This is a genomic window from Microcoleus sp. Aus8_D2 (assembly GCF_036702665.1).
Lineage (GTDB): Bacteria > Cyanobacteriota > Cyanobacteriia > Cyanobacteriales > Microcoleaceae > Microcoleus.
This window is the reverse complement of record NZ_JAUBUN010000057.1, coordinates 1-41,981: the sequence shown is the minus strand read 5'-3', so window position 1 is coordinate 41,981 and position 41,981 is coordinate 1. Positions and strand designations below refer to the sequence as shown.

Annotated in this window: 40 protein-coding genes and 1 pseudogene; 21 read left to right on the top strand and 20 right to left on the bottom strand. The window is 45.7% G+C overall.

Features of this window, described 5'->3' with window-relative positions:
- Positions 1-116 precede the first annotated feature (116 nt).
- The 3 genes from QUB64_RS29370 to QUB64_RS29360 all read left to right on the top strand — a co-directional run bounded on the left by QUB64_RS29370 (position 117) and on the right by QUB64_RS29360 (position 2,632).
- The gene (locus QUB64_RS29370; protein ID WP_333277463.1) at positions 117-854 is read left to right on the top strand and encodes an LmeA family phospholipid-binding protein; all 738 of its coding nucleotides are present in this window, start codon (positions 117-119) and stop codon (positions 852-854) included.
- Positions 855-1,425: 571 nt separating this feature from the next.
- Positions 1,426-1,716: a DUF1816 domain-containing protein gene (locus tag QUB64_RS29365; RefSeq protein WP_333277461.1), complete on the top strand. Its 291-nt coding sequence runs from the start codon at positions 1,426-1,428 to the stop codon at positions 1,714-1,716.
- 643 nt (positions 1,717-2,359) lie between these two features.
- Complete coding sequence (locus QUB64_RS29360; protein ID WP_333277459.1) at positions 2,360-2,632, top strand: DUF1816 domain-containing protein; 273 nt, start codon at positions 2,360-2,362, stop codon at positions 2,630-2,632.
- Positions 2,633-2,875: 243 nt separating this feature from the next.
- On the opposite strand, the gene QUB64_RS29355 is transcribed toward QUB64_RS29360, so the two are convergent.
- The 3 genes from QUB64_RS29355 to QUB64_RS29345 form a co-directional block, all read right to left on the bottom strand.
- Positions 2,876-3,133 carry a hypothetical protein gene (locus QUB64_RS29355; RefSeq protein ID WP_333277456.1) on the bottom strand — a complete coding sequence of 86 codons (258 nt, stop codon included), beginning with the start codon at positions 3,131-3,133 and terminating at the stop codon, positions 2,876-2,878.
- 34 nt (positions 3,134-3,167) lie between these two features.
- Entirely contained in the window at positions 3,168-4,181 is a 1,014-nt protein-coding gene (locus QUB64_RS29350; RefSeq protein WP_333277454.1) for a J domain-containing protein, read from the bottom strand.
- Positions 4,182-4,390: 209 nt separating this feature from the next.
- Positions 4,391-4,597 (bottom strand): hypothetical protein, encoded by a 207-nt coding sequence (locus tag QUB64_RS29345; RefSeq protein WP_333277452.1) that lies wholly within the window; start codon positions 4,595-4,597, stop codon positions 4,391-4,393.
- A 450-nt stretch (positions 4,598-5,047) separates the two neighbouring features.
- On the opposite strand from QUB64_RS29345, the gene QUB64_RS29340 reads away from it, so the two are divergent.
- Positions 5,048-5,287: a hypothetical protein gene (locus QUB64_RS29340; RefSeq protein ID WP_333277450.1), complete on the top strand. Its 240-nt coding sequence runs from the start codon at positions 5,048-5,050 to the stop codon at positions 5,285-5,287.
- 91 nt (positions 5,288-5,378) lie between these two features.
- Here QUB64_RS29340 and QUB64_RS29335 read toward each other — a convergent pair whose 3' ends face one another.
- A complete protein-coding gene (locus QUB64_RS29335) occupies positions 5,379-6,668 on the bottom strand; it encodes a glucose-1-phosphate adenylyltransferase (RefSeq protein ID WP_333277448.1) in 1,290 nt (429 codons plus the stop codon).
- A 585-nt stretch (positions 6,669-7,253) separates the two neighbouring features.
- Between QUB64_RS29335 and QUB64_RS29330 the strand changes: the two genes are divergently transcribed.
- Positions 7,254-8,720: a glycoside hydrolase family 13 protein gene (locus QUB64_RS29330; RefSeq protein WP_333277446.1), complete on the top strand. Its 1,467-nt coding sequence runs from the start codon at positions 7,254-7,256 to the stop codon at positions 8,718-8,720.
- A 172-nt stretch (positions 8,721-8,892) separates the two neighbouring features.
- Here QUB64_RS29330 and QUB64_RS29325 read toward each other — a convergent pair whose 3' ends face one another.
- Together QUB64_RS29325 and QUB64_RS29320 are read right to left on the bottom strand one after the other, a co-directional pair.
- Positions 8,893-9,315, bottom strand: a complete 423-nt coding sequence (locus QUB64_RS29325) for a fasciclin domain-containing protein (RefSeq protein ID WP_333277445.1) — start codon at positions 9,313-9,315, stop codon at positions 8,893-8,895.
- Between the two features lie 165 nt (positions 9,316-9,480).
- Positions 9,481-9,906, bottom strand: coding sequence for a DUF2358 domain-containing protein (locus QUB64_RS29320; RefSeq protein WP_333277467.1), 426 nt, complete (start codon positions 9,904-9,906; stop codon positions 9,481-9,483).
- Positions 9,907-9,964: 58 nt separating this feature from the next.
- Here QUB64_RS29320 and QUB64_RS29315 point away from each other — a divergent pair, with 58 nt between their 5' ends.
- Positions 9,965-10,516, top strand: coding sequence for a hypothetical protein (locus tag QUB64_RS29315; RefSeq protein WP_333277443.1), 552 nt, complete (start codon positions 9,965-9,967; stop codon positions 10,514-10,516).
- Between the two features lie 223 nt (positions 10,517-10,739).
- Here the strand turns inward: QUB64_RS29315 and QUB64_RS29310 are convergent, their stop codons facing one another.
- Positions 10,740-11,954 (bottom strand): histidinol-phosphate transaminase, encoded by a 1,215-nt coding sequence (locus QUB64_RS29310; RefSeq protein WP_333277441.1) that lies wholly within the window; start codon positions 11,952-11,954, stop codon positions 10,740-10,742.
- Positions 11,955-12,248: 294 nt separating this feature from the next.
- Between QUB64_RS29310 and QUB64_RS29305 the strand changes: the two genes are divergently transcribed.
- Positions 12,249-12,533 (top strand): WGxxGxxG family protein, encoded by a 285-nt coding sequence (locus tag QUB64_RS29305; protein ID WP_333277438.1) that lies wholly within the window; start codon positions 12,249-12,251, stop codon positions 12,531-12,533.
- A gap of 186 nt (positions 12,534-12,719) precedes the next feature.
- Here the strand turns inward: QUB64_RS29305 and QUB64_RS29300 are convergent, their stop codons facing one another.
- The 6 genes from QUB64_RS29300 to gor form a co-directional block, all read right to left on the bottom strand.
- The gene (locus QUB64_RS29300; protein ID WP_333277436.1) at positions 12,720-13,427 is read right to left on the bottom strand and encodes an ROK family protein; all 708 of its coding nucleotides are present in this window, start codon (positions 13,425-13,427) and stop codon (positions 12,720-12,722) included.
- A gap of 32 nt (positions 13,428-13,459) precedes the next feature.
- Positions 13,460-14,149, bottom strand: coding sequence for a YqiA/YcfP family alpha/beta fold hydrolase (locus tag QUB64_RS29295; protein ID WP_333277434.1), 690 nt, complete (start codon positions 14,147-14,149; stop codon positions 13,460-13,462).
- 116 nt (positions 14,150-14,265) lie between these two features.
- Complete coding sequence (locus QUB64_RS29290) at positions 14,266-14,754, bottom strand: Spy/CpxP family protein refolding chaperone (RefSeq protein ID WP_333277432.1); 489 nt, start codon at positions 14,752-14,754, stop codon at positions 14,266-14,268.
- 24 nt (positions 14,755-14,778) lie between these two features.
- Positions 14,779-15,207: a hypothetical protein gene (locus QUB64_RS29285; protein ID WP_333277430.1), complete on the bottom strand. Its 429-nt coding sequence runs from the start codon at positions 15,205-15,207 to the stop codon at positions 14,779-14,781.
- Positions 15,204-15,794, bottom strand: coding sequence for a sigma-70 family RNA polymerase sigma factor (locus QUB64_RS29280; RefSeq protein WP_333277466.1), 591 nt, complete (start codon positions 15,792-15,794; stop codon positions 15,204-15,206). Before QUB64_RS29280 ends, QUB64_RS29285 begins: the two co-directional genes overlap by 4 nt.
- A gap of 431 nt (positions 15,795-16,225) precedes the next feature.
- Positions 16,226-17,569: a glutathione-disulfide reductase gene (gor, locus tag QUB64_RS29275; protein WP_333277428.1), complete on the bottom strand. Its 1,344-nt coding sequence runs from the start codon at positions 17,567-17,569 to the stop codon at positions 16,226-16,228.
- A 515-nt stretch (positions 17,570-18,084) separates the two neighbouring features.
- Here gor and QUB64_RS29270 point away from each other — a divergent pair.
- Together QUB64_RS29270 and QUB64_RS29265 are read left to right on the top strand one after the other, a co-directional pair.
- A complete protein-coding gene (locus QUB64_RS29270; protein WP_333277426.1) occupies positions 18,085-21,588 on the top strand; it encodes a HEAT repeat domain-containing protein in 3,504 nt (1,167 codons plus the stop codon).
- Positions 21,589-22,202: 614 nt separating this feature from the next.
- A complete protein-coding gene (locus QUB64_RS29265; RefSeq protein WP_333277424.1) occupies positions 22,203-22,967 on the top strand; it encodes an ABC transporter ATP-binding protein in 765 nt (254 codons plus the stop codon).
- A 206-nt stretch (positions 22,968-23,173) separates the two neighbouring features.
- Here QUB64_RS29265 and QUB64_RS29260 read toward each other — a convergent pair whose 3' ends face one another.
- The 3 genes from QUB64_RS29260 to QUB64_RS29250 all read right to left on the bottom strand — a co-directional run bounded on the left by QUB64_RS29260 (position 23,174) and on the right by QUB64_RS29250 (position 25,380).
- Positions 23,174-23,554 carry a hypothetical protein gene (locus QUB64_RS29260; protein WP_333277422.1) on the bottom strand — a complete coding sequence of 127 codons (381 nt, stop codon included), beginning with the start codon at positions 23,552-23,554 and terminating at the stop codon, positions 23,174-23,176.
- A 178-nt stretch (positions 23,555-23,732) separates the two neighbouring features.
- A complete protein-coding gene (locus QUB64_RS29255; protein ID WP_333277420.1) occupies positions 23,733-24,461 on the bottom strand; it encodes a lysophospholipid acyltransferase family protein in 729 nt (242 codons plus the stop codon).
- 418 nt (positions 24,462-24,879) lie between these two features.
- Entirely contained in the window at positions 24,880-25,380 is a 501-nt protein-coding gene (locus QUB64_RS29250) for a nucleoside deaminase (RefSeq protein ID WP_442921729.1), read from the bottom strand.
- 184 nt (positions 25,381-25,564) lie between these two features.
- On the opposite strand from QUB64_RS29250, the gene QUB64_RS29245 reads away from it, so the two are divergent.
- A complete protein-coding gene (locus QUB64_RS29245) occupies positions 25,565-26,161 on the top strand; it encodes a TerB family tellurite resistance protein (protein WP_333277418.1) in 597 nt (198 codons plus the stop codon).
- A gap of 498 nt (positions 26,162-26,659) precedes the next feature.
- Complete coding sequence (menB, locus tag QUB64_RS29240) at positions 26,660-27,493, top strand: 1,4-dihydroxy-2-naphthoyl-CoA synthase (protein ID WP_333277416.1); 834 nt, start codon at positions 26,660-26,662, stop codon at positions 27,491-27,493.
- Positions 27,494-27,737: 244 nt separating this feature from the next.
- Here menB and QUB64_RS29235 read toward each other — a convergent pair whose 3' ends face one another.
- Both QUB64_RS29235 and QUB64_RS29230 read right to left on the bottom strand, forming a co-directional pair.
- Positions 27,738-28,049 (bottom strand): hypothetical protein, encoded by a 312-nt coding sequence (locus tag QUB64_RS29235; RefSeq protein WP_333277414.1) that lies wholly within the window; start codon positions 28,047-28,049, stop codon positions 27,738-27,740.
- A 188-nt stretch (positions 28,050-28,237) separates the two neighbouring features.
- Positions 28,238-28,615, bottom strand: a complete 378-nt coding sequence (locus QUB64_RS29230; RefSeq protein WP_333277412.1) for a hypothetical protein — start codon at positions 28,613-28,615, stop codon at positions 28,238-28,240.
- 112 nt (positions 28,616-28,727) lie between these two features.
- Between QUB64_RS29230 and QUB64_RS29225 the strand changes: the two genes are divergently transcribed.
- The 8 genes from QUB64_RS29225 to QUB64_RS29190 all read left to right on the top strand — a co-directional run bounded on the left by QUB64_RS29225 (position 28,728) and on the right by QUB64_RS29190 (position 37,254).
- Positions 28,728-29,954, top strand: a complete 1,227-nt coding sequence (locus QUB64_RS29225; protein ID WP_333277410.1) for an SPOR domain-containing protein — start codon at positions 28,728-28,730, stop codon at positions 29,952-29,954.
- Positions 29,955-30,216: 262 nt separating this feature from the next.
- Positions 30,217-30,924, top strand: a complete 708-nt coding sequence (locus QUB64_RS29220) for a PspA/IM30 family protein (protein ID WP_333277408.1) — start codon at positions 30,217-30,219, stop codon at positions 30,922-30,924.
- 299 nt (positions 30,925-31,223) lie between these two features.
- On the top strand, positions 31,224-32,012 hold the full coding sequence (locus QUB64_RS29215) for a PspA/IM30 family protein (RefSeq protein WP_333277406.1): 789 nt from the start codon (positions 31,224-31,226) through the stop codon (positions 32,010-32,012).
- 505 nt (positions 32,013-32,517) lie between these two features.
- On the top strand, positions 32,518-34,506 hold the full coding sequence (locus QUB64_RS29210) for a ShlB/FhaC/HecB family hemolysin secretion/activation protein (RefSeq protein ID WP_333277404.1): 1,989 nt from the start codon (positions 32,518-32,520) through the stop codon (positions 34,504-34,506).
- Between the two features lie 621 nt (positions 34,507-35,127).
- Positions 35,128-35,736 (top strand): Uma2 family endonuclease, encoded by a 609-nt coding sequence (locus tag QUB64_RS29205; RefSeq protein ID WP_333277402.1) that lies wholly within the window; start codon positions 35,128-35,130, stop codon positions 35,734-35,736.
- Positions 35,737-35,825: 89 nt separating this feature from the next.
- The gene (locus tag QUB64_RS29200; protein ID WP_333277400.1) at positions 35,826-36,446 is read left to right on the top strand and encodes a Uma2 family endonuclease; all 621 of its coding nucleotides are present in this window, start codon (positions 35,826-35,828) and stop codon (positions 36,444-36,446) included.
- A gap of 341 nt (positions 36,447-36,787) precedes the next feature.
- The gene (locus QUB64_RS29195; protein WP_333277398.1) at positions 36,788-37,033 is read left to right on the top strand and encodes a type II toxin-antitoxin system HicB family antitoxin; all 246 of its coding nucleotides are present in this window, start codon (positions 36,788-36,790) and stop codon (positions 37,031-37,033) included.
- Complete coding sequence (locus QUB64_RS29190) at positions 37,033-37,254, top strand: type II toxin-antitoxin system HicA family toxin (RefSeq protein WP_333277395.1); 222 nt, start codon at positions 37,033-37,035, stop codon at positions 37,252-37,254. Before QUB64_RS29195 ends, QUB64_RS29190 begins: the two co-directional genes overlap by 1 nt.
- Before the next feature lie 198 nt (positions 37,255-37,452).
- Here QUB64_RS29190 and QUB64_RS29185 read toward each other — a convergent pair whose 3' ends face one another.
- Positions 37,453-39,642 (bottom strand): FG-GAP-like repeat-containing protein, encoded by a 2,190-nt coding sequence (locus tag QUB64_RS29185; RefSeq protein WP_333277393.1) that lies wholly within the window; start codon positions 39,640-39,642, stop codon positions 37,453-37,455.
- 190 nt (positions 39,643-39,832) lie between these two features.
- Between QUB64_RS29185 and QUB64_RS29180 the strand changes: the two genes are divergently transcribed.
- Both QUB64_RS29180 and QUB64_RS29175 read left to right on the top strand, forming a co-directional pair.
- A complete protein-coding gene (locus tag QUB64_RS29180) occupies positions 39,833-41,200 on the top strand; it encodes an NB-ARC domain-containing protein (RefSeq protein ID WP_333277391.1) in 1,368 nt (455 codons plus the stop codon).
- 61 nt (positions 41,201-41,261) lie between these two features.
- Complete coding sequence (locus tag QUB64_RS29175; RefSeq protein ID WP_265234902.1) at positions 41,262-41,450, top strand: type II toxin-antitoxin system HicB family antitoxin; 189 nt, start codon at positions 41,262-41,264, stop codon at positions 41,448-41,450.
- 297 nt (positions 41,451-41,747) lie between these two features.
- Here the strand turns inward: QUB64_RS29175 and QUB64_RS29170 are convergent.
- A pseudogene (locus QUB64_RS29170) lies at positions 41,748-41,981 on the bottom strand (photosystem II q(b) protein); the annotation flags it as partial.

Sequence of the window (41,981 nt, the reverse complement as noted above, 5' to 3'; positions counted from 1 at the left end):
CAGTTAAGGGACACTGGTAAGTGGCAGCAAGGTCTGAAAGTACCTAAATTGGTTGATTTACTGGACAATTCCTAGAATTTTAGACATTAATGGCTGAAAGTATTGATAAATATAGAATGAGTACATCCTTTCAAGGTCAAAATGGCGATCGCCTTGTCAGCAAAGTAGCAGGAGCTGCGATCGCGGCCTTATTCAAACGTTCAGAAAAGGCAGAAGCCAACATCCGAGTCGAACCTGTGGCCAAACTATTACAGGGAAGCATCGACGGTTTCGACTTCGTTGGCAAAGGTATGTTAATGTACAACGGCCTGCGCATAGAGGTGATGGAACTTTACTTGCAAGCACTCTCCATTGATTTTGGGGCGATTTTTGCAGGTCAAGTCAAATTGCGGCAGCCTACCCAGGCAAATATGCGAGTCGTCTTAAGTCGATCGGATTTAACCACCTCATTCAATACACCTTTTGTAGTTGAAAAACTCCAAAAGCTGAAATACCAAGAGCAATCTCTGTACTTTCAAAACACTGAAGTTAGCTTCGGAACAGACAAATCAATTCGGCTTCAGTCCGAGATTACGATCGGCCAGGACAGCGAACCAGTCAAAATAGATATTACAGCTCAGTTGCAAGTAGAAGACCGACGCAAAATCCAATTTGTCAGCGTTACTTACGGCGGTGACGGGCAAGCAGTAGACTTGGCTCAAGCTATAATTGCCCACGTAAATAACTTGCTAGACTTAGACAAATTTGCCTTAGAAGGCACTCAACTGCGAGTAGACCGCTGTCGAGTTCAAAACGACGAGCTGGTTTTTTACGGTTGGGCTGGCATCGAACAGTTCCCCAAAGGCAAGCGCTAAGCCTCATCGTGCTCAGGTTTGCGGAAAAATCAGATTGGTTTGAGGACTTTTATAGCTCAACAAAACAACCCGCCCCGGCGGGTTTTGCTATTTTAGCCACAGTTTTTCAGCTATGGCGTTGCTAGCGTAAACATAACTTATGCAACGCATAATATGCGGACTAATTGTTTACTTGTTACCAGGCAGAGCCTGGTAACGTAGATCCGGAGGCTCTGCCTCCTTTTAGCTCGCAGCTTATAGGATAAAGAACTGTAGGAGGTGTTTAAGTTATTAAATTTTCCTTCCTTAGTTAAATTATTTGGGGTGACAATTTATAGCGCGCCATCAAGCTTAAATTTAAATCCAAAGTAGCTTATTCCCTGCGATTCTAGATTTCGCCTCAAAATCAGCACTCAGGTTGAGGCGATCGCCCAAATAGTCTTGATAAAGTTAGAGTGTCTTGGATGCAGCAACCGGGTTTGAGGAAGGAAATTCTGTGGTAAAGGGCGATCGCGAAGAATGGACAACCCGGTTGATGAGAGTCGCGAGGACGCAAGTCCTGTTAGAAAATAAATAACCATAAAGAGGAAAAATGCTTGGATTTTATTTATTTTGTCTCTACGTCGGAGTCTTGTGCGTGTTTGTTAAGCCCAGCCGCCGCGGGCCAGAGAAATGGTGGGTAGAAATCGTCACAGATTTGCCCGACTGTACCTACTATTTTGGCCCTTTTGACACCGACAAAGAAGCCTCCAGCCATACTCCGGGCTACATCGAAGACTTGGAAAGCGAGGGAGCCAAAAGAGTTAGCATCCGCATCAAACGATGCCATCCTTCGGATCTCACCATCTGCGAAAGTGAATTTTCAGAGGGTATCGCAGCTTAATATTTTTGATAGTTCAGGCTGCATAAACCGGGTTTTTTGACTGAAATGCTCCCTCTATTGTGAGAAGTATCCGTTAAACAACTTCGGTTTCTGCGCGCCAAGAGTTGGTCATATCATATCCGGTCGATTACCATAACAAAAAAAGTTAGTAGTGCGGACTTAAGTCCGCAGCCAGAGAGCGGACTTAAGTCCGCACTACGAACAAAAATGGTTAGTAGTGCGGACTTAAGTCCGCAGCCAGAGAGCGGACTTAAGTCCGCGCTACGAACAAAACCGTACCTGATATCAGTTCTGTTTGAGTTTTCAATTATCGAAAAAGAGAAATAGAAATCGGAAGAAGGAAGGCAAAATCTTCCGCAACGGTTTCAGCAATTAATAACTTCCTCAGCGTCGGGCGTGGTTGCTATAACTCTAGGCTGAACCATAGATTAAGCATCGTTTTCTCCTACTGCGTGCTTTGCGTACTTTGTAGTTGTAGGGACGGCTTAAAAATTTGCCTCTTCTCCACCAAAATGCTGATGTTAGCCAGCATTTACTCTCAACAATTACGGCGGTTAAATCAGCACTGAGGACGAGCCGATCGAGCTATTTGTCCTGCTAAGTTAAGAACAGTAAAAACTACTTGACTTCTGGGAGAGCTACTATGTTCGGACTTTATCTATTCGGTATGTACGTTGCTGCTTTCTGGATACTGACTCAACCGCTGGGCAGCGGTAGAGGTCGCGAGTGGTGGGTGGAAGTTGACACAGATTCGCCCAAGCGCACCTATTACTTTGGCCCCTACGAAAGCAAGGATGAAGCTTCTAATAACACGAACGGCTACATCAAAGATTTGGAGAAAAAAGGAGCTAAAAAAATTAGCATTAACATCAAGCAAGGTCGCCAACCCAGTCAGTTAACAGCTAGCGATGAGTAAAATTCAATTAGGTTTAAGGTTCGCGTCAATCCAGCTATTGGCCTTGCCAAGTTGATGCTAAGTGTCAGTCTCGATTAGGCGCGAACTGTGAACTATAAATAAATAACTTTTAAAACCCAGGGTTCGGACGGCAAACAACATTAATTGCAGCAGTATCTTCAGCTACTTGGGTAGAAAACAAAAAACTTCGATCGGCAGTCTGAGAGGTACAGGGAGCTCAAAACCCAGTTTTTGAGTGTTTTTTTAGCTGCTAAACCGCATATTTTCCGCAAAAACCGGGTTGTTTGCCTCCCAGACTCCAAAAGTTACCAGAAATAATTGGTTTAAAGCCCGCCCGCCCGATCGGGAGAAATTTAAAAAATACGATTCATTACTCCAATCCTCGGACTGACCGGGAGAGGTCGCCCTCAAGCGGTCAACTGTCAAGCGGTCAACTGTCAACTGAAGCTGATACGGCTGCATTGCCGATCGCACATCACTAACTTTTTCTGCTGTTGGCATCGATCGCACCAGTAGTTAATTCTCAGAATTAAGATTAAAGCACCATCTGGTTGAGAGTGCTGCGGGGATTAAAAGTGCGATTTGCCTTGATTTTCTCATAGCATTCGCGTTCTACAGCAGTGAGTTCTTTCGGCGGGACGATCGCAATTTTTACCAACAAATCAGTGCGTTCATCTTTCTTCGGTTTCGGCCATCCCTTCCCTCGCAACCGCAAAGACTGACCCGATCGCATCCCCGCCGGAAATTTTACAACGATCGTACCTTCAGGCGCCGGCACTTCTATTGAAGCTCCCAACACCGCTTCGTCGGGAGTTATCGGCACTTCGCAGACCAAATTCTCTCCCTCAAACTGGAAGAAAGCGTGAGGTAAAACTTCTAACTTTAGGTACAAATCTCCCTGCTGCTTGGTTTGCGGGTCAACTTGACCTTTGCCTTTCACTCGAATTTTGCTGCCGGTTTTCACTCCCGCAGGAATCGAAACTTCACCAGTAGCGACTCGCTTGGAAGTTCCCCGAAATGCTTCCCCCAGAGTCAGAGAAATTGTCACCTCAGTGTCGCGAGTGCCTCCGGCGCTGCGGTTATCGTAGCCAGCAAAATCTTCAAATCCGCCAAAACCTGTCGGCCCGCCGCTGCTGGTGCGGTAGTTGCTATAATTCCACTTGCTGCTGCGGCTACTACCCGCACTGCTACCGGCCGCGCGACCCAGCAAAGCATTAATAAATTCGTCAAAACTGCCGTACTGGCTGAAGTCAACCCCACCAAAGTCTACATTCGTACCCGCCGGGCCCGGCCATCCGCCGGGAGTTGCAGCCGCTTGCTTCCAGTATTGACCGTATTGGTCGTATTTTTTGCGTTTTTCTGGGTCTGAAAGCACTTCGTAAGCTTCGTTTACTTCTTTAAAACGAGCTTCGGCTTCTTTGTTCCCCGGGTTCATGTCCGGGTGATATTTCCGGGCTAGTTTGCGGAAAGTTTTTTTAATTTCATCAGCGCTGGTGGTTTTGTTGAGTCCCAAAATAGCGTAATAGTCTTTAAAATCTGTTGCAGCCATTAAGTAATCCCCTCTTTATTAGTTGTTAGTTGTTAGTTGTTAATTGTTAGTTGTTAGTTGTTAGTTGTTAGAAAGAATAAATCCCAAATTAGCAGGATGGCGAATTATAGCAACCGCGCCCAACGGTGAGGACGTTCTCGCGTTGCACCTCTTCCTTCTTCCCACTTCCTTCTTCCTTCTTACTTCTTCCTTCTTCTGATTATAGGTTATCAAAGGTTTAGACTCGATCGAGTTCGGTTGTTGCTTGCGGGACATCGCAATTTCCACACCTCGCTGCTGTTGGAGATTTTCAGGAGTTGTGCGCCGTTGGGATTTTCGCGTGGTGGCGCGAGCTTTAGGGTGCGACTGGGTTGAGGCGAGCCGTAGAAAGCTGATGCAGGCAAGTTGGCGCGATCGCCCGTCGGGTTGACTGGCACGCGAGCATCGCTCTTTTTTGCTCTTTTTTTCTGAATGTGCGATCGAACTTTTCTTTCTCTAGCTGTTCACCAATGCAAATCCTAGCAGGTTCTCACCAGCAAGTCCCGTCGAATCTGCTGCCTATATTTTGAGGCGATTATACCATAAAGTGTGCAGTAATTCAACTACCTTTCGAGATATTTTTTACGGAAGATACCGATGCTATACTATCTAATTTTGATAGCCTCTCCATAGACTTAAGTCACAGAAATACAACATAATTTCTCCCTTGTCTGTTAACTAGAACACACACTTTCAGAAAAATTAAGATACGATAGTAGATCAATAAGCTTTTAACGCTACCAGAGTGCTACTATTATGAATTATTTGCTAAGTTGGCCTTGCGGCTGCTGCGACGATTGGAAAGATAGTTCCGAGAGTTGTGTTGTGCTCAGAAACGGGCAGCGCATTTGTCAGTCGTGCTACGATCGCAAATACCAGAATCAGAAGCTATCGGCCCGACGCAGGCGATCGAACATATCTGTATCACAACAGACCGTAACAGAGACTGTGCCATATTGATGCGCCGGGGCTTGAATAAAGCCAAGTATTTCGACAACCTTGCATTAGCAGTTGCAATTAATAATGAACTAAAAAAAATAATTTCGTCATCAGTCATCAGTCATCGGTCATTGGCGATCTGTCACTAATTGATTTATGTATCATCAGTCACTGGCTGGCAGATAACAGATTTTAACTTAAAAAACTAATGACTGACGACTAATGACTAATGACTAATAACTAAATGATAGTTCCATCAGGAATCGTGGCGTTTTTCAGGACTACGACAATGCCGCTGCGGATATAAAAACCCTGGTTTTCGCGGTTAGCTTCTTCCACTCGGTCTTTATTAATGATTTGAACGTTGCGGCCGATGCGGGCATTTTTATCCACAATCGCGCGGCGAATTGTAGTATCTGCACCGATACCGAGGGCGACGCCGCCGTTGTCCAAACTCGAATGCCGTTCGGCGTCTGGTTCGTAGAAGTCAGAACCCATAACCAGGGTGTCTTGAATCGTACATCCAGCTTCTATGCGCGATCGAACTCCCAACACAGAATGGTCGATCCGGCATTGTTTGAGAATGCAGCCTTCAGCAATAATCGATTCCGTCACGTGAGTATCTAAAAGCTTAGTCGGCGGCAAGAAACGCGGGCGAGTGTAAATCGGCGCCTTTTCATCGTAGAAACTGAAAGGAGGCTTAGGCTGTTTTGTCAGCGCCAAGTTAGCATCATAAAAAGCCTCAATGGTTCCGATATCTTCCCAGTAATCGTCAAACAAATAAGCTTGAACGTTGTGGTTTTTTGCAGAATTCGGAATAATCTCTTTACCAAAATCAGTTTGGTTGGGAGATTCTTTCAGGAGTTTAATCAGAACTTCTTTTTTGAAGACGTAAATCCCCATCGAAGCAATGTAAGGACTTTCCTGAGCCTGCTGCGGTGTCAGTCCCAGTTTAGTAGTATCCACCTGCATTTGTTTGAGCGCATCGCCTTTTGGCTTTTCGCTGAAAGAAACAATGCGGCCGTTGTCGTCGATTTTCATCAAACCAAAATCCGAGGCCCGCTTCTCGTCCATTGGCAAAACCGAGAGGGTGATATCGGCGTTGGTTTCGCGGTGTCTCTCCACAAACTTCCGGTAGTCCATGCGGTAGAGGTGGTCGCCCGAGAGAATCAAGTATTCGTCAACGTCCCACTCTTCTAGCATCCAGAGATATTGGCGAACTGCGTCGGCTGTCCCTTGGAACCAGTCGGGGTTTTCCTGAGTTTGCTGGGCGGCGAGCACCTCGGCAAATCCGTCGGTGAAACCGGAAAACTGGTAGGTGCGAGCGATGTGGCGGTTCAGGGATGCCGAGTTGAACTGGGTGAGGACGTAGATTTTGACTATTTCCGAGTTGATGCAATTGCTGACTGGAATATCGATGAGGCGATATTTGCCTGCGAGGGGAACTGCGGGTTTGGCTCGCAGTTTGGTTAGGGGGTAAAGGCGGGTGCCGACACCGCCACCGAGGATGATGGCTAAGACTCTTTTCAAGGAACTTTCTCCCTAGGATCTATGAACTCTCCAAGTCCAGTGTCGGATGGTGAGGGCTTCTTGACAAGGGGGGGAAGGAGGAAGTTTTGAGTGATGAGTTCAGTCCCTGGCGCAGAAACCGGGTTGTTGAATCACAATACTTCGTTCAAACCCTGAATAACAGTTAAAAAACCCGGTTTATAAGAGTTGGAGTGCGTGCGCGACTGGAGTTATCAGTTTTGAGTTGTGAGTTAAAATACTCATCTATCAATAATGGATATTTTCAAAAGTTGGGGTTGTGAGTTAAAATACCCATCAGTAAATAAGGGCAGTTTAAGGAAAGAATAAGGGTCGGGGTTTTTGCTGCTGTTCCTGTTCTCTCTCGTTTGTCCAACTCCACAGCAGTCAGGACGCGCCGCCCGTCGGGACATCGAGTGATAGGGTAGAATCAGTTTTCAATTTTCTGAGATAGACTGCAAATTTGTGTGAGATTTGACTTTTGGTCGATCGACAAAACTTGACAAAGTGTCTATTTTTCTACCAAAAGCTAGATACCCTAGAAACCTCTGCTACTGTAGCCTAAGCCATAAAAGCTAGGAAAATTGTATGCAAATCCAAACGCCAGACTGGGTTAAACACGCCGTATTCTACCAAATATTTCCCGATCGCTTCGCCAAAAGCAAACAGCCCCGCAAACGCCTGCTGCAAAACTTCATGTGGGAAGAATGGCACGATATCCCCACGCTCCAAGGCTACAAAGGCGGCGACTTGTGGGGCGTGATGGAACAGCTAGACTACTTGCAAGATTTAGGCATTAACGCCATTTACTTTACCCCGATTTTTCAGTCGGCCTGCAATCACCGCTACCACACCCACGACTACTATCAAGTCGATCCGATGTTGGGAGGAAATCCGGCTTTTAAAGAGCTGCTAGATGCCGCGCACGATCGCAACATCAAAATCGTCCTCGACGGCGTATTCAACCACGCCAGCCGCGGCTTTTTCTTCTTCCACGACATCCTCGAAAACGGCCCCCATTCTCCGTGGTTGGATTGGTTTAAAATAGAAGGCTGGCCGCTATCTGCCTACGACGGCAATTTTCCTGCTAATTATGTCGGTTGGGACAGCAATCGAGCTTTGCCCGAATTCAATCACGACAATCCAGAAGTGCGAGAATACATCATGGAAATCGCCGAATACTGGATTAAATTCGGCATTGATGGCTGGCGGCTAGATGTTCCTTTTGAAATTAAAACTCCCGGATTTTGGCAGGAATTTCGAGAACGAGTTAAAGCAATTAATCCCGAAGCTTACATTGTCGGCGAAGTTTGGGAAGATGCCAGAGAATGGCTGGACGGCAGTCAATTTGACGGAGTGATGAATTATCTGTTTGCGGCGCCGACTATTGCTTTTGCAGCAGGCGACAGAGTAGATTTAGCTCAAATTGAAGGTCGTTCTTACCATCCCTATCCGCCGCTGTTTGCTAAACAGTATGGCGAAAAAATTCAGCACGTTTTGGAACTTTACCCGTGGCCGATACAGCTAACTCAGCTAAATTTGTTGGCCAGTCACGATACAGCCAGGTTGATCTCAATTGCTGGAGGCGATAAAGCTAGCGTCGAACTCGCTACTTTGCTGCTGTTAACTTTTCCCGGAGCTCCCAGCATTTACTACGGCGATGAAGTTGGTTTACCTGGTGCTCTAGATCCCGATTCTCGTCGCGGTTTTCCCTTAGAAGCTCACTGGGAACTTGAGGTTTTAGATTATCACAAACAGTTGATAGCTTTGCGGCACAAATACGCTGCCCTCCGCACTGGAGACTACCAAATTCTGTTTGCTGAGGGAACGGTTTACGTTTTTGCCAGAATTTTGGGGGATGAGGAAATAGTTGTTGCTGTCAATGTCGCAACAGAAGCAGCTCATATTAGCTTTGAAGCAGCTAATTTAAAATCTCCGCACGAGAAATTGCTGTTCGGTAAAGGCGAGTTTGTTTGGAAAGGTGAAGGGGAAACCCGGCAGTTAGAATTGATGCTGCCGGCGCGATCGGGCTTGATTTTAGGTTCCGCTAGTTAGTTTAAAATGTCCGCTAATTTGCACAAACCTTTAGTTTGTGAGGTTCGTAGTGAGGAATGCAAGTCCGCAATTAAAGGACTTGCATTCCTCACTACAAACCTTTAGTTTGATAGGTTCGTAGTGAGGAATGCAAGTCCGCAATCAAAGGACTTGCATTCCTGACTACAAACCTTTAGTTTGATTGGGCTGCCACTAATGCAGGCATTAGCACGGCATCAATGATATGGATGACGCCATTGTCTGCAAGAATATCTGAAGTCAGGACTTTAGCCTCATTGATTTTAATACCATCACAAGTATCAATTCCTACCACAGAACCTTCCACTGTTTCAGCAGAATGTAGTTCGATCAAGTTCTCAGTTAGTACCTCGCCAAACAGAATGTGATAGGTGAGAATTTTGTTAAGCTTGGGTATGTTTTCCATCCAAGAGGCAATAGTATTGGTAGGAATTTTGGCAAAGGCTTCGTCAGTGGGTGCTAAGACGGTGTAGGGGCCCGGACTTTGCAATAAATCTAACAAACCTGCGGCTTCAATAACAGTGACGAGTGTTCTGAAAGAGCCGGCATTGGTGGCAGTCTCGATAATATCAGCCATGATGTTTTTTGGGAGTGCAAATAGCAGAAAATGAATCTGGGGCGAAGATCATTTTACCAGTTTACAAACAGCAGAAAATTGATCGGAAGGCTGATGATTGTTTGAGCCACTATAGGTTACTCTGGTTGCTGGTGCGGATGGTGGAGTGCGATCGACCTTTTTGGCTTATCTTGGGTTCGCATCTTCCCCTTTGCGGAAAAACTGCTGGAGAATCTCCCCGGGTTTCCTGTCCCAAGTGTCCTCGTGTTGGTAAATTAAGCCCTCTGGATCCAGCTTGTATGTAGAATAGCCGTTGAAGAAGATCTGAGCTTTCCAGGGTACGCGCAGTGTCCCGCGAACAGTCCAATTTGCCACAATAGTATCAGGGGCTGTCTGACTTACGTCGTGCAGGTCGAAGTAAATCTCGCTAAAGAATAGCTGGCCGTGAAATCGCAGAGTCCAAAAGATAATGCGATAGTTGATTTTTCCTTTAAATTTGTTAACAGGGTCTTGAAAATAAACACCTTTTGTGTAGATGTCGTAGGAGATGTCTTTCTCAAACAGCGTCGGGAGATCCGCTTTGAGGGTCTCTACTGTTTGTTCTACCTGCATTTGATATTCGATCGCGCTCAAGCTACCACCTTGTGACAGTATTAATTTATAAGTTTAAATGGATAATCTCGATCGGCAGCAGGAGCATCGAAAACTTGATACCTCTAATTATATTGTCCGATCCGGCCTTTCTGCTGACCCGGACTTGCGACATCGAAACCTTGGCACAGATTTGACAGAACATCCCCACTCATCTGACATTCTCGCAGAAATCAACAGCGGCAAGCTGTTGATGGTAGATAGCCGTCGCCGGAACGGTCTAATTTTGATTAAAGGCTTCCACGCTGAGTTTGCCGGGCCTGGGGCTGCCGTTGGAGGTGCTTTTGATGCTGACTCGCAGCAGGCGATTCCTGTGGGCGATTTTTGTTTGGTTTGCCCTCTATCTCCCGCAGAAAGACAGAAAGCTTTCGGAATTCGGCGGCATTGGGTGCGGTTAACGGAACAGTTAACGGCAAAGCCTGTAGCTTTGGAACGCGCACAAATGCTTTTAACTCAGTTTGAACAATATTTTGATTGGGAAACAGTGGCACAAATTCCTGATGAAGTTTTGGCACTTTTAGTCGGCGTATTTCCCCAAACTATTCGTGCGGCGCGACAGATTGATAATTAAAAATTACATCTATCCTGTCGGGGAAAACAACCTCGATAAGTTGGTAGTGAGAACTTCAGTCCTCTCTAGTTTTATGAGGAGTGAAGTCTTTGCTACAAACCAATTTGTTAAATCCAGGATTTACCCATTAAGGCCAGAGAAACCGGGTTTTTTATTTAATCTGTGGACGAGCGCGAAGGATTTTCGTGAAAAACCCGGTTTCTGACTACCCGTGGGTAATTCCTCAATTCAAAATCGCAGAGATTCGATCGCAAGTGCGCTGATTTTCCTCCGGGCTGCCCACGGTAATTCGCAAACCTCCGCCTGTGTGGCGAATTAAAGTACCTTGAGCTTTTAGCTGCTGCATGATTTGTTGGTGCTCTGCTTCGGCAGATTTGCCCTCAGCGGCTTTCACCCGCAGGTAAACGAAGTTAGCTGCACTCGGCCAAACTTGCAGTTTTTGATGCTGAGTTAGCGCTGCAATTAATTTGGCTCTTTCTGAGATAATTTCAGGAATTACTGCTAGCAATAATTGCCGCTGGGCGAGGGCAAACTCTGCCGCTGTTTGCGAGAAACTGGGAAGGTTGTAGGGAAGGCGGATTTTTTCTAAGGTGGCTGTGAGTTCGGGATGGGCGATCGCATATCCGACTCTCATTGACGCTAGGCGAAATGCTTTGGAAAATGTTCGCAAAATTATCCAATTCGGATGTTGGTGCAATCTGTCGGCTAAGGTATTTTGGCTGAATTCAAAATAGGCTTCGTCAATTACTACTAACATATTTTCTGGCAAACTTGACAGCCATTCTATTTCATTGATTGTTAAAGCATTGGCTGTCGGGGAGTTGGGATGGACGACAAAGACGATGCGGACGGGGGGATTTTGATTTTGGTCGAGCGCGCTTTTAGCTGCATTGATGTCGAGCGCAAAATTCTCCTCTTGGCGCCGGGCACTGACAACGGGAATGCCGAGGGTGGTGGCGGTAATTCCGTACATCGAAAAGGTGGGATTGGCGACGAAAATGGAGCCGGCGCCGCCCAAGCAAGTAGCGATTAAGAGCGATCGAATTAGTTCGTCGGAACCGTTACCGACAGAGATATTGTCGGCTGTAATGGCGGTTTTTGGCTGTGGAACCCCCCCTAGCCCCCCCTTGTTAAGGGGGGGGATATTGAGGCTCTCCCCCTTGTTAAGGGGGGGGATATTTAGGGATTCGTTGACGTATTGGGCGATCGCTTCTTTGAGTGCTGCGTGGCCTCCGTCGGGATAGCGATTTGTCTCAATTAACTGCTGGTAAGTCCAAGCTAGCTTTTGTTTGAATTCCTCTGGCAGATCGTAAGGGCATTCGTTGGTGTCTAGGCGATCGAGTACACTTTCCGAGTGCGCTGATTCTCCTGAGACGCCGCCCGGATGGGGAGTGTATGCGGTAAGTTCGGCTAAGTCTTTGCGGATAAAGGAAAGCATGGTATGATTTTAAACTTTTGATTTGAGATTGTTGTGAGCTTACAAAGTAAGGCAGAAGGCCGAAGTCAAGAAAATTTACGAATGCAAAAATTTTCTTTTTTACCTCGCTGCTGAAATGTCTGCCGCATCCCGACTTACTTTTTCTGTATCAAAGGCGTCTCAACTTAGGATATAGCCTTTTCTATCTCGAAAGCAAGAGGAGAGGGAATTGAGTTTCTGTCGATCGATTGATGCGGTGGCAGCGGCCAATTGATTATTTTTGATAGAGTAACTGCTGATATTTGGAAACCAAGTATGAAAGTCAAGCCGAACGATATATCTACAAATGCCGCTGCTACCCTCATAGCTTTGAGTTTGGCTGTTCTCCCTTCAGCTATGCCTGCATCGGCTCAAACTAATTCCGCTCCGGCACAGAACAATACTGATTCTAATCGAGTTATTCTAGACAGAACTCCGTTTCAAGAAAGCAAGAGTGACAACAATCATTGGGGTGCTTTGGGTTTGTTGGGCATCCTCGGTTTGGCGAATCTGTTTCGCAAGGATGAACCCACACGCTACCGCGATCCGAGGGGCGAATAATTTTTTTAAATGGCGATCCTCTTTGAGGGCTCCGCTAACGCACCAGCCAAAAACCAAATCAACTGTCTGGGACGCAGAAACCGGGTTTTTTACGATCATAGTGGATTCTTGCCTTGAATCCTGGTCAAAAACCCGGTTTCTTTGATTTTCTTTGATATTGATGGGCACTTGTGCCACCAAGTTTATTCAATCGCGCCACAAAGCAATCCCGCCCAACAAACCGCTGACATTCGGTACTATTTTAACATTGGGCGGTAAATCAAAAGTAATTTTTTTGGTATTGCCTCCGCCGATGTAAAGGCGATCGCAGTTAAAGAGATTTTGGAGAGACACTAGCGCTTTTTCCAGACGGCGGTTCCACCTTTTGGAACCTACGGTATCTAATGCCAAACGCCCTAATTGCTGTTCGTAAGTTTCGCCTTTACGAAACGGGTGATGTCCTAATTCTAGATTGGGCACCAAGATACCATCGACAAACAAGGCCGAACCGAAACCGGTACCGAGGGTAATTACTAATTCTACCCCCGTTCCAGCAATTGCTCCCAATCCTTGAATATCCGCATCGTTAGCCACTCGCACAGGTTTTCCCAAGCGATCTTTGAGGGTAGTTGCTAGGTCAAAATCGATCCAAGACGGATCTAAATTGACTGCGGTTTTGGTGATGCCGCGACAGACGACACCGGGAAAACCCACGGATACTCGGTCAAATTCGCCTTGTGCGCTTGCTAAAGAGGCGATCGCCTCTAATACGGGTTCTGTTTTCGGCGGTTGAGGCGTTTCTAAACGGCTGCGTTCAGTTTGGGGTTCACCTTCAGCGTCCAAAACCATAACTTTGATGCCACTTCCGCCAATATCAACGGCTAAGGTGCGAGTCGATCGATCTTGTTCAGTCATTTGATTATTGAAACTTGCAAGTTGGTAACTTTTTAACTTTTGAATTGGCAAAACTTTTGAATCGCTTCCCAAATTTCCGCTAGGACATTTCCCAAAGAATGATCGTCTTCTAATTCGATTAATTGCACCCAGGGACGGTCAGCGGCAAAATTTCTGCTAGCTTGAATCGGTATGATTGTATCATGCTTGCCGTGAAGAATTAACGTAGGGACTGACCGCATTAATTTTTGTTCAGGGTATGGAGCCATATCTGCCACAAACTGATAATTCAACGGCAGATAACGCTGTTCGCGGTAGTGATAAACTGGCAAATATTTCTCAGACTGCCACTTTTGCAACTGTTGCTGTCCCAACAGCGGCAGCCAGTGGGAGAGAAATTGAAAAGCTGGTGCTAGCAAAACTATTTGGTTTACTGACAATTGTCGCTGGGCCAACCAAGCCGCTGTCAGCCCGCCAAAACTCGACCCAATGATGGTAACTTCCCCTAGATTTATTACATTTTCGGCAGATTGGGAGGATGGCGCGTGCAGAAATTCTGTTTCTATTTGGTGTAATTGGCGCGTGAGAGTGAGGCGCGAAAAATCGTTTTGATTGAGATCGGGAGTTTTGAGGTCAATTCCTAGGGAAGAAAAGCGATCGCGAAAATATTTAGCTTTTAGCGAATCGGGACTTGAAGCAAATCCGTGTAAATAAATGTAACTCGCATTGTTGGGTAGATTCATCCAGAAAATTTTAGGAAATTTACCAACTAATTATTTTAACTTAAATTATCGAACTGGTGGCTGCACACCCGACAAGTTTATTTTTTAGTAGGGCGTGCAGTCGGTAGCAGTGTAGATTATTGGGATTTTTGGCTGTTTTGTCTCCGGGCTTTAGCACCTTCCCTGCGCTGCTGCATCTGTTGAGAGAATTGGCTGCGCTGTTCGGGTGTCAGCACGTCTCGCATTGCCAATGTACTTTCAAATTGCACCTCTTCCAACTGCTGTCTCAATCCCATGATTTGGCGGTGTTTGTCGCGCATTAGGCTGGCATTTGCCGTGGAACTAGACATCATCGCTTCCAATTCTTTTCGGGCTTGGCGGACTGCTTGCATCCGCTGGGAAACTTGGTCTTTGTAGCGATCGCGAACTGCCTGCATTTTTTGCTTTTGATCGGCGCTTAAATTGAGTTTCTCAAACATCCCACCTACCTTACCACCCGATCGATTTGCATTTTCATTGCGCGCAATCGTTTCCGGTTGAACTGGGCTGGGAGCGGCGGTGGCGGCGGTGGCAGTACCGAGGGTCAAGATTAAAATAGCTAGGGCAGAAATTCGGCGCATTGACATGAAAGATTACCTCTTTAAGATTAGTTAATTTGTGGGCAGTTCGGTGTCATCGGTAACAGCGTAATCAAATAAGTCTGTTTGTGGGCGATCGAGCAAATTTTCGGTGTGAGAATCGTTCAATGCACCTTCCCAGTTGTTTACAAGAAATGCTTCTAGATGCGCGGCTTCATCGGCGTGAATTTGTGCGGTAGTTAGGATACGATAGCCTGACGCTAAAACTAGCAAGCTAGCAGCGATCGCAGAAGGAACAGCCCATTTTGCCAAGCCGAATGTTTTTGACTTTTTGCTAAATGCGATCGATCGCGAATCACCCAAAGACTTTTGATCTATCGCGTCATTCCTATCTATTGCTGCTAAAACTCTTTGCTCAAATTCGGGGGAGACATCCGGAACATTTGGGCGATTTTGCTTCAAAAAATTCACTAATTTGTCGTCGCTATTTTCATCGTTCATAGTTCGTCAACCCCCTGTTTTTGCAAAAAATGGCGCACAGAATTCCTGGCATAAAATACCCTAGATTTAACAGTCCCCATCGGCAGTCCCAAAATTTGGGCTACTTCTTTTTGCGGGATGTCTTCTAAGTCGTGCAGCACCAAAACGCTGCGGTGTTCAAAGCTCAATTGATCCAATCCTCGCTGCACTAAATCTTGATAGTGCAACTGCATCAAGTTGGATGTGTTATCTTTGAGAATAACCCGATCGATTGTTTCTTGATTTTTGAGTTGGGAGTCAAAGGAATGCTGTTTAGCAAATGCTTGTCTTTGGTCAGATGCCACGTTCCAAGTGATGCGATACAGCCAAGTTGAAAAGTTTTCCTGGTGTTTGAGTTTGGGTAATCCTTTCCAGACTCGCAGAAATACTTCTTGGGTTAAGTCGTCTAGAAGTGATGAACCGCAGAGTTGGTAAAGGGTTGACCTGACTTTGTGTTGGTAGCGTTGGTAAAGGTGACGAAAGCAAGTACGATCGCCCTTTAAGCACCGATCGACTAAGTAGGAGTCGGAACAGTCATCGATTAAAACATTGGCTGGCACACCTAACACCTGTGAAGTATCCCTCACCTGTTCGTTATCTGAAGCGTTTAGACAGGACAAGCGCGAAAAAGGTTCAAAGGATTTAAAATTCTTTTTTTCTGGGGCGACGGGTAGGGAAACGGCGGTTGAAACCGCGTCTACACAAACTTTCACGCGCATTGCCAAGGGTTGAAGATTTAACTCGTTCCCAGGAAGAGCCTGGGAACTAATATCTAGAGGCTCTGCCTCGTTGGGGAAAGAGGAGGCAGAGCCTCCGAATCAGCGTTACCAGGCGGGAGCCTGGTAACAAGTAACTAATATCTAGAGGCTCTGCCTCGCTGCCGAAAGAGGAGGCAGAGCCTCCGGATCTGCGTTACCAGGCGGGAGCCTGGTAACAAGTAATTTGGGGGTAGGGAAACGGCATTGCCGTGTCCTGATTTTGCCGTTTCCCGATTTGAGGTTTACCGCAGAGTCACAAACTCTTCAGCAGTCGATGGGTGAATGCCGATAGTAGCGTCGAAATCTTTCTTGGTAGCTCCCATATTAACGGCGATCGCCATTCCTTGAATAATCTCGCCCGCGTCTTTGCCAACCATGTGCACGCCCAAAACTCTGTCAGTATTAGTTTCAACAACTAACTTGACAAAAGTCTTCTCATCTGCGCCTGTCAGAGCGTGAAACATCGGTCTAAATTTGGCTGTGTAGCACTTAATTGAATCACCAAATTTAGCTCTGGCTTCCTCTTCAGTTAAGCCGACGGTAGCAGCTTCCGGCTGGGAAAACACGGCTGATGCGACATTTTCGTGACTGATTGCTCTGGGATTGTTGCCAAATTCCGTATCGGCAAAAGCGCGTCCTTCGGCGATCGCAATTGGTGTTAAATTAATCCGGTTGGTGCAATCTCCGACAGCAAAAATGTGCGGTTGATTGGTGCGGCTATCTTTCGTAACTGCGATCGCACCTTTTTCGGTTTCAACTCCCGCATTTTCCAAAGCCAATTTTTCCAAATTCGGCAAACGTCCGGTAGCGCACAAAACCGCGTCTACTGTCAAGGTTTCTGTTGATTCTCCCGACAGTGTTAATTTTAGGCCTTCTGGGGTTTTTTCGATTTGTGCGATCGAGCTTCCCGTGACAAAATTAATGCCGTGCTTAACCATTCCTTCTTGGACGTTGGCGCGAAGTTCTTCGTCAAAGTAGTGCAAAATGCGATCGCGCCGGATGATTTGAGTCACCTGACTTCCCAACCCGTTCATAATGCAAGCAAATTCAACACCGATGTAACCGCCGCCCAAAATTGCCAACCGTTTCGGCTGCTCTTTTAAGAGGAAGATTTCGCGGGAAGTGATCGCGTGTTGGATGCCGGGAATATCGATTCTCTGAGCTTCGCCGCCGACAGCAATTAAGATTTTAGCAGCGGTGTATTTTTTGTCACCAACTTCGACAGTGTGGGGGTCGATAAATTTGGCGTATCCTGAGATTAATTCAACTCCGGCTTTTTCGAGGAAGCTAATGTGGAGTTGGCTCAGCCGTCGGACTTCAGTGTCTACGGTGGTGACGAGTTTTTCCCAGTTGAAACTGGGTTCTACTGGGCTCCAACCGTAGCCGATCGCATCTTCGTACAGGTGAGAAAATGTAGAGGCGTACACCATGAGTTTTTTGGGGACACAGCCGCGAATGACGCAGGTGCCGCCTACTAAGTCATTTTCGGCGATCGCCACTTTCGCCCCGTAGGATGCCGCCCGCTTAGAACTCGCCAATCCGCCGGAACCTGCACCGATCACAAACAAATCGTAGTCGTATGTCATAATTGTTGCTACTTGCCTATTTCAACTTGATTGACGATTTTTGCGCTTTACTTTTCTTAATCATATCTCAAAAATTTTTCGTTTTTTTGGCGGTTGACAGCTTTACTTCTTCCCCTTGACATGGTATTATTAGATAATGGAAATCTGTGCATTAATTTTAAAATTGCGCCCACTCCCATTATTAGATTATAGCACAACCAACTCGCCAGAAACATATAAAAATGTAACTATTTTTTGGCGGTAGCAGAGGGAATTGGTAATTGTAAATTGCTGCTTATAGCTGAAGTCTCGCTTCCCCTAAATCCCCCAAATTGTTCGAGGACTTAGAGCAGAATCTTGTCCCCCCCTTTTTCAAGGGGGGCTAGGGGGGATCTGGCCTAATCGCAGTGACAGAAGACTGATACTATCCTAACCTATCGGGGCAACGACGGAGATTACCCTACAGTTTTTTTGAACTTCATCAATCATTGATAATTGCTATATTATAAATATAAATTAACAATCGAGCTAGCTGTATGATTGATTGGCTTGTCGTCTGGGGAGTAACGCAAGGAGTCGGCATTCTCGTCAAACCCATCTTAGAAGAGTTGGCAGTAGACGGCGCAAAGGATTTGGTAAAAGATTTTTTCAAAGATTCCCTAAAAAACGTCTTATTTGGCGAAAAAGACCCCCGACAAGTCGCTGCGGGTAAAGCCCTCAAAAAGTTTTTGGAGTTAGTGCAACAACAGTTAAAAATCGGCGGACTTTCCCCAGAACAGATTAAGCTGTATATTAAAGATGTTAAAAAGTTTATCGGCAACAAGTCAGTTAAGGAAATTTTGGGCAAGGCCTTTGAGAGCGATCGCGAATCCCTCGATGCTGAACTTCTAGAACAAACCTGGACTCAACTCGATTTAGCTGCTTTACCGCCAAGATTTAAGTGGCCAACCATCGCCAATCAGTATCTCGCCGAAGTTCAAGAAATTCTCTTTGACTCAAAAGACTTGCGGGATATCTTGAATGCTCAAAATCTGGATAAAATTCAGCAAAATACTCAAGAGATGGCTGGAATTATCCCCGATTTTGACTTGAGGCAATATCAAGAGGCTCTGTGCGAGCGTTACAGCAATCTCGATTTAAGCAGCGTCGATGCGAATACCTACGATGATCGCGCCAAGCTGAAGGTTTGGCAAATCTTTATTTTTCAAGATGTGCGATCGATTTACGAGTCATTTCTGCCCCAAGCTTACGAAATCCCGAAAGAATATCAACGGCGGCTGCAAGATAGCGATCGATTAGAGGCGATCGAACTTGAAAATTTAGAGAAATATCGGCGCGGCTATCTCTCTCAGGCGATCGTCTCGGTGTTAGATGTCATCAATGACAAGGCAAACTATCCCTACATTGTGATTTTAGGCTATCCGGGTTCCGGCAAGTCTACTCTGTTACAATATTTAGCATTAACCTGGGCGCGATCGCCCTTAAATAGCGTCACATCTCTGCCAATTCCGCTGCTAATAGAATTGCGGATTTACATTCGCAACGTGGAATCAGGACATTGCAAGAATTTCCTGGAATTTTGCCATAAAGATTCTGGTTTTATTTGTGACTTAAATCAGCATCAATTGCACGAACAGCTTAAAGCAGGCGACGCCGTAGTGATGTTCGACGGATTAGATGAAATTTTCGATTCTGGAAAACGAGAAGATGTAATTACCGCGATTCATCGGTTTACCAACGAGTATCCGCGCGTGCGAGTGATTGTCACATCTCGGATTATTGGTTACAAAGCTCAACGGTTGAAAGATGCGGAGTTTCATCACTTTATTCTCCAAGACTTGAATGCGGAACAGATTCAGGATTTTGTGCACCGCTGGCATGAATTGACTTTTAGTGATGATAGGGAAAAAGCGCGAATTAGTCAGCGCATGAAAAAAGCACTGGAGTATTCATCAATGATTCGAGATTTAGCCGGAAATCCGTTATTGTTGACAATTATGGCAATTTTGAATCGCAGTCAAGAATTGCCGAGAGACAGGGCGGAACTTTACAATCAAGCTTCGCGGGTATTGCTGTATCAATGGGATGTAGAAAGGTCTTTAGTAGAGGATAGCAGGCTCGATCCAAAAACGATTGATGCTAAAGACAAGCAAGAAATGCTGCGGCGAGTCGCGTGGAAAATGCAAGCAGCACCAGAAGGGTTGGCTGGGAATATTATTAGCGCGGAAGATTTGGAGGATATTCTAACAGGATATCTCAAGCAGAAAGATTTCGATCGCTCGACTGAGCGGGCCAGGTTGATAATTAACCAACTGCGAACCCGCAATTTTATCTTATGTTATTTGGGTGCGGATAATTACGGTTTTATACATCGAACTTTTTGGGAATATTTCTGTGCATCACAAGTAGTGAATCGGGTTCAGGCTCTAGAACTCTCGCTGGATGAGTTGAAAGCAGAAGTTTTTGGCCCGCACTGGCATGATGAATCTTGGCAAGAAGTTTTGTGTTTGATTGCGGGATTGATTGCTGGAAAATTGACAGGGGAATTGATTGAGTTTATGATGGCTCTAGATGGGGAATCCCAAAAGTTTACCAATCTGTTTTTGGCGGCGAAGTGTTTGGATGAGGTGAGGGATAGAAAAGAGATTGCTGGGGTTGAGAGTCAATTGCTTGAATGCTTAAAAGAGTTAACAAAGTATGACCTCAATTACTATTATGACTCTTATGAAGAAAAGGAGCTAGTTACGCAAATTCGCACTCAAGCAGTAAGTGCGATCGCCTTTGCTTGGCAAGATGACCAAGAGATTTTACATTTACTCAAACAAATAGCTAAATATGATGATGATTCAGATGTGCGAGAAGCAGCAATTCAAAAATTAGCGCGCTGGTGGAAGGATGACCCAGAAATTTTACCTTGGCTCAAACAATGCGTTCAATCCAATGATGATTGGGATGTGCGACGTGTCGCAGTCCAAGAGTTAGCACGCAATTGGAAAGATGACCCGGAAACTTTACCTTGGCTCAAACAGCTCGTTCAATCTGACAATAATTTGGATGTGCCAGGAGCAGCCGTCATAGAATTAGCGCGCGGATGGAAAGATAACCCAGAAACTTTACCTTTGCTCAAACACCTAGCTCAATCTAATAGTAAAGCTGTCGGATATTCAGCAGTCCAAGGATTAGCAAATGAGTGGAAGGATGACCCGGATATCTTATCTTTTATCAAAAAAATCGCTCAATCTGCTGATTATAGTCGCATTGTGCGACAAGCAGCAGTTCGAGAATTAGCACGCAGGTGGAAGGATGAGCCAGAAACCTTACATATCGTCAAACAACTAGCTCAATCTGACCATGATTTAGCTGTGAGACAAACAGCAGTCCAAAAATTAGCCCACGAGTGGAAGGACGATCTAGAAACCTTACATATTCTCAAGCAACTGGCTGAATATGATGATAATTCGAGGGTGCGATCGACAGCAGTTCAAGAATTAGCACGAGGGTGGAAAGATGACCCGGAAACCTTACCTCTACTAAAACAACAGGTTCAATCTAATGATGATTGGTGGGTGAGATATGCAGCAGTTCGAGAATTAGCACGCGGGTGGAAAGATGACCGAGAAACCTTATCCCTACTCAAACAACAGATTCAATCTGATGATAATTGGAATGTGCGATCGTTAGCAGTTGAAGAGTTAGTACGCGGATGGAAAGATGACTCTGAAACCTTGCCTCTCCTAAAAAATATCGCTCAACACGATGAGTGGAATGTCAGAATAACAGCAGTTGAAGAATTAGCAATCTGGTGGAAAGATGAAGTAGATATATTTGAATGGTTATGCGATATCGCTATCAATCATCCTTTTGAACGCGAGGGCGAATTTGAAGATAACCATCGACAAAAAGCACTGAAAATTATGATTAAGCAATACCCCGATCGCCCAAAAACATTAGAAATACTTCGCGATAGATTTGCCAACGATCCAGATCAACAAGTCCGAAAATTTGCCGAGAAACAATTGGCAAAACTAGACAAGCTATGATATAAACAAAAAAAGGAGAAATAAGTTATGACCGCAGCCACTGGGGCTAAGGACATTAGAAACCGGGTTTCTTGGGAGATTTATCGTCACCCAATACAAGACTCATAGAAACCCGGTTTCTCGCCCCCGCCGAAGATTTCAGACTTCAGAAACCGGGTTTCTTCGTAAACTTCTCGTCACCCAATGCAAAACTCGTAGAAACCCGGTTTCTCGCCTCCATCGAAGATTTCAGAAACCGGGTTTCTTTGTAGATTTATCGTCACCCAATACAAGACTCATAGAAACCCGGTTTCTCGCCCCCGCCGAAGATTCCAGACTTCAGAAACCGGGTTTCTTCGTAAATCTCTCGTCACCCAATACAAGACTCGTAGAAACCCGGTTTCTCGCCCTCCATCGAAGATTTCAGAAACCGGGTTTCTTCGGAGATTTCTCGTCACCCAATACAAGACTCGTAGAAACCCGGTTTCTCGCCCACGTCGAAGATTTCAGAAACCGGGTTTCTGAGCCTCCGTGCGTAAGTCCCGCAACCGTCCAAGCGATCGCCCTTTCAGCCCCGAAAACCCCTCAGAAGTGTTAACTTAGTAGTACGTTGTGTCGATCGCACATAAAAACAAATGCCTGAACTACAAACCGAGACCCACCAAGACCTCGACCTCGCAGTCACCTCAAAACCCGTCATCCTCGGTCTCAAAGACGTAACCAAAGTCTACGGCATAGGCGACCTCGAAGTGCGCGCCCTCAACGGTGTCAGCTTGACGGTAACGCAAGGAGAGTATTGCTCAATTATGGGCGCATCCGGTTCAGGCAAATCTACAGCTATGAATATTATCGGTTGTCTCGATCGACCTACAAGCGGAAGTTACTACCTAGACGGCGTAGATGTCGCCCAAATGCCCGAATCAGAATTAGCCGGAATTCGCAATTTAAAATTAGGTTTTGTCTTCCAACAATTTCACCTGCTACCTCAACTAACAGCATTAGAAAATGTCATGTTACCAATGGTTTATGCAGGCATTCCCTCAGCAGAAAGACGCGAACGCGCAGAGGAATCTTTAACGAAAGTCGGGCTGGAAAGTCGGCTGAAGAATAAACCGAATCAACTATCAGGAGGACAGCAGCAGCGGGTAGCTATCGCTAGGGCTATTGTTAACCGTCCCGTGTTGTTGCTTGCAGATGAACCGACTGGTGCATTGGATACGAAAACTACTCAAGAAGTAATGGATATTTTTACAGAATTCAATGAAGCCGGCATGACTGTTGTGATGGTAACTCACGAACCGGAAGTAGCGCGTCAAACTCGCCGGGTTGTTTGGTTCCGCGACGGTCAAGTTATTCATAATAATCTGAATCCGGCAGAACTTTCTCACGCCGTTTTCTAAGTATTTTAAGCGAAAAAGATTAGAGTCGGCGATTCAAATTTTACCTACGCAAATGAATTATTAGAGTCGGCTTCGCTACTCGTTACTCGTTACCAGGCTCCAGCCTGGTAAAGTATATCCGGAGGCAGAGCCTCCATTTAGAGCGAGGCAGAGCCTCTGGATATGGTTTCCCCGGCAGAGCCTGGGAACCAGTTAATAACTACTGACTATTGAAAAGCATTCGGAAAAGCTGCCCAAACTCGATCGACAAAATCTCTAAGTTGCCGAGAGGCGATCGTGCTATCCTTCTTATCAGAGTCCAGAGACTGCAACTGGGTCAACAGCGAAATCACCTCCGTATCCAGCGCCGCCCGAAACAAACTCAGCGGCCACAGCAAATCAGCACCATCCCGCAAATCGGATAAAGTGTATTCTTGCGGCCACCTTTGGGGGAAATCCTTCCCCGAAACGAATCCAACCAACATCAAAGGGCGCACCCAACAAATTTGACGTGCTTCAACTACTTGAATTACCTCTGAATGCAGGCACGCATCTCCACATTCTAAACTCACAATTTGACCAGGCTTAAAATTCAAAGCGCAATCCATTAATGCTGACTCTTAATACAGACATAACCAAGCAAAATAAGTGCCGCAACTCTCCACAGCACCAAAAAATATTATATCATAATTCATAATTCATTATTTCTTAAACATCCATCCCGTACATGGCTCGCTGCCGAAGATCCCTCCGTTAAATCCCTTAAAAAATCCGTTGCCGAACTTATCAACATTCATCAAGAGTTTTAAGAGCCATTTCGATCTCGGCCATCAACAATCGCGCTTCTTTTTTACCGCCGCCACCATGGGTATAATCTGCCACAGAAATCGGAGCACCGATCGCAATTTTCACCCTCGAACGCCATCGAGGAATGCGCGGGCGGTAACGAATACTCATCGGTACAATCTTCACACCCAAGCCAGGGGTGCTCAACTCCGCTTGCATGGCCAAACGAGCCAATCCAGGCTTCGGAGGGTGAACTTCGCCATCCTGAAAAATGCCACCTTCGGGAAAAATCACCAACATTTGCTTGTCGAGCAGCAATTCCACTCCGTAACGAAGACTGCTAATTGCCGGATGCCTGATATCCACGGCAAACCCTCCCAAATGTCTGATGAACCAACCTTGTACTCCTGTGACTTCATCAGCAGTTACCATGAACCGCAAATCGCGTCCAGTCACCATCTGTCCCGTTGAATAAGGCATCATCAGGGCATCCCACCGGGAACGGTGCGTCGGGGCTAAGATCGCAGGCCCGTCTTTCGGCAAGTGCTCCTGTCCGGTTATCTCAATCTTGCCAAAATAAAACGGTAGGACAATATAGTGACCTAGCGGATAGAACAAGGAGGTTAACCAAGGAGAAACGCGAGAGGTATTAGATGCTACCTTGGCAGGCATTGGCTTCACTAGAGAGGATTTACTGGACAGGGCGGCGATCGCGGCAGTATGACGCATGGCAATGACCTTGCTTTATCGATATATAGAGTCTAAAGATATGTTGCTTGGCAAACCTTTAGTTTTTCGATGGGGACACTTTTGCTATTGGCATTTCGCCGATCGCTCGATCGCCCCGACCAATAATAATCTGTAACAGGTAAAACCTCAGGCAACCGGACAGCACTACGACAGAGCCGTCAACCGATTAAAGAATTGCAGATTTGAGATTTGAGATTTACAAGGGCAGATGAATCATCGGAGCTTGAACTTTTGTCTAAAATTTGGGGATCGCCACTGAGAGTGTCGGAAACTTGTATCCGTTTTTTGGGCGGGGTCAACCGCCGTCTTTCGCTCGATCGGGCAATTACCTATTATTTCAGTTAAAGAGCCAAGTTCGATTAAACATCGGCGATGAGAGAGTAAAAAATTTTACCTGTTAACTTGGGCGGCGTGCTTCAAACCAAGAAAGCAACTGATCTCGGCAAACAGACTCCATAATACCGCCGAGCACCTGTAACCTGTGACACGAATGGGCGCTATCTGGAATATTAGCCGCCGTCCGAATCGTGCCAGTTTTCGGGTCATCTGCTCCGTATACCAGCAAACCGATCCGAGCTTGTACGATCGCACCAGCGCACATCGGGCAAGGCTCCAGCGTCACGTAGAGCGTGCATTGGTTAAGATGCCAGTCTTGCAAAACTTTGCCCGCCGCCCGCAGCGCCAAGATTTCAGCATGAGCAGTCGGATCGCAGTCTCGCTCTCGCCGATTTTGGGCTTCGGCAATCAATTTGCCAGTACCATCAATAATTGCAGCACCCACGGGCACTTCACCCGCAGCACCCGCTGCTTGTGCCAGTTCCACAGCCCTAGTCATCCAGCGTTTGTGAATAGCATAATTAGAATCACCAATAGACAACGGCTCTGTTTGCAAATTCACGGTATACCTACGCAACTCAAAACACTTAACATTGTCTTATTTATCCACTTGCTGTGGATAGAATAAGTGCGATCGCTAATAAAACAAGTTTTTTGGGGAATGTATGGCATAATTGCCTAGCTAAAAACACTTAAGATCGAGAAATAAAGTTACACCACAGCCCCATCGAGAGCAATTTTTAATTATGGACACCACGACGATCAGCACTGAAGTTGTTGAGCTGTTGTCCCGCATTAGCCGGCAAAAGCTCCGCGAACAAGATATAACTCCTTTGGTAGTGTTTCTGACTGCTCTGATTTCCATCCTGCGCGGAGTGATGATTATCGACAGGACGATCGCAGTTGAAGAAGAAGAACGGCTGCAAAAGACTCTCAAAGCCTTTGCCAGCGGCGATCCACATCGAATAGAACTAATTCAGCGCCTTGTCAAAGGAGTCTCCAAACAGCAGGTTTACTTCAACCCCACGGAATTGCTAACCCTGACAGCTTTCTTCTCAGAATCAGAAAAGCTGTTGCTCATCGGTTCCGGCTACGAAATGTCAGCGGTAGACGGACACATCGACCTGCGGGAGCAAATGTACTTACAGTCGATCGGAAACCGGCTCGGCCTAGACTCCAGACACATTGCAGTCGTAGACACTTTATTTACCAAAGAAGGAACCCTCGACCCTGAAGACTTTGCCGAAGTTAAAGCTTTACTAGCTCCCAGCGCATTCGAGTCCCGCGATCCAGTATTTGCCAAAGCAGCAAAGCACCTGCTGAGTCTTTTGCAGCGCAAATAATGCAGCGCATATAAATTATTTGCAGAGTCAAAAATTGACAGAAGAATCTGAGAATTTGACGCTGTTGCCATTGGAGACGGGACTTGCGGGCTCTTGCCTCAAAAACCGGGTTGTTTAACCCGCAGCAAGAGCGCTGCACGGTTTATTTTGGCGAACAAGCCGGTTTGGGCCACCAGTCCCGCTGGATTTTTTGGCAAGAGTCGATCGACCTTTGTCTCCCGTTGAACCGAATCCGTCTAAAATCTAAAAGCGAATTATCGCGGGTTCGAGCGCCCCAGCTCGGTCTCCCTAAAAAAGGTTTGTAGTGAGGACTTTAGTCCGCATCCATCCCAGGACTGAAGTCCGAACGATCGAACAAATCTTAGTATCGGAGTTCTCTTCGGACATGATATGAGTAGATGCTGCCCCCAATTTTAGACTAAAGTTCCTGCTCAGGAGATTCATCTGCCGAGTAAATCTAAAATCTAAAATCTAAAATCTAAAATCGACTGATTGATTATGCAAATTGAATGGCAAACCGCCAAAACCTACGAAGACATTCTCTATCACAAAAGCGGCGGCACCGCCAAAATTACCATCAATCGACCTCACAAACGGAACGCTTTCCGTCCCAAAACCGTGCAGGAACTGTGCGATGCATTTACTGATGCCCGCGAAGACACAAAAATCGGCGTTGTCCTCTTCACCGGTGCGGGGCCTCATACAGACGGCAAATACGCCTTTTGTGCTGGCGGCGACCAAAGCGTGCGAGGTGCTGCGGGATATGTAGACGAAGGTGGGATACCCCGGTTGAACGTGCTCGACTTGCAGAAGTTGATTCGATCTATGCCCAAAGTTGTGATTGCTTTAGTTGCAGGATATGCGATCGGTGGCGGTCACGTTTTACACTTAATTTGCGACTTGACGATCGCGGCTGACAATGCTATTTTCGGGCAAACCGGCCCAAAAGTCGGCAGTTTCGACGGCGGTTTCGGAGCTAGCTATCTCGCCAGAGTTGTCGGCCAGAAAAAAGCCCGAGAAATTTGGTTTTTGTGCCGCCAGTACAGCGCACAGCAAGCTCTCTTAATGGGTTTAGTCAACTGCGTCGTACCCGTCGAACAACTCGAACTCGAAGGGATGCAGTGGGCTCTAGAAATTCTTTCAAAAAGTCCGATCGCGATCCGCTGTTTAAAATCCGCTTTTAATGCCGACTGCGACGGTCAAGCCGGTCTGCAAGAACTGGCGGGAAACGCCACTTTGCTGTATTATATGACCCAGGAAGGCGCCGAAGGCAAACAAGCCTTTTTGGAAAAACGGGAACCGGATTTTACTCAATATCCTTGGCTGCCATAGCTCGATCGAGAAATGAGTTGTTTGGATTCCCTCATTCAAGTTACAGATGCTATTGAGTTCTGTGAGTTGAATGAGCCGAATTAACTGGATCGTCCCCAAAAAAGTGTCAGTATTGATACCACTTCCGAATAAAGAATGAAACTGCTTTGCCAGATTCAAACCAAGATAGTCATAAGTGATTCCCCAATCGACAATCTTCAATACGAAAATCGAAAATGGTATGATTTTTCCTGTTGGCGACTGACTATAGCGACACTGCTGCGGATTTTTCGGTTAACGTTGTGCCTGTCAACTGGCAGGAATTGCGCTCAGAAACAGTGACGGCGGCCTCGCCCAGCGTCACAGTCTCTTGCCACAGTCCAATTTCTGCTATGTTTTCCCAAGATGGCCCAAAAGGCGAAACCGCCAAAGAACAAGCTTTCCACTGACTTTGCACCGGCACGCTCAGTAGAGAACAAACACCCCCGCGTCTTCCTTCAGGAGTGTAGTGGCGGCAGTGACGGCAAGCTGAAGTTAATGGGGTTTTCATAAAAGTGTTTGGGGAAATCAGTTTCATCTCTAATTCTCCTGTGTAGAGCTAGGAGGTTTTAGAGCATCCCAGCCCTTATGCTGTCTGGGTTATAGCGATCCCCGGAGCATAATTAAACTTTATAATTTATTTATAATCTTGTTATATATAGAAACAATCACCTCAGTCCTTCCTCATTTTGTAGCGAAAAAGACAGGTTAAAAGTTTATAAAGGGTCAGGGATCAACAAAAAGGACAAATGCGGAACGACTGTGAGATGTTATAAAGGAGCGGTCACTGCGACCAGCAAAAGCTTCTGAGAGTGTGGGTAAGCAGCTTCCGAGACACGGCAATAATTCAGTTTTAAAATAAAAATGAAAAAATAGCAAATGGCGATCGACAATGGGATCGAAGGCAGTAGTTGCCTTGACGCCAAAAGCAGGTAATCCTAGAATAGGCAAGTTTTCAAGCTTCTTGTCGATCTTTACTAGGACTTGCGCACTTACCCAGATGTTCAAATATCCCAAAGCAGGAAATGGTATATTAAGATACATTTGCCCAAAAATCTTACATAATTTTGGGAAAAAACTTTCCTGGATGCTGCGATCGTACATCGCGCACAGGAGGAACTCTCGTTAGGCACAGAAAAGAAAATTTGTACAGTGCGTAAGTCCTATCTAGAATCTAAACATTAAAATCAATTCAAAGGCGGTAGGAGTTTTGCTAATGAGTAAGCGTTATTCGGTGGAATCCCCAAATCATCAATCCTCTTCAACCCCAATCAAGCCTGCTTTGCAAGCAGTCCTGGGGTGTATGGATGTAAACCTAGAAGCAGAACTGACAACATACAGAAGGCACAGGCGGCGCGCCGAACAGTGGGTGTCGCCATCAGTTCGTACCGGCAAGCAAACAGCCACAACCCAGCAACAGAAGGCCCAAAACCTGCCGCCGCTGGCTGCGGAGGAAACCCAGCAGCCGCTGTCGCTGCCCCTATCCATTGCCGGTGTCCAGGGCGATGCCCCGCTAGCAACTACCACGGGCGGCACAAAATTATCTAGCAGTACCTTCGCACCCAACAATTATCTCGAATCCAGCGAAAAACTGATCGAAAGTTTGGACGAAGCTGCATCCGAGCCAGCGGTGGAACGCAGTTTGGCCACCAGTCTGTTAACGCCCTTGGGACTGAGTTCGATGCTGCTGTTTCTGATGTCATGCACAGCTTTGGGCTACGCAGTCATGCACCCGTCAAGTGTGGCTAAAATGGCCGGCCTGAACCGTTTGCTCGATCGCACAACACCCTCTAGTAACGAAAGTCCGGCAGCTACAACCAGAGATAGCGGCAGCAACGAACTGCCGAGATCTCCATATCTCCCATCCCAAGAATTTGTCAAGGTAGGTTTGGACACTCTCAGCAACCTCAATCCTACAACCAGCCCCATTGCTTCCCCATCACCAAAAGCATCAATCCCCCCCAATCCGCCAGCACCTCCTGCCCCCATCGACGCTGTCCCGATTCCTACAGAAGACGGCAACCCGGCCAGAGGTAGGGAACAAGGACTTAACAATATCAGTACCGCTTTGCTTCCCAGCCCCAGCCCCAGCGCCACCCAGACAGTCCCGACACTGCCGACACTGCCTCCGACACCCTCTCCAGCCCAGCCAGCCGCAGCCCCAGCCGCTGTAGCAGCCCCAGCCGCTGTAGCAGCCCCAGCCGCAGCAGCCCCGCTAGGAACTCCGACACGGGCTACCGACGGTTTCTATTACGTCGTCACCGATTACACCAACGAAAAATCTCTGCAACAAGCCAGAACCGCAGTTCCCGATGCCTACGTGCGGAACTTCTCAAAGGGTGTCAAAATTCAAATGGGGGCTTTGAACGATGCTGCCTCAGCAGAACGTTTGGCAAAGGAACTCCAAGCCAAAGGGATGAAGCCACAATATTATCAACCATAAATTAGGTAAAGAGTGAAAAACTTTAACTAAATTGTTAGACAAAGCTAGACAGCGATCGATGTTTTGTCTAACACAAAATTGGTTTTTAAATTATAATTATTGCATAAATCTTTGAGCGATCGGGAGACCGCAGATGCAAGGCAGATGCAACACAGATCGACGCAGATAATTTAAAGATACGAGAGGGCATTAATGCAATGCAAGTCTATTGTCACTTTCCAATCCAAAATCTAAAATTTAATAAAATCGGGAGAGAGGTAAAATGGGATTATTCGATCGCCTGTGGCGAGTGATTCGAGCCAATATTAACAGTTTGGTCGGGGCCGCTGAAGATCCAGAAAAAATTCTGGAACAAGCTGTAATGGATATGCAGGAAGATTTAATCCAGCTCAGACAGGCTGTAGCGGGGGCGATTGCCGCTCAAAAACGCACCGAACGCCAGTGTTCGCAAGCTGAGTCCACAGCCGCAGAATGGTACCAGCGGGCGCAGCTAGCTTTGCAAAAAGGCGAGGAACATTTAGCGCGGGAAGCTCTGACGCGCAAGAAATCCTATCAAGAAACGGCAACGGCGATGAAAGCCAGTCTCGGACAGCAAAACGCTGTGGTGACTCAACTTAAAGAAAATATGCGATCGCTCGAAAGTAAAATTTCTGAGGCAAAATCTAAAAAAGATATGTACATTGCCCGAGCTCGATCGGCCGCATCGTCGGAAAGGCTGCAAGAAATGATGGGCAATCTCAATACCGGCAGTGCTTTGAGCGCGTTTGAAAAAATGGAAGAGAAAGTCATGCAGCTAGAAGCTCGCTCCGAAGCAATCGCAGAACTCGGAAGTAACGATTTAGAAAAGAAGTTTCTCTCTCTCGAAGGTGCCGGCGATGTCGATGCCGAGTTGGCGGCGATGAAAGCACAAATGCTTCCGGGAAAGAAGAATACACCCAAATTACCCTCGGGGGAGCCGCCTGCATCCTGAACCCCAGTCAACAGCACAATAGTTGGCACTCCTCAAAAACTTCTCAACAGCGCAGCTAGAGATAGCCCACAAGCCTGTTGGGGAATTCCCGGATCGAAGTTAAACTCAATAGATAGGTGCATTCATGAGCTGGTCTGCACCACTGACTCGATCGCTTTAAACTGTATTTATATGTTTGCAAAATTGCCAAAGGCTCGATCGCACTAAAAATCTGAAACTGATTTTCACCCTGAGCAGGCTACTGACTAAAGACTGCTTTTCCGCTTACCTCGTACACCTCACCCAGGAAAAATAGCATTATGGGATTATTTGACCGCATTAGCCGAGTCGTCAGAGCCAATCTTAACGATATGGTCAACAAAGCTGAAGACCCGGAAAAGATTTTAGAACAATCCGTTACCGATATGCAGGAAGACTTGGTGCAGTTGCGTCAAGCCGTTGCCAGCGCGATCGCCACCCAAAAGCGCACCCAGACTCAGTACAATCAAGCTGAATCCCAGTCTAATCAGTGGCAGCAGCGCGCTCAACTCGCCCTGCAAAAAGGAGACGAGACTTTGGCGCGGGAAGCTCTGGTACGCAAAAAGTCTCACGCTGAAACTGCGGCTACCCTAAAATCCAGTCTTGAACAGCAATCGGGTCAGGTGGAAAGCCTCAAGCGCAACTTGATCGGTTTGGAAAGCAAGATTTCGGAAGCTAAGACTAAAAAGGATATGCTCAAGGCGAGGATATCCGCTGCTAAGGCTCAGGAACAGCTCAACAATACTATTGGCTCTCTGAATACTGGCAGTTCAATGGCAGCTTTCGATCGCATGGAAGAAAAAGTTTTGCAGATAGAAGCCCGCGCCGGAGCTTCAGCAGAATTGGCGGCTGGCGGCAGCAATTTAGAGGAACAGTTCCGCTTGCTCGAAAGTGGTGGCGATGTTGACGACGAGTTGGCTCAGATGAAGGCTCAACTGAGCGGAGGTTCTGTGTCTCAAGGTCAATTGCCGCCAGCGGGTAAAACTGCGGCTGCTCCTACTAGCTCCGAGTCGAGTCCGGTGATTGACGCTGAGTTGGAAGAATTGCGATCGCAGCTCAATAAAATGTAGTAATTTCTATCAAAATTCACCGATTTCTCAGATAACCCCGCCCAAAAATGGCAGTCCTGGACGCACGCTTCGTCAAAAACCCGGTTTCTGCGTCAATATTTCTCGAAAAAAGCGATGATTTTTGAAAGAAACCGGGTTTTTTGCGTAAGTCTTGAATGGGTACCAGCCCCCGACCCTCGCTTAGGGTCGATTCCAAAATTTTAGACTAAGGTTCAAGCTCCCAAATTCAATGAGAGAGTAAATCTAAAATCTAAAATCCAAAATCTAAAATCGACTGACAACTTTGATAGAATGCTCCGCCTACCTACAGCGCTAGCTTGGGGAAGTCGGAGCTTTTTTCATACATTTTCAACAAAACATAAAAAGTGTATTTTGTCAAGTCTATTTTTATAGAATTAATGACTTAAGTCTTAAACAAAAGTGATAAAGTTACTTTAATCTTTGCAATTGCGTCAGGAACACCTGCTCGTAAGTGTAAATAACTATCAATTATTGTTAATCAATCATGCCCCTGCCACCTTCCAGAGGGTTTTGTAAAATCAAATTTTTCACGGCAATAGCGCTTGGTTGTTCAATTACAGCTATTTGCCCCGCATCGCTAACAGCTCAAAATGTTGGTGAGCCGATCGTTGCTGGTGAGTCAGGCGGACGATCGCCAATAGTTAATGATAATTTACAGTCCCAATTAAAACTTAATCCAGAAACCGCAAACGATCGCGATCGGCGGCCTCCTGATTTATACTCATCTTCAGAATTAGATAGAGATAGCCAAGAGCCAGAAAACAACATCCCGGAAGTTGCGGCCATTCCCCCAATTGAAACGCCAGAGACTCTCGCCCAGCTACCGAACCGAGGAGACAACCGACAAGAAATTCCCATTCCCAACCCGGTACTGCCAAATCCGGCTCCCCTCCCAGAACCCTTGCCCAGAGCACCCCTGCCTCCGGTAGAACAGCTTTTGCCACCAGTCCCCCTACAGAGACCGGCTGAAGAATTGCCGAATATTCCGGGTACGATAAAGGTCGATCGATTTAAAGTAGTCGGTAGCACCGTCTTTAGCAAACAAGAATTAGACGCTGTACTCAAAAACTTTGTAGGCCGCCCGCTGACTTTCTCCGAACTGCTGGAAGCTCGTTCTGCGGTGAGTCAACTTTACATCAGCAAAGGTTATATCACTTCCGGTGCGTTGATTCCACCGCAAACGATCGCGGGTGGGGTTGTGAGAATATTAGTGCTAGAAGGCAAGCTGGAAAGTATCAATGTAGTCGGTACTAGGAGGCTGCGCCCTAACTACGTGAGACAGCGATTACTCTTAGCTACCCGACGAGGCCCGCTGAACGAACAGCGGTTGCTAGAAGCTTTGCAACTGCTGCAACTGAGCGGCCAAGTCGCAAATATCTCAGCGGAACTACAAGCGGGTTCTCGTCCGGGTTTAAATTTGCTCTTAGTCCGAGTCAAAGAAGCAAAAACTTTCCAAGCGGGGATTTTTACTGACAATTCTCGCTCTCCGAGTGTGGGGAGTTGGCGGCGCGGGGCCGAAGTCCGCGAGGCTAATTTGTCGGGTTTGGGTGATAGTGCGAGTTTGATTTATACAAATACTCAAGGTAGCAACGCAGTCGATTTGAGCTACACGCTGCCGGTGAATGCGCGCAACGGTACGCTAACTTTTAATGCCAGCCGGAGCAACAGCAATATTGTTGAGCAGCCCTTTGACGGGCTGGATATTGAAGCTTCGAGCCGCGCTTACGAGTTGACTTACCGCCAGCCGATCGTCCAAACTGCAAGAACAGAAATCGCTGTTGGTATCGGTGCTGGCAGGCGAGAAAGCGATACATCTTTGCTGGGTGAGGATTTTCCGCTGTCGCCGGGGGCTGATGCTCGCGGTAGAACTAGGGTATCAGCGCTGAGGCTGTTTCAGGATTTTACTCAACGGGGAGAGAGGGATGTCTTGGCGGCGCGATCGCAGTTCAATCTGGGAGTCTCAGCATTTGGCGCTACCACGAGCAACAGCGAGCCTGACGGTCAATTTTTGACGTGGCGGGGTCAATTGCAGTACGTGCGGTTGTTGGCTCCCCAGACGCTGCTGGTTGTGCGATCGGAGGTGCAGTTGGCAATCGCTGAGCTTTTGCCGATCGAGCAATTTGGTTTGGGCGGCCCGGATACAGTGCGGGGCTACCGTCAGGATGCAATGCTTGCGGATAGCGGGATTTTTGCTTCTGCCGAGTTGCGGTATCCGATTTGGCGCACCGGGGACAAAAAAGGTGTTTTGCAGGTGACGCCGTTTGTGGATGTTGGTAATGTTTGGAATAGCGGGACAAGGGTGGCTCTGGAAGCGAATACTTTGCTGTCAGCGGGATTGGGCTTGCGGTGGCAGTACGGTGAGAGGTGGAATGCTCGCTTGGGCTGGGGTATTCCTTTGATTGGCATCAAGTCGGGCGACAAGAGTTCGCAAGAGCGCGGGCTGTATTTTGCCGTAGAATTCAAACCTTTTTAGGAAAACAGCCGTTCTGCCCTTAGGAGCGCGAATTAAATAATTTACACAAGTTTGTGGGATGGGCTCTTGTAGCCCGCCCTTTCTGGACGATGCTCAAGAGCCCATCCCACAAGAACAATAAAAATTGTAAGTTATTTAATTCTCATTTCTTGCCCCAACTGAGCAATTTCGCTATATAGTAATAAGTATCATTTGGCACTCGTCTGTAGCTGCCAAGAATGCATTTTACTGATAAATTTTAAATTAAACTATGTCTAAGGTGCGGTTGCTGCTTTTAAGTTCTTTTGCTGCCGGTTTTGGGTTTTGCTCAATCATTTTGGCGATGTTTACGATGATTTCCGCGCTGTCGTTTGCGTCTTTTTTTACCTTTGTTTTAACTTTGGTATTTTTTGGAATTAATCTGATTTTTGCTTTGCATTATTATACATCGATTACCAAGCAGTTGAGTGTGAAAGGTAAAAGGAAAGCGAGAATTTAGCGAGGGTGAAGCAGCAGCGGACAAAGCCATGGAGAGTTCTTGATAGAATTTGAAGGGAATCCAGAAAAAGACCTCTCGGTTAGAACAATTATCTAGCCGTAGGTCATAATTATTTCAGGTCTAATTATTTAGGAGGTGCGATCGTGGTCATTGCTTCAACCAACCCGCCAAACCTTTCTCCAGATGCGACAACTCGTTTCACTCCAGATGAATACCGGGCGATCGAGGAAACTGCCGAAGAACGTCACGAATATTGTAACGGAGAGATTATTGCTATGTCAGGAGGTTCAGAAGTCCACAGCGCGATCGCCTGTAACTTGTTAATTTACTTGGGATTTTTGCTCAGAGACACCGATTTTCGCTTGTATAACAGCGATTTGCGGGTTTGGATTCCCGAATATGGGTGCGGAACCTACACTGATTTGATGGTTGTCAATGGGGAACCGGAATTCAATGGATCTCGCACAGATGAAATTCTCAATCCTTTACTGATTGTCGAGGTTCTTTCGCCATCTACAGAAGCCTACGATCGAGGTGAAAAGTTCCGTAAATATCGCTCTCTTGCTAGTTTTTGTGAATATTTGCTGGTCAGTCAAGCTGAACCATATATTGAACAATATCACAATCTCGATCGCCAAAGTAGCGATCGCTGGCAGTGGCAAGTGTACGATGGGATTGAAAGGGCGATCGAGCTGCACAGCTTGAATATAGAACTGCCGATGGCTGAAGTCTACCGCCGGATTAGTCTTTAAGGGCGATCGCGATCGAACCAAATATTTTTTTTCCTGCCACCATTTCTCGACACTCTGTTTAACTAGAAATATAAGTTTAGGAGAAAGCTATGGTTACTCTAGTTCAAAACCCCACGGAAAACCCAACTGAAAATCAAGTGGAAACCCCACCGGAGCAAAAAATCTGGACGGATGCCGAATTCATGGCACTCAACCGAGATGGACACCGCTACGAAATTGTAAATGGAGAACTAATTGATATGGGAAACAGGAGTGCAAAACACGGTTATGTTTGTAGTATCTTAATGATTTTGCTCGGTGGTTATGTCCACATTCAAAAGCTAGGCGCGATGTTCGATTCCAGCACTGCTTTTAAGATGAAATCAGGGAATAAGCGATCGCCTGATGTTTCTTTCATGGCAAAAGAACGCCTGCAAGGGCTAGATGACCTCCCCGATGGCTTCCTAGAAGGTGCGCCGGAGCTGGCTGTAGAAATCCTCTCTCCTAGCAATACAGTCGAAGAAATTCACAACAAACTCGTAGAATATTTTGACAATGGATCGCGTTTAGTTTGGGTGATTCATCCTAAAGAACAGTATGTGTTGGTGTATCGATCGGGCCAGGAACCCGATCGCCTGCTCAAGTCTGCGGACTCCCTAGATGGCGAAGATATCGTCCCTGGCTTTACTCTGGCGGTTGCCGAGTTATTTCAAAAGCTTGATTTTTCATGAAAGGGCGATCGAACTCTCGAACATTGCTAATATTATTAATAATTTGATTTAAGCAGCTAGGAAGATATATCTCACTTCGAGGAGGCTATAAAAATGACAACCATATCCAATATTGTTCAGTTAGCAGTTGTCATTGCGAGGAACGAAGCAATCGCAGTGTCTATTTTTCACATCGTTTATTGAGCGGATATTCTTAACCCAAGCGTATTGAACCATATCCAACGAAACAACAGCTATCATCCGTACAGAAAGAGGACTAACAATCGCAGGTACGCGCATCACTATCTACGATATCAATGAAAAGCTACACACATTACTAACAACAAGGACAGCACTTTAATATGTTAATTAAATACATTCAAGCTGCCATGAAGCAAGCTAAGTATGAAATTTTTCCTGATGATGGGACTTTTTACGGAGAAATTCCTATCTGTGAGGGAGTCTATGCAAATGCTCTTACTCTCGAAGCTTGTCGAGAAGAATTGCAAGAGGTATTGGAAGACTGGATCTTACTTAGTCTCACCCTGAATCTTCCTTTACCTGTCCTTGATAATATCGACCTTACAGTTACCAAGGAAGTTGCCTGATGCCTCCTTTAAAACCAGTCAAACCTCGACACTTAATTTATTATCTGAAACAACTGGGATTTGACGGCCACTATTCGTCGGGAAAAAGGCATCAGTTTATGTTGAAAGATAGCCTTCGTATCACAATCCCCAATCCTCATCAAGGCGATATCAGTGCGAACTTTTTAGCTAAATTTTTGGGACAGGCTAAAGTTGATATTAATGATTGGGAGAACCTCTAAAGTTGAAAGGGTTTTGTCAGTTATTTTAAATAAAACGATCGCGCTTCTTGTGGGATAGGGTATGGTACGGGAAGTGCGATCGCCCTTCTTCTGTCACCAAGGATGGTACGGGAAGGGCGATCGCAATTTAAAAAAATCCTATTTTATTTCGTTTCTAAGTTTTACCCAGAAATGCTTAATCTCTTACTTTCTAACAACCTACGAAGTATAGTTGTTAGGATAAGTAGGCACGCCATTAGAATTCTTGCTTAAAACACCTGGATCTGAGAAAGAACTTGGTAAAGATGCTTGCCAATAGCCACCGGTATTTTTGAAACCTCCAGGTGGGACATAGCTGGGAGTCCTTTGCACTGAATAGTGTAGATGAGCACCAGTCGAGTAACCAGTATTTCCACTTTGGGCAATTGGCTGGTTTTGACTTACAGAATCGCCTACATTTGGCAGTACACTATTATATTTTAAGTGAGCGTACAGTGCAGATGTTCCATCTCCATGATCGATAAGTACATAATTGGTGTATTTTTCCCAACCAGTTTCCGAGCTCAACTTAGTATTTGAACCTTCATACAAGCTAATGACTTTACCACCTCTTGTAGCGACTACTGTACTACCTTCAGGCATATCAAAATCCCAGGCATAACTGTTCCATTGATTGGAGTGATTACCGCCGTTATTGTTTCCGGCATTTACTTTATAAGTTGTACCGTCGGGGTAAGGAAGTTGGTATTTACCAGGTGGCGGCGGCGGTGGCGAACTCACACTACTTCCAGATAGGGAGACGAAAACATCACTAGCACCAAAACTAATCAGGTCATCCTTACCATCTTTATTTACATCACCAACTACACGGGGATAGTTATTATTATCAGTCCAGCCACCCAGATTCTTAGTTAAGTTAACATTGTAGGCCGCTGGAGCATCAAACTTGCCATTACCCCGGCTTAAAGATACAAAGACACTATTAGTGCCAAAGCCCACAATGTCAGCATTTTTATCACCATTGACATCAGCTAACACGCGAGGGAAGTTATTGTTATCCGACCAGCCGCCTACATTTTTAGTAAAACCATTAGACGCGCTAGGAGTAGAAGCAACAGGAGCGTTAAAAGTACCATCGCCTTTACCCAAGGATACAAAAACGTTAGCTTGACCAAAGCCGACAATATCAGCTTTCCCATCACCGTTAACATCACCAATTTGGCGTGGATAGTTATTTTGATCGGACCAGCCACCTAGATTCTTAGTGAAACCATTAGACGCGCTAGGGGTAGAGGCAATGGGAGCGTTAAAAGTACCATCGCCTTTACCCAAGGATACAAAAACGTTAGTTTGACCAAAGCCGATAATGTCAGCTTTCTTATCACCGTTAACATCACCTAAGAAACGGGGGTAGTTATTGTAATCTGACCAACCACCTACATTTTTGGTAAAACCATTAGAGGGACTAGGAATAGAACCAATAAGAGGGTTAAAAGTACCATCGCCTTTACTCAAGGATACAAAGACTTTATTGGAACCAAATCCCACAATATCATCCTTATTATCACCGTTGACATCACCAATCAAACGAGGATAGTTATTGTTATCTGTCCAACCACCGCGATTTTTGGTGAACCCATTAGAGGCGCTAGGAGAAGTAGAGTTTGCTGTGCCAAAAGTGCCATTACCATTACTTAAAGATACAAAGAGGTTATCCGCACCAAAGCCTACAACGTCATCCTGACCATCGCCGTTGAAATCACCAGATAAACGAGGGTAGTTATCGTTATCTGACCAGCCACCTCGATTTTTAGTTAATTTAGGAGATGAAGTAATTAGGCTATTGTAGGATTGTTCAACAGGGATAACCTGATTATCAATGACAACAGTGCCGAAGTCATTCTCTGTCTGAATTCGTAGCAACTCTGCCTGACTTAGAGGTAAATCCAAAACAACGTCCTTAAATAACTCTCCCTCATCCCCAGGAGTATCCCCACCCGGATTGAGCAAAGTATCAAACTTATGGCCTAGTTCCTCAAGCAGAACCTCTTGAACTTTCAGGCTGTCACCGCGCACCAAGGAATCTGATAAATAGATGGTGTTTGTAGCTTCGGAAAAAGCTCCCTGTGCCCCATTCATGCCTGCATCATTGACAATTTGCATATGGGGAATTTGTTCAAAAATGCCTACTGCGGAATTTTCAATCAATATATGAGCCGCGTTTTGATCCGTAATATCAAAGACTCGATCTAGTTTTTCTAAAGCAGTGGGCGAACCGAAAAACTTTTGTAACTCAGCTTTAGCGCCAGTCAAGGCTATGTTTAGTATATTTGAACTAAGGGGAAAAATCTTTATTGCATTGTGATCTTCCCAACTTGGTTGAGGTTCGGGAAACAAGAAATTGGACATAATTGCGATAAATTTATTGGTTGAATGAATTTTATTTATTTTTCTTAACTTTTACAACTCAAAACGGTTGGATTTAGTACACAATTTTTATAATTATCCTGAACCAAGTTTAGTAAAGTTTAGTATAATACAGTTGACAAAGTAGGATTTGGTAGGATATAGTTCAATCAACCTCACTCAACGCTGACCCATGAATGTTGAAGATGTTGTACAATGGGCTAATAATTTGATTGTTGATAAAACTGGAGCAAATCTCACACCCCTACAGGAAGCAATACTGACGGGTGTTTGGCAAAGACAGAAATATCCTCAAATAGCTAAAGATTTTAATTGTAGCCAATCTCACGTTAAAAAAGAAGCGGCTAAGTTATGGGAAAAGCTGGGTGAAGAATTAGGAGAAGACCTTAATAAATTTAATTTTCGTTCTAAGTTAGAGAAAAAATATAGAGTCGATCAAGCTTCTAAATCAGGTGACTGTTTATTATTTGATAATATTAATATTGGCTGTCAATTTATACAAAATATTAAAAATACAGAAACCCGATCGCCCTTTCCCCCAGATTCTCCCCAAAATAAAGCCCGATCGCCCATCATCGATTTAACCAACGCACCCGAATTAACAAGCTTTTACGATCGCACATCCGAACTCACCACCCTCAAACAATGGATTTTAGAAGCCCACACCCGCTTGATCGCTATATACGGATTAAGTGAAATCGGCAAAAGCGATCTCGCCCTCCAACTCATCCAACAAACTCAAACCGAATTTGATTACATTATTTGGCAAAGTCTCAGTAACACTCCCACACTCTCAACACTGCAAACCCAACTCAAACAAACTTTTTTACAATCGCAACAAATCCCATTACCAACAATCCTCGATTATTTTCGATCCTATCGTTGTTTAGTAATATTGGATGATGTACATAATATATTTAGCAGCGGTCAATTAGCAGGTGAATATTTACCAGAATCTAAAGATTATAGTAAATTTTTCAAACAAATTGCCACATCATCTCACCAAAGTTGCTTAATCCTCCTCAGTTGGGAAAAACCCAGAGAAATCACAACTTTAGAAGGAGAAAACCGACCCACTCGCACCTTACACCTCAAAGGCTTAGGAGAACAAGCAGGAGAAATCTTCAAAGAAAAAGGATTAACCGACGAGCAACAATGGTCGGAATTAATCAACCTTTATCAAGGTCATCCTTCATGGTTAAACATCATAGCTTCAACAATTTTAGAATTATTTGACGGGAATGTAGCCCGGTTTTTGGCCGAGGGAAATGATATCTATCTAGGGGACATAGAACCCCTTTTAGAATCTCACCTAGAGCGTTTATCGGAATCAGAAAAAAAGGTGAGCCAATGGTTAGCAACTCAAGATGATGCGGTAGATATTTCCCAACCACCAGCAGATAGTGAATTATCCCGATCGCAATTGTGGCAAGCCATACAATCTTTGGCCCGACGCGGCTTAGTCGAAAAAGTACAAGTAGGAGGGCGATCGATCTTTCTCCTCAATCCCGTATTCAAAGCATACATTCAGTGCAGGTGAAATCTTATATAATTTATGAGAGATTACATTTCTTACATTTAACGGATAGAAAGCGAATCTTATGAAAACCTTTACCGCTATCATCGAAAAAGATTCTGATACCAAGCTTTACGTTGGTTATATTCCTGGATTTCCTGGGGCGCATTCTCAGGGAGAAACCTTGGATGAGTTACACGAGAATCTGCGTGAGGTAATTGAGATGCTCCTAGAAGATGATACTCTCGTCATTAGCAGCAAAGGCAAAACGTGAGGCTAAAGCATAATTTTTCGATCGCACTTCTCAACTTCTACCTCAACAATTACATAAAAGCATTCACCGCATCATATTGATCTGCCATACGCGAATAAAACTCGATCGCAAGGACTTACCCATCAGACCAGAGAAACCGGGTTTTTTAGCTAATCTGTGGACTACAACGAAAAATTTTCGTAAAAAACCCGGTTTCTGACCACCCGTGCGTCCGCGAATTAATACAAACACAGAATTTTTCCCAAACAAAAAGCGCCCCTATTTCTAGGAGCGCTTTTTGTGATCTCAAGCTAAAACTTAGCCGTTGATGGAAGGAGCAACCAAAGCCACAGGAGTTGTTTCGCCAGCAGCCAAGTCGAGTGGGAAGTTGTGAGCATTGCGCTCGTGCATTACTTCCATACCCAAGTTAGCGCGGTTGATAACATCAGCCCAGGTGTTGATGACGCGACCTTGAGAGTCGATAATCGATTGGTTGAAGTTGAAACCGTTCAAGTTGAATGCCATTGTGGAAATACCCAAAGCGGTAAACCA

Excerpts from the sequence above, each read along its gene's own strand:
- QUB64_RS29370 (WP_333277463.1), top strand. The coding sequence starts at position 117 with ATGAGTACATCCTTTCAAGGTCAAAATGGCGATCGCCTTGTCAGCAAA.
- QUB64_RS29365 (WP_333277461.1), top strand. The coding sequence starts at position 1,426 with ATGCTTGGATTTTATTTATTTTGTCTCTACGTCGGAGTCTTGTGCGTG.
- QUB64_RS29360 (WP_333277459.1), top strand. The coding sequence starts at position 2,360 with ATGTTCGGACTTTATCTATTCGGTATGTACGTTGCTGCTTTCTGGATA.
- QUB64_RS29355 (WP_333277456.1), bottom strand. The coding sequence starts at position 3,133 with ATGCCAACAGCAGAAAAAGTTAGTGATGTGCGATCGGCAATGCAGCCG.
- QUB64_RS29350 (WP_333277454.1), bottom strand. The coding sequence starts at position 4,181 with ATGGCTGCAACAGATTTTAAAGACTATTACGCTATTTTGGGACTCAAC.
- QUB64_RS29330 (WP_333277446.1), top strand. The coding sequence starts at position 7,254 with ATGCAAATCCAAACGCCAGACTGGGTTAAACACGCCGTATTCTACCAA.
- QUB64_RS29325 (WP_333277445.1), bottom strand. The coding sequence starts at position 9,315 with ATGGCTGATATTATCGAGACTGCCACCAATGCCGGCTCTTTCAGAACA.
- QUB64_RS29320 (WP_333277467.1), bottom strand. The coding sequence starts at position 9,906 with ATGCAGGTAGAACAAACAGTAGAGACCCTCAAAGCGGATCTCCCGACG.
- QUB64_RS29315 (WP_333277443.1), top strand. The coding sequence starts at position 9,965 with ATGGATAATCTCGATCGGCAGCAGGAGCATCGAAAACTTGATACCTCT.
- QUB64_RS29310 (WP_333277441.1), bottom strand. The coding sequence starts at position 11,954 with ATGCTTTCCTTTATCCGCAAAGACTTAGCCGAACTTACCGCATACACT.
- QUB64_RS29305 (WP_333277438.1), top strand. The coding sequence starts at position 12,249 with ATGAAAGTCAAGCCGAACGATATATCTACAAATGCCGCTGCTACCCTC.
- QUB64_RS29300 (WP_333277436.1), bottom strand. The coding sequence starts at position 13,427 with ATGACTGAACAAGATCGATCGACTCGCACCTTAGCCGTTGATATTGGC.
- QUB64_RS29295 (WP_333277434.1), bottom strand. The coding sequence starts at position 14,149 with ATGAATCTACCCAACAATGCGAGTTACATTTATTTACACGGATTTGCT.
- QUB64_RS29290 (WP_333277432.1), bottom strand. The coding sequence starts at position 14,754 with ATGTCAATGCGCCGAATTTCTGCCCTAGCTATTTTAATCTTGACCCTC.
- QUB64_RS29285 (WP_333277430.1), bottom strand. The coding sequence starts at position 15,207 with ATGAACGATGAAAATAGCGACGACAAATTAGTGAATTTTTTGAAGCAA.
- gor (WP_333277428.1), bottom strand. The coding sequence starts at position 17,569 with ATGACATACGACTACGATTTGTTTGTGATCGGTGCAGGTTCCGGCGGA.
- QUB64_RS29270 (WP_333277426.1), top strand. The coding sequence starts at position 18,085 with ATGATTGATTGGCTTGTCGTCTGGGGAGTAACGCAAGGAGTCGGCATT.
- QUB64_RS29265 (WP_333277424.1), top strand. The coding sequence starts at position 22,203 with ATGCCTGAACTACAAACCGAGACCCACCAAGACCTCGACCTCGCAGTC.
- QUB64_RS29260 (WP_333277422.1), bottom strand. The coding sequence starts at position 23,554 with ATGGATTGCGCTTTGAATTTTAAGCCTGGTCAAATTGTGAGTTTAGAA.
- QUB64_RS29255 (WP_333277420.1), bottom strand. The coding sequence starts at position 24,461 with ATGCGTCATACTGCCGCGATCGCCGCCCTGTCCAGTAAATCCTCTCTA.
- QUB64_RS29245 (WP_333277418.1), top strand. The coding sequence starts at position 25,565 with ATGGACACCACGACGATCAGCACTGAAGTTGTTGAGCTGTTGTCCCGC.
- menB (WP_333277416.1), top strand. The coding sequence starts at position 26,660 with ATGCAAATTGAATGGCAAACCGCCAAAACCTACGAAGACATTCTCTAT.
- QUB64_RS29235 (WP_333277414.1), bottom strand. The coding sequence starts at position 28,049 with ATGAAACTGATTTCCCCAAACACTTTTATGAAAACCCCATTAACTTCA.
- QUB64_RS29230 (WP_333277412.1), bottom strand. The coding sequence starts at position 28,615 with ATGTACGATCGCAGCATCCAGGAAAGTTTTTTCCCAAAATTATGTAAG.
- QUB64_RS29225 (WP_333277410.1), top strand. The coding sequence starts at position 28,728 with ATGAGTAAGCGTTATTCGGTGGAATCCCCAAATCATCAATCCTCTTCA.
- QUB64_RS29220 (WP_333277408.1), top strand. The coding sequence starts at position 30,217 with ATGGGATTATTCGATCGCCTGTGGCGAGTGATTCGAGCCAATATTAAC.
- QUB64_RS29215 (WP_333277406.1), top strand. The coding sequence starts at position 31,224 with ATGGGATTATTTGACCGCATTAGCCGAGTCGTCAGAGCCAATCTTAAC.
- QUB64_RS29210 (WP_333277404.1), top strand. The coding sequence starts at position 32,518 with ATGCCCCTGCCACCTTCCAGAGGGTTTTGTAAAATCAAATTTTTCACG.
- QUB64_RS29200 (WP_333277400.1), top strand. The coding sequence starts at position 35,826 with ATGGTTACTCTAGTTCAAAACCCCACGGAAAACCCAACTGAAAATCAA.
- QUB64_RS29195 (WP_333277398.1), top strand. The coding sequence starts at position 36,788 with ATGTTAATTAAATACATTCAAGCTGCCATGAAGCAAGCTAAGTATGAA.
- QUB64_RS29190 (WP_333277395.1), top strand. The coding sequence starts at position 37,033 with ATGCCTCCTTTAAAACCAGTCAAACCTCGACACTTAATTTATTATCTG.
- QUB64_RS29185 (WP_333277393.1), bottom strand. The coding sequence starts at position 39,642 with ATGTCCAATTTCTTGTTTCCCGAACCTCAACCAAGTTGGGAAGATCAC.
- QUB64_RS29180 (WP_333277391.1), top strand. The coding sequence starts at position 39,833 with ATGAATGTTGAAGATGTTGTACAATGGGCTAATAATTTGATTGTTGAT.
- QUB64_RS29175 (WP_265234902.1), top strand. The coding sequence starts at position 41,262 with ATGAAAACCTTTACCGCTATCATCGAAAAAGATTCTGATACCAAGCTT.